Raw genomic sequence first — 57,671 nt, 5'->3', positions numbered from 1 at the left:
ACGTCCGGTTCGTCTTTTTCGGCTGCACGCCTCCCGCCGGGACCTTTCCCGGCGCAACCACCCTTCCCTTTACCCCGGACTACGCCGCCTATGCCGCCAGGCTCCCCCGCCTCGGCTGCGGCGTGGGCCTGGCCCCCCTGGCCGACACGCCCTTCAACCGGGCCAAAAGCCCCATGAAGTGGATGGAATACGCGGCCGCCGGCATGGCCGGCGTCTTTGCCGACCTGCCGCCCTACCGGGAGGTGGTGGAGCCGGGCGTGACGGGACTGCTTGCCGGTCCGGACCCGGCCGCCTGGCACGAGGCCGTCTCGCGCCTCGTGTGCGACGCCGCCCTTCGCCGGCGCATGGCCGGCCGGGCCATGGAGGCCGTGGCCGCCGGGCACCTGCTTTCGGCCGGCGCCAGGGAGTATCTGGACGCCTGGACGCGGGTCGCCGCAGGAGAACCCCTGTGAACCGTTCCCCCTGGCCCGAGGCCATGGACATGCCCCTCCCGCTGTGCGACCTGCTTTTGGCCGGCACCGTCGGCCGGGAGCACCTCCTTCGGGCCGCCGGCATGGCCGGGAAAGCCCTGGCCGCAGCCTGTCCGGCCGACCGGGCCCTGTGGCAGCGGCGGCGGCTGTCGCTTCTGGCCGCCGCCCTGGAGGAGGATTCCCTCTTCGGCCCGACGGCCGTGGCCCTGCTCGAGGCGGCGGGGGCCCTTCCCGGCTCCCCGCCGGCCCTGGATCCGGCCTTTGCCGCCCTGGCCGCGGAAACGGTCCGCCTCTTCCGCGTCCCGGACAACACGGCCTACTACCAGCGGCTCGTGACTTCGGGCGACACGGACCGGCAGCGCCGGTACCTCGAAAACGAGTGCCACACCGGCCGCCATGGCCTGTTCTGGCTCCACGTGGCCCTGCGCCAGGCCGTCCTCGACCGGAACTTCGACCGGGGCGAGGCGCTTCTCAAAGCCGCCCTGCCCCCGTCCCTGGCCGGTCTCGGCCACAAGCTGGCCGGTGACCTGGCCCTGGTCTCGGGCCGGCCGGCCCTGGCCCTGGCCCGGTACGAGCAGGCCCACGCCCTGGCCCCCTGGCCGTCCGGGCTTTTCCGCCTCGGCCTGGCCGCCTGGCAATCGGGCGACCGGGACCTGGCCAGGCGCCGCCTGGCCGCCATCCTTGCCGCCATGCCCGAGCACGTCTCGGCCGGCCTCGCCCTCTACGACATGGCGACCGGACGCGACAGGGCGACCGCCCGCCTGCCCGGTTCCCTGGCCATAGCACTCTACACCTACAACAAGGGCCGGGACCTGGACCTGACCCTGGGCTCGCTATTCGCCTCGGACATCGGCCCCGCCCGGGTGGTGGCGCTCGATAACGCCGCCACCGACGATACGCCGGATATCCTGGCCGGCTGGCGGGATCGCGTCGGGCCCGGACGGCTGTCGGTCATCCGCCTGCCAGTCAACATCGGGGCCCCGGCGGCCCGCAACTGGCTGGCGGCCGATCCGCGCGTCAGGGAGGCCGACTTCGTGGCCTATCTCGATGACGATGTGGATCTGCCGGCGGACTGGCTCTCCCGGCTGGCCGCGGCCCGAGAGGCCTATCCCGAGGCCGGCGTCTGGGGCTGCCGTGTGGCGGACGCGCAAAACCCGGCCATCGCCCAGGGCGTGGACACCATGCCCGTGCCCGCTCGACAGGGGGACGGCGAACCAATGGCCTGGGATTTCAGCGACGCCCACGCCGAGGCTTTTGACGCGGGCGCCTTCGCCCACATGCGGCCCTGTCTCTCGGTCATGGGCTGCTGCCACCTGTTCCGGCGGGAACGGCTCGCCCAGGCCGGCGGTTTCGACATCCGCTATTCGCCGTCCCAGTACGACGACGTGGACCACGACCTGCGCCTGGTCCTGTCCGGGCACCCGCCGGTCTACCAGGGCCATCTGGCCGTGGGGCACCGCCGTCCGGCCCCGGTTTTCGTCCCGCCGCGCCCGGACCAGCTGGCCGGCGGCCAGGCCAACCGCCGGAAACTTTTGGCCAAACACCGGGACCGCTCCGAAGAACTGGCGACCGGGCTGCGCGAGGCAACGCTTGGGGATCTGACGGAAAAATGGCGATTCCTGGCCGAGGTCGGCCTCTTGGCGCAGACGTCCTAGCGGACGGGAAGAGGGCGACGGGAGGTGGCGGAGGCGGACCATGAGCCGCTGCCTGCCGTCACGAGCGCGCGAGAAACCCTGGCGGCGGCCACTGGCGAGGCGAGGCGGCCGCGTTGGCGAACCGCCGGGCTTGCGACGCGCGGGGGCGCTTTTAGTCGGTCGGATCGCCGAGGGGAAAGGCCAGGCGGAAAATGGTGCCTTCGGCCGTGGAGCCGAAGGTCAGGGCCCCGCGCAGCTGGCGGGTCAGCTGGACGATGAGCTGCATGCCAAGCGACCGGACCACGTCGGGATGAAAGCCGTCCGGCAGGCCCACGCCGTCGTCCTCGACCACGGCCTGCACCATCTCTCCCTCCCTGGCCATGGTCACCCGGATGTTCCCGGCCTCGCGGCCCGTGAACCCATGCTTGACGGCGTTGGTCACCAGTTCGTTGACGATGAGCCCGAAGGGAATGGCCTTGTCCACGGTCACGCGGCATTCGGTCAGGTTGAGGGCGAAGCCGAGGCTTTTCCTGCCCCGCAGGGACTGGACCACCTTGGGGGTCAGCCGTTCCAGATATTCCTTGAGGTCCACCCGGGCCAAATCCCCGGACCGGTACAGTTCTTCGTGGATGAGCGCCATGGAGGCGATGCGGTTGCGGCTCTCCTCGAACATGTCCTGGATGGCCGGGTCCTCGATGGCGTCTTTCTGCAGGAAAAGCAGGCTGGAGATGACTTGCAGGTTGTTTTTGACCCGGTGGTGCACTTCCTTCAGCAGCACCTCCTTTTCGGCCAGCGAATCCCGCAACCGCTTCTCCTGGGTCTTGTCCTCGGTCACGTCCCGGATGACGCCGACGATGAAGCGGGCCCCCGAGGCATCCACGAAAAGTCCCTTGCGCGTGACCAGAATATGGACCTGACCGAGCCCGTCGGTCATCTTTTCCTCAAAGAGGTCCTCGCGTCCGGTTTCCAGGACCAGGTTGTCGCGCTCGACAAAGACTTCGGCCTCCTCGCGCGGCACGATATCCTCGTCCCTCCCGCCGAGAATCCTGTTCTGGGGCTGGCCCACCATGGCGCCAAGGGCCTGGTTGACCAGGACGAAACGGTGCGACGCGTCCTTGACGAAGACCGGATCCGGGATGGCGTCGAGGATCATGCCCAGAAATTCCTTGGATCGCCGCAGCTCGTCCTCCATGCGGCGACGCTCGGTGATGTCGCGCGAGACGCCGACGGCTCCGGAAATACGGCCCGAGGCATCGATCAGCGGCCGGACCACGGATTCCACCCAGACGGTGGAGCCGTCCTTGCGGCGCATCTCAAGCTCCAACCGCTTGACGGTATTGCGGTCCACGCCCTGCCCGGCCCCGAGCAATCTGGCGGCCTCGGCCGCCCGGACGGCCGATTCGGGCGTCATCATCTGCTCGAAGGTTTCTCCCACGGCCTCGTCCACGGTGAGGCCGCGCAGGCGTCGGACCGACGGACTGACATAGGTAAGGCGCAGCTTGGCATCAAGGGTGAAGATGACGTCGTGGCAATTGTCGGCCAGCAGGCGGTACTTGGCTTCGCTTTCGCGCAGGTTGCGCTCCACGGCCTTTCGCTGGCTGACATCGCGCATGAAGACAAGGGCCCCGGACGTGAGGTCGAGGGAAAACGGCACGGCCGCCACCTCCACCTCGATGGGCGAGCCGTCCAGGCGGACGTAGCGCTGCTCCCGCAGGGTGGCCGGAGCGTTCTGGACCAGATTCTGGCGGATGCGGTCGCGCACCGACGCCTTGGAGTCGTCATGGACAAAATCCAGGACCTCCCGGCCGACGAGACGATTGGGCGAGTCCGCGCCGAAGAGTTTCGCCGCTTCGGGATTGGCAAACACGAACCGCGTTCCGTCATGGATCAGGATGGCGTCCGGCGCGTTGTGCACCACCAGCCTGTAACGCTCCTGGCTTTCCCGCAGTTCCAGTTCCTTTCGGCGGAAGGCCGCCACATGCCGGTGGAGCAGCAGGAAAAGCAGGAGCGAGGTGGCCAGGACAAACCCGAACCCCTTGAACGAGGAAACGTGCATGAGCAGCGCGGGATTGTCCCGGAAGAGACTGTCCGCCAGCCGATCGGAAAAAAAGATCCAGCCCAGCCCCACCCCGAGGTAGCACAAGGCGATTCGCACCGGCTTCAGACTGACCAGGCCACCGTGGTTTGTCTTGGTCGCGCGCACTATCGTCCGCCTGCCTTCCCGGCGCGGCAAAAAGAGCCCGTCAGGCCGCGCTGGCCCAGTTTTTCTCACTAGAAAGCGCAACACCCGGGATGTCAAGCCCGCCTACTGTTTTTGCGTGGCCCGCGTCAGGCGCGTCACGTTGCTTTTGGTGAAAAATCCGTCAAACCCGTCGTAGCGTTCGATGTATTCGTGGACCAGGAGCGTCTGGGGCCACATGGCGGAGAAAATCTGCCTGAGCCCTTCCTCGCGCGATCCGACCAGCTCCGAAAGAAACCGCACCCCGTCTTCCGCCAGGCCCGACACCACCGCCTCGATGCCGGAAACGCCAAAAGCCAGGTGGTGCGGCCGCACGCCGTAGTTGGCGATGAAGCGTTCCGTGGGACCCGCCGCCTCGGCCGAGACCTCGGACAGGGGCGCGATGCCGGAAGTGAAGACCTGGGCGTATTCGTCTGCCCCGAGCCGGGCCACATTGGTGATGGAATTGAGGGACTCCACGTAGACTGCGAAATCGAACCGGTAGTTGGTCAGGGCCAGGAATTCCGCGATGGCCGCGTCGCGGTGCCGGGCCGGCACCCGGGTGGCCACGTGGTCCAGGCCCCGGATGCGGGCCAGCCATGGCCGGTCGGGCTTGGCCCCGGGCGCGAGGGGCGAGGGCCGGCTTTGGCCGTGGGCATAGTGGCCGGCCCTCCCCTTCCATTCGATGAACCCCAGGGCATTGCCGGTATGGACCGAGGGGAGGGTCTGGATGAAGGCAAAGGCATCGGTCACGATCGGGGCCGGCGTTTCAAAGGCCACGCCCCGGCCCTGTTGGATGGCGGCGTAGCGGGCCACGTCCCCACAGGCGAAGACGAAGGTTTCGAGCCGGGCCGACGGATCCGGGCCGTTTTTTTCGCCCCGGTTGTAGGGCGCAAAGGGATTTTCGCCGTGCAGGCGGCTTTTGAGGAGGAAATCGGGGCCGAGGCCATCGCGAAGGAGCAGGCAGGGCGCGCCGTCGCCGGCAAGCGGATTCTCGAGCGCGGCTTCGAAGGCCAGGGCCGTGGTGCCGAGCATCTCCTCGGCCGCCGGCAGCAGGTCGTCCGGGGCGGTGTTGATCACCACGGCGGCCAGACCGCCGACAAGTCCCTCCAGCCCGGCCGCGCGCCGTTCGGCCAGGACCCGGTCCACTTCGCGCAAAAGGACGGTGTCGTCGTTTTGAAAATTCGCGTTCACACATGCCTCCTCGGACGAAATGGTTAGAGCATGTCGACCGGATCGAGGTCGAGGACAAGCCGGACCTGGGCCACGCCGGCGAGCGCCTGCCGGGCGGCCGCGAAAACCTGGCGTACGGCGGGCCAATCCGGGGCTTTGAGCAGGCAGTGGAACCGCCTGCGCCCGGCGACCAGGGCCAGAGGCGCCGGCGCGGGCCCAAGAACCCGGACCCCGAGCGGGGCAGCGGCCCGGCGCATGGCCTCGCCGGCGGCGGCCACCAAGCCGAACCCTTCCTCGAACTCCCGGGGAAAACTCAGCCGCGCCAGGCCCAGTCGGGTGAAGGGGGGATAGCACAGCCTCCGGCGTCGGGAAAGCTCGAGTTCGAAAAAGCCTTCAAAGTCTCCGGACAGGACATGCGTGAAAAAGGGGTCGTTTGGCGTTCGGGTCTGGATGAGCACGCGGCCGGGCCGGCTCCCCCGCCCGGCCCGGCCGGCCACCTGGGTCAGCAGCTGGAAGGTCCGCTCCGAGGCCCGGTAGTCCGGCAGACTGCGGCCGAGGTCGGCGTCGGCGGCCACGACCAGGGTCACGTCCGGAAAATGGTGGCCCTTGGAGAGCATTTGGGTGCCGACCAAAACCTGGGCCCGGCCCGAGGCAAAATCCTCCAAAATGGCCTCGGCCCGCTCCGGCCGCCGGGCCACGTCGCGGTCCAGCCGGGCCACGGCCGTGCCGGCCGGCAGCACGCCGGCGAGCTGCTCCTCCAGGAGTTCCGAACCCACGCCCATGGGCAGAAACGAGGCTCCGCCGCAGCCCGGACACGGCGACGGATGCGGCCGACTGGCGCCGCAGTAGTGGCACACCAGCCGCTCCCGGTCCTTGTGGTAGGTGAAAGACAGTTCGCAGGCGGGACACCGGACCGGGGTTTCGCAGTCCAGGCAGAAAAGGAGCGGCGCATAGCCCCGGCGGTTGATGAGGATCATGGCCTGGTCGCCGGCGGCCACGGTCCGGGCCAGCTCCTCGGCCGCCCGGTCGGTGAGGATGCCGGTCCGGTCGCCGGTCTCGCGACTGCCGGCAACCGAAGTCAGCTTGGCCGCGCCCCGCATGTCAACCAGCTCGATGGCCGGCATGCCTCCGCCGCCAACCCGCTGCCTGAGCCGAACCATGGGCACATGCCCTTCCCGGGCCGCGTGAAACGTCTTGACATCCGGCGTGGCCGATCCAAGGACCAGCAGGGCCCCGGCCTGCCTGGCCCGGAAAAAGGCCACCTCCTTGGCCTGGTACGGGAGCCGGTCCTCCTGCTTGAAGGCGCCGTCGTGCTCCTCGTCAAGGACGATGAGTCCGATGTCGCGAAGGGGCAGGAGCAGGGCCGACCGGGTGCCGGCGACCAGACGGGGGGCATCGTTCCCGGCCGCGCGCCGGAAGGCGGCCTCGCGCACGGCCGGGGGCTGGTAGCCGTGGTAGAGCAGGGAATCCTGTCCCGGAAAGGCCCGCGTGGCGGCCCGGTGGAGCTTGACGGCCAGGGCCACTTCCGGAGCCAGGAGCAGGACCCGCCGGCCAAGGGCCAGGGTCCGGGCGGCAAGCTCCATGTACAGGCGGGTCTTGCCGCTGCCGGTCACGCCGAAAACGAGCCGGGCCGCGCCGTCCGGGTTGCTGAGGACCGGAGCCAGGGCGTCGAGGGCGGCCGCCTGCTCGGCGGTCAGGGGGGGCGCACTTGCCAAGTCCTGGCTTGGCGCCGCCTCCCGGACCACGCACGCGGCTTTTGGCCCGGCCGATTCCCCGGCGTCCAGGCGCACGAGGCCAAGGGCGGTCAGCCGGCGAAGGAGCGGCAGGACACCCTGCCCCAGACGTTTTTTAACGTCCGAAAGCGGCATGGGGCCGAGGTCGCATAAGAGATCCAGGAGGGCGATCTGCCGGGCCGCGCCCGGACGTACCGGCCAGGGCGGGTCGGCGGCCAGGGCGCACAGCGGATCGTTCGCGTCCTCGGCCAGCCGGCAGCGCATGGCCCCCCGCCGCCAGGGATCGACCAGGGCCAGCCGGGCCTCGGGGCCAAGACGCGACAGGGCAAGGGCGGTCAGACGACGGGGCAGGCCGGCCTCGTCGACCTCGAAGACCATGCGCGAGGTGCGAAGACCCTTGGGCAAGAGCAGGCCGAGGATGCGGCCGGGCGTGGCCAAATGGCGGCTGGCCAGATTTTCGACCAGCTCCAGGTAGGCGGCGTCGCCAAGGGGCGCGCGCTCAAGGGGCCACAGGGCCGGCCGCAGGGTCACGCCGGCCGGCGGCGGAGCCCCCGTCTCCCAGACCACCCCGACCCGGAGCGTGCCGGCCACGGGCACAAGCAGGCGCAGGCCCCGGGGAAACGCCTCGGGCCCAAACCCCGACGGCAGGGTGTAGGTCAGCAGGGAATACGGCGGCGCGGTCAGGGCGATGGTGCAGGTGGCGCTCATGGGGCCAACGGAAATCGCCCGGGAGGCATGGCTCCCGGGCGTTCGCGACGGTGTCGGACGGAGCCGGCGGCGGCCCCGGCCCACCTATTCTCCAAAGGGCAGGAGCTCGCGCAGGCGGGGCACCAGCGATTCGCGCAGGGCCTCGTCGTGCAGGGCGAAATAGATGTTGGCCGTCAGGTAATCCACCCAGTCGCCGGCGTCGAAACGCTGGCCCTGGATCTTGACGGCCAGGAGCCGGTTGTTGCCGGCCAGGCCCTTCAAGCCATCGGTGAGCTGGATTTCCCCGCCATGGCCGGGGGTGACTTTCTCCAGGTGGTAGAAGATGTCCGGAAAAAGCACATACCGACCAACGATGGCCAGACGGGAAGGCGCTTCGTTGACCTTGGGCTTTTCCACGAGGTTGCGCACCCGGTACATGCCCGGCGCGAACTCTTCGCCATCGATGATGCCGTAGCGGGAAACCATGTGCGGCGGCACTTCCATGACGCCGATGACCGGCATGTGCTCGGTCATGGCCACGGTCAGGAGCTGCTTGATACCGGGTTCCATGCTGAACATCAGGTCGTCGCCGACCATGACGGCAAAGGGATCGTTCTTGCAGACCTCGCGGGCGCACAAAACGGCGTGGCCGAGGCCCAGCTGCTTTTTCTGGCGCACGGAAATGATGTTGACCATCTCCGCCACTTCGCGGACCATCTTCAGCATATCTGTCTTGCCCGTGCGGGAAAGGAGGTCCTCAAGCGTCAGGTTGTAGTCGAAATGGTCCTCGATGATGGTCTTGTTGCGGTTGGTGACGAACACCACATCCTGAAGTCCGGAGGCCTGGGCTTCCTCGACCACGTACTGCACCACGGGCTTGTTATAGACGGGCAGCATTTCCTTGGGGATGTTCTTCGTGGCCGGCAAGGACCGCGTACCCCATCCGGCGACGGGAATGACCACCTTTTTGATTTCCATGCTCTTCTCCTTGGATGCGCGCACTGCCCGGTATGGCTTCGGATGCGGCGAAGCGCGCCTTGGCGTCGGCCGTCCGATTCTGACCTGCCTCACGATGCCGGTCCGCCCTCTGGCGGTACCCCGCATCAACAATCGACGTTAATTCCTTTGCACGAACAAGTCCAGCCCGAAAAGGCATTTCGGCTATGCCGGCGGTCAGCGCAAGCCGTCGGCGACGGCTTGGGCGAGCCTCTCGCACAGGCTTTCCACCAGGGCCGGATCCTCGGCCTCGACCATCACCCGGGCCAGGGATTCGGTGCCGGAATACCGCAAGAGCACCCGCCCCCGGCCGGCCAGAAGCCGTTCGGCCTCGACCGTGGCCCGCGCGATCTCCGGCGCTTCGCTGAAGGGAATCTTGCGGGCCACTGGAACGTTTACCAGCTTTTGCGGAAAAGGCGAGAGCAATGTGGCGAGTTCGGAAAGCGGCTTGCCCTTCCTGGCCATGATCTTCATGAGTTGCAGGGCGGCCAGGGTGCCGTCGCCGGTGGTGCTGTGGTTTAGAAAGATGAGGTGACCCGACTGTTCGCCACCAAGGACCGCGCCTTCGGCCCGCATGGCCTCGACCACGTAGCGGTCGCCGACCGGCGTGCGCAAAAGCCTGCCGCCGTGGGCGGCCATGAAGACCTCCAGGGCCATGTTGCTCATGACCGTGGCCACCAGCAGGTTGCCGGGCAGGGAGCCCCGCTCCATGCAGTCCAGGGCGCAGATGGCCATGATCTGGTCGCCGTCGAGGATGCGGCCCTTTTCGTCGGACACGATGACCCGGTCGGCGTCGCCGTCCAGGGCGATGCCGATGTCGGCCCCGGTGGCGACCACGTTGGCGGCCACCTGCTCGGGATAGAGCGACCCCACGCCCCGGTTGATGTTCACGCCGTCGGGCTCTACGCCCATTTTAAAGACCTTGGCCCCGAGTTCCTCGAAGACCATGGGTGCCACGCGAAAGGCCGCCCCGTTGGCGCAGTCGAGCACGATCTTCATGTCCTCGAAACTGACGTCCAGCGGCACCGTGTTCTTTAAAAAGACGTTGTAGCGGCCCGTGCTGTCCTGGATCTTGGAGGCCCGGCCCACGGCCTCCGGAGCCGGCAGGTTCCACTCCTGGCCGCAGCCGTCGACCAGGGCCGCGATCTCGGCTTCCACGGCATCCGGCAGCTTGAACCCCATGTGGTCGAAGAACTTGATCCCGTTGTCATGATAGGGATTGTGCGAGGCGGAGATGACCACGCCCACGTCCACGCGCATGTCCCGGGTGAGAAACGAGATGGCCGGGGTCGGCAGCGGGCCGACCAGGATCACGTCCATGCCGGCGGCGCAAAAGCCGGAGGTCAGGGCGTATTCGTAGATATAGCCGGAAAGGCGGGTGTCCTTGCCGATCAGCACCTTGTGGCGGCGGCCGCCGTCCCGCAGGACCTGGCCCGCGGCCAGCCCCAGGCGCATGACGACCTCCGGGGTCATGGGATAGGTGTTGACCTTGCCGCGCAGCCCGTCGGTTCCGAACAGTTTTTTTTCCATGCATGCTCCCAGGCCGGGACCGGACCCGACCTCATTTCACGGTCAAGGACACCTTGTCGGGTTGGGCTTCGATCAGTTCGCAGCCTTGCGGCATCTTCACCCGATACGACGCTACATACTTACCCGGTTCGATATCGGGCTTCAACTCCAACGAGGCTTCGATGAGCCCCGGAAAATCCTTGTCCGCCAGAATGGCGGCCGGCCCCTTGACCCGGAGCGTCACGGCCGGGGGCGAAACGTCCACGTCCCGGCCCTTGGGCTTTTTGACGGCAATGGGGGCCCGCAGCGTCACCTCCGATTCCTTGCCCGCGAAATTCATGGACACCTGGACGGTGGGCGGCGACACGTCCGTCTCCTCGGGCACGTCCAGGGGAACCTGATCGTCGAAGTGGGCCGGCGGCGGGTTCGGCAGGGTGATGGGCTGGGTCTTGATCTCGCTTATGGCGTCGAGCTTGCCGGCCGGACCGGTCAGGCGCACGCTGTCGGGCACGGCCCTGGCCCCGGACATGGCAAAGCCGGCGGGCGCGGCCGCACGCAGCACCACCTTGACCGGCACGGTCTTGACGGCCCGGCGCTCGACTTCGAGTTCCAGGCGCGAGGGGCGGATCTCGACCACCTCGTAGACCTTGGGCAGGGGAATGTTTTTCGCCTCGAAAACGATCAGGTTCTTGCCGGGCACGATCTTGCCGAGACCCAGGCTGTAGACGAGCTGGCTGTCCTCGATCCGGCGGGCCACGCCGCGCGGGCCGCGCACCAGCACGTCCACCGACCCCAGCATGCCGCTTTTGATGTAGAGCCCTTCGGGCGCGCCGGTCATCTCCACCCGCATGGTCATCCAGGTGTCCACCCGTTCCCGGCCGGTGACCAGATACCAGCAGAAAAGCGACATGGCGAAAGCAAGGAGCAGATATTGCCAGTTCGGTTTCATAGGCGCTTGGCGAAAAGGTTCCACAGCATGTTTTTGAGCGCGCGCTCGTCCACCGGGGAGATGAGCCGGCCGCCCTCGGCCACGGACACCACGCCCCGCTCTTCGGACACGACCACGGCCAGGGCGTCGGTCTCCTCGGTGATGCCAAGGGCGGCCCGGTGCCGGGTGCCGAGGCTCGCGTCGAGGGTCACGCCGGCAATGAGCGGCAGGATGCAGCCGGCCGCGGCTATGGTCTCGCCCTGGACGATGACCGCGCCGTCATGGAGCGGCGTGTCCGGAAAAAAGATGGTGCCAAGGAGCTCCCGGCTCATCCGGGCGGACAGCTCCACCCCCCGCTCGATGTAGTCGCCAAGGGGCACCCGGCGCTCGAAAACGAGAAGCGCGCCGGTCCTCGATCGGGCCATCTGGAAAACGGCCAGGATGCAGGCGTCAAGCGCGGCCTCGGTCATGGCCTCCCGGCGCTTGGCCCGGAAAAAGCCCCCGGCCCCGACGCTCGACAGGCCCTTTCGGATATCGGCCTGGAAAAGGATGATCAGCACCAGAAAGACCGAGCCCAGAAAGTTGGTCAAAAGCCAGTGCAGGGTGTTGAGGCCGAACTCTCCGGACAGGTAATAGAGGATGCAGATGAGGAGAAACCCGTGGAGCACGGACACGGCCCGGGTGCCGTGGATGAGGATGAGTCCCCGGTAAAAGATGAAGGTGACGAGGCTGATGTCCAGGATCTCGATCCAGGAGACGCGCAGATTGTCGAAAAAAGCGAGCGACATGGCGGGCGGCTTTCCGAAACGGCGGTGACGCAGCGGGAAAAGAGGATCAGGCGGCCAAGGCCGCGGCCAGGCCCAGGGCCACCCGGCCCTGGGCCACGTCGTGGAGCCTGTGGATGCGGGCGCCCCGGCCGGAGCACAGGGCCGAGGCCACGGCCGTGGCCAGCCCCCGCTCCCCGACCGGCAGGTTCAGGCAGGCGCCGAACACGGACTTGTTGGACAGCCCGAGAAAGACCGGCCGGCCAAGGACCAGGAACCGGTCCAGCCGGCGCAGGATCTCCAGGTTGTGTTCGGGCCGTTTGCCAAAGCCGATGCCCGGGTCCACGACCACCCGGTCCTCGGGCAGCCCGGCCCGGGAGAGCATGGCCAGCTTTTCCTCGAAAAAGGCCAGAATGTCCTCGACCACGTCGCCGTAGCGGGGATCGCGCTGCATGGTCTCGGGCCGGCCGAGGCTGTGCATGAGGACGTAGCCGGGCTTGTGGTGGCACACGACATCCAGGAGGCCGGGATCGAAGGCGCAGGCCGAGACGTCGTTTATGATGGCCGCCCCGGCCTCGATGGCGGCGGCGGCGCAGCCGGCCTTGTAGGTATCGACCGAAAGGACCACCCCGGGCAGGGCCTCGGCCAGGGCGGCGACCACGGGCACGACCCGCGCCAGTTCGGCCTCAAGCGGCACGGGCGCGGCCCCGGGCCGGGTGGATTCGCCGCCCACGTCCAGGATGTCCGCGCCGTCGGCGGCGAGCCGCCGGCCGTGGGCCACGGCGGCCGCCGTGTCGGCATGGCGGCCGCCGTCGGAGAAGGAGTCCGGCGTGACGTTGACGATGCCGGCCACGCGGTCCGTGGCGCAGTCCAGGGCAAGTCCCCGGCCAAGCCGCCAGAGATCGGCGCTTTTACCGGTCATGGCCGCCGTCGGCGGGTTTCTGCGGGTGTCCGGCATCGTCCGGCTCCAGGGTGAACTCGTCGGACGAGCCCTGGGACGCGGCGTTTGCCGGCGCGTCCGGCGCGGCCGCCCTGGTCATGGACGGGGACGAGACGTCCGAAGCGGGCGCAGCGGTTGCGGCGGCCGGATCGCCGGTAACGGGCGGTGTGGCGGCTGCGGGCGCGCTCGCCGGCGTGCCGGAGGCGTTGCCCCCGGCCGTCCCGTTGGTTCCCCCGGCCGGGGTCTCGGGAGGGGGGAGGGTTTCGCCCCGCAGCAGGCGGTCGATATCCTCGCCGGAGATGGTTTCGCGCTCGAGGAGCGCCTTGGCCACCAGTTCCAGGGCTTCGCGCTCGCCTTCGAGGATGGACCGGGCCCGGCGGTAGGCCGATTCCACGATCTTTCGCACCTCGGCGTCGATCTGGCGCGAGGTCTCCTCGCTGAAGTTCTTGTGGTGCACGAGATCCTTGCCGAGGAATATCTCGTTGTCCCGCTCGCCGTAGGAAAGGGGTCCGAGCACCTCGCTCATGCCCCAGGAGCAGACCATCTTCCGGGCCATGGCCGTGGCCCGTTCGATGTCGTTGCCGGCGCCCGTGGTCATCTGGTTGAGGACCAGTTCCTCGGCCACCCGGCCGCCCATGAGCACGGCCAGATTGTTTTGCAGGTACTCCCGCGAATAGTTGTGCCGGTCGTCGGCCGGCAGCTGCATGGTGATGCCAAGGGCCATGCCGCGCGGAATGATGGAGACCTTGTGGATGGGATCGGTGCCGGCCAGATTCTTGGCCACCAGCGCGTGTCCGGCCTCGTGGTAGGCGGTGGTCCGTTTCTCCTCGTCGGACAGGATGAGGCTGCGGCGCTCCTTGCCCATCAGCACCTTGTCCTTGGCGTGCTCGAAGTCGGCCATGTCCACCCGGTCCTTGTTGACCTTGGCGGCTTGCAGGGCGGCCTCGTTGACCAGGTTCTCGAGGTCCGCCCCGGAAAAGCCGGGCGTTCCCCGGGCCAGGATGTCGAGGTTGACGTCCGGGGAAAGCGGCGAGCGCCGGGAGTGGACCTCGAGGATGCGGCGGCGGCCGCGCACGTCGGGCGTCGGCACCACCACCTGCCGGTCGAACCGGCCCGGGCGCAAAAGGGCCGGGTCGAGGACGTCGGGGCGGTTGGTGGCGGCGATCAGGATGACGCCTTCGTTGGACTCGAAGCCGTCCATTTCGACCAGGAGCTGGTTTAGGGTCTGCTCCCGCTCGTCATGGCCGCCGCCGAGCCCGGCCCCGCGCTGGCGGCCCACGGCGTCGATCTCGTCGATGAAAATAAGGCACGGGGCGTTCTTTTTGCCCTGAAGGAAGAGGTCGCGGACCCGGGCCGCGCCGACGCCGACGAACATCTCCACGAAATCCGAGCCCGAGATGGAGAAAAAGGGCACCCCGGCCTCGCCGGCCACGGCCCGGGCGAGCAGCGTCTTGCCCGTGCCCGGCGAGCCGACCAGGAGCACGCCCTTGGGGATGCGGCCGCCCAACCGGGTGAATTTCTTGGGGTCGGACAGGAACTGCACCACTTCCGTCAGCTCTTCCTTGGCTTCGTCCACGCCGGCCACGTCCTCGAAGGTCACCCGGGTCGACTCCTGGGTGATCATCCGGGCCCGGGACCGGCCGAAATTCATGGCCCGGCCGCCGCCGTTTTGCATCTGGCGCATGAAGAAAATCCACACGCCGACCAGAAGGAGCATGGGGAACCAGGAGACAAGCAGCGTCATGTACCAGGGCGATTCCTCGTCCGGCTCGGCCATGACCTCCACTTTCTTCTGCATGAGGGTGGAGACCAGGGTCGGATCCTCGGGGGCGTAAGTGAGAAACTTGCCGCCGCCGGAGGTCACGCCGGAGATTTTGGACCCCTGGATCTTGACCGACACCACTTCACCGGCGTTCACCTTCTGCATGAAGTCAGAATAGGAGAATTTGGCGCTTTGGGTCTGGGGCTGGTTGAACAAGTTAAAAAGGACGACCATGACCAGGGAAATGGCCGCCCAAAGCATGAGATTTTTCGCGAAACTGTTCAAACTGGAGTCCTCCAGGGGACGGGCGCGGAGAGGGTAGGCCCGCTTGTTGTAAAGGCGTCAGTCATAGCATAGCCCCCCGGAGTCTGTCCACGCGGCGCGGACAGACTCCGGGGGACAGGCCGGGCCCGGTTGAAATAGCCGTCCAAGGCTTGCCAAGGCTTCCGATGCTTCATATTGTTTCAAACAATAAGCGTCCAGGGCGCAACCGGCAAGGAGCAGGAATGGCCGAAAAGCGGATTTTGACGGTGGACGACTCGGGAAGCGTGCGCTCGCTCGTCTCCCGGACGCTTCTCGACGCCGGTTTCGACATCGTCGAGGCCGTGGACGGCGCCGATGCCCTGGAGAAGGTGGGGGACGGCGTGGACCTCGTCATCACCGACATCAATATGCCGAACATGGGCGGAATCGAACTCCTGGCCCGGCTGCGCGCCCGGCCCGAAACCAAATTCATCCCCATCCTGGTCCTGACCACCGAATCCCAGCGCGGCCTGCGCGACCGGGCCGTGGCGGCCGGAGCCACGGGTTGGATCGTCAAGCCCTTTGCGCCCGCAAGCCTGGTGGCCCTCGTGCGCCGTTTCCTTACCTGATCGCGTCCGGCCCATGAATTCCGATATCCATATTCTCCCCACCGCCCTTGGCGACACGGGCGCCGAGGCCACGGACCCGGCGGCCCTGCTCTTTCACGACGCGCCGCTGGCCGTGTACCTGCGCGGGGAAAACGGTGTCCTGCTCGAAGTCAACAACGCCATGGCCGCGCTTTTCGGCTACGAGGCCCCCGCCGGTTTCCTCGAAGCCATGGCCGCCATACCGGACCAGTATTACCTGGACCCCGAAGCCCGCCAGGGCATCCTGGCCGACCTGGCCCGGGACGGCTTCGTCGCCGGCCGCCAATACCAGGCCATCTGCCGGGACGGCTTCGTGCTGTGGGTGGAGGAATCGGCCCGCCGGGTCGTGTCCCAGGCCGGCGAGGTCTTCTATTTCGGCTATCTGCGCGATGTGACGGCCGAAAAGAGCACGAGTTGGGCCTTGACCGAGGCCGAGGAAAAATACCGGGCCATTTTCGAACACGCCCTGGAAGGGCTTTTCCAGATGACTCCGACCGGCCGCTTCGTCACGGTCAACGCCGCCCTGGCCCGCATGCTCGGCTACGCCTCCCCGGCCGACCTGACCCGGCAGCCGGACATGGCCGAAACCCTCTTTGTCGCCCCCGCGGACCGGCAGTTCCTGCGGGCCACCCTGGAGGCGGTCGGCGTGGTGCGTGCCCTTGAGACCGAACTGGCCCGTGGCGACGGCGCGCGGATCTGGGTGTCCATCCACGCCCGGGCCGTTCGCGACGGCCAGGGCGCGGTGGTCCTTTACGAAGGCTCCATGGAGGACGTGACCGAACGGCGGCGCTCCCAGGAGCAGTTGCGCAAAAGCCTCAAAGCCACCCGCACCCTTTTCCACCAGACCGTCAAATCCCTGTCCAAGACCGTGCGCTTCCGCGACCCCTACACCGCCGGGCACCAGGACAACGTGGCCAAGCTCGCCTCGGCCATGGCCCGGGCCATGGGCCTCACCGAGGATGCGGTGGCCGGCATCCGCGTGGCCGGACAGCTCCACGACATCGGCAAGATCAGCGTGCCCGTGCGTTACCTCTGCAAACCCGGAAAGCTGATCGGCCTCGAATGGGAATTCATGAAGCAGCACGCGGCCACGGGCTATGAAATCCTAAAAGACATCGACTTCCCCTGGCCGGTGGCCGAAATCGTCCTGTCCCACCACGAGCGACTGGACGGCTCGGGCTACCCGCGCGGCCTGACCGCCGGGGATATCGGGATCGAGGCCCGCATCCTGGCCGTGGCCGACGTGCTGGACGCCATGGCCTCCAACCGCCCCTACCGCCCGGCCCTCGGCGTGGACGTGGCCCTGGCCGAGGTGGCGCGCCTGCGCGGCACGGCCTTTGACCCCGAGGCCGTGGACGCGGTCCAGGCCGTCATTCGCGACGGCCTCGTGCGGTACTGAGGGTTTCCCGGCCGGCGTGGCCGTGAACCCCTGTCCTTCCGGACCGAATCCGGTCCCCGTGCCGCTGTCGCCGAGGCCGGATGGGGCCGAGCCCTTGCCGGGCTCCCCCCGGTCCGCGCCGGCCCCCCCACCGACACGCCTCCCCTTTTGACATTTCCGTAATCCGACGCCGCTTCTGGCGGCAACCATCCGTCTCGTCCCAGTCGTCGGCCCGGACCGGGCCTTTCCTCCCATGCCTTCACGGAGCGCCTGGCCGGACCTCTTCCAGCCACTTCGGGCCCATCTGCCATTCCCTCGCCTGCCCTGGCCGCGCCTACGACTCAAACAATTTTGTCGTAGCATCACAGACAATTTTGTCGCAAAGCGAGGCGCAATTCCGGAGCTACAACGAAGATCGTAAAAATTATTATTTTATATCAATATAATAACACACCACTATCACGCCTTCCCCCTCCTGGCATGACTCCTGCTAAAGAGGGTTCCATCACACTCTGCACGAGGAGGCATTACAAAATGCGCAAGATCGCTATTTACGGAAAGGGCGGCATCGGCAAGTCCACCACCACCCAGAATACGGTCGCCGGTCTGGCGGAAATGGGCAAGAAGGTCATGGTGGTCGGGTGCGACCCCAAGGCCGACTCCACCCGTCTCCTCCTGCACGGGCTGGCCCAGAAGACCGTTCTCGACACCCTGCGCGAGGAAGGCGAGGACGTCGATCTCGACGACATCTTGAAGGAAGGCTACGGCGGCACCATGTGCACCGAGTCCGGCGGCCCCGAGCCCGGCGTCGGTTGCGCCGGACGCGGCATCATCACCTCCATCAACCTGCTCGAACAGCTCGGCGCCTACGAGGAAGACAAGCACCTCGACTACGTCTTCTACGACGTCCTCGGCGACGTCGTGTGCGGCGGGTTCGCCATGCCGATCCGCGACGGCAAGGCCGAAGAGATCTACATCGTCTGCTCCGGCGAAATGATGGCCATGTACGCGGCCAACAACATCTGCAAGGGCATCGTCAAGTACGCCGACACCGGCGGCGTCCGTCTCGGCGGCATCATCTGCAACAGCCGCAAGGTCGACCACGAGGCCGACATGATCGAGGAACTGTGCCGCCAGCTCGGCACCCAGATGATCCACTTCATGCCGCGCGAAAACCAGGTGCAGCGGGCCGAGATCAACCGCAAGACCGTCATCGACTATTCGCCCGAACATCCGCAGGCCGACGAATACCGGGCCCTGGCCAAAAAGATCGACGAAAACAAGATGTTCGTCATCCCCAAGCCCCTGACCATCAACGTGCTCGAAAAGCTTCTGATCGACTTCGGCATCGACAGCTAGCCAACCGCGCCGCCCAGACACACACCGCACGCACGCAAGGAGAACACGTTATGCAGACCATGGTGAGAGCCATCGTTCGTCCCGAGAAAACCGATGAAGTCCTGGCCGCCCTGATGGATGCCGGTTTCCCGGCCGTGACCAAGTTCAACGTGGCCGGTCGCGGCAAGCAGCGCGGCATAAAAATCGGCGAGATCCAGTACGACGAGATTCCCAAAGTCATGCTCATCTGCGTCGTGGACGACAAGGACAAGGAATTCGTGCTGAAGACCATCATGGAAAGCGCGCGCACCGGTTCCAAGGGCGCCTTCGGCGACGGCAAGATCTTCGTGAGCCCGGTTGAGGAAATGTACACCATCTCCTCCGGCGTGAAGGAATCCTAAGGGAGGGCATCATGAAGGAAATCATGGCGGTTATCCGCATGAACAAGATGAACCAGACCAAAAAGGCCCTGGCCGACGCCGGCATCCCGGCCTTCGTGGCCCGCGAGGGTTACGGCCGGGGGAAGGGACTGGTCAACCAGGCCGTGCTCGAGGGCGCGGCCGCCGGAAACGAGGAAGCCATCGCCCTGCTTGGCACCAAGGGCCGCCTGTATCCCAAGCGCATCGTGTCCATCGTGGTGCCAGACGCCCAGGTCAAGGATGTGGTGACCGTCCTTATGTCCGTCAACAAAACCGGCCAGGCCGGCGATGGCAAGATCTTCGTCATGCCCGTCTCCGACTCCGTCCGGGTCAGGACCGGCGAGGACGGCGACGCGGCCATCGTGTAGCGCGAGCGCGGCGGACGTCCCCGGACCATAAAGACCAATGAGGTAGCATCGAGATGAGCACCAAGCCCCTGAATACCGAAGAGATCAAGAAGGAATTGATCGCCAAGATGCCCACCAAGGTCGCGCGCAAGCGGGCCAAGGCCATGATCCCGGGCTCCGAGACAGGCGAGGCGATTCCCGAAATCCAGGCCAACGTCCGCACCATCCCGGGCATCATCACCCAGCGCGGCTGCACCTACGCCGGCTGCAAGGGCGTCGTTCTCGGCCCCTCCCGCGACATCGTCAACCTGACCCACGGCCCCATCGGCTGCGGCTTCTACTCCTGGCTGACCCGGCGCAACCAGACCGACGCCGGTCCCGACGGGGAGAACTACATCCCCTACTCCTTCTCCACGGACATGACCGAGCACGACATCGTGTTCGGCGGGGAAAAGAAGCTGCGCGCCGCCATCAAGGAAGCCTACGACAACTTCCATCCCCGGGCCATTTCCATCTTCTCCACCTGTCCGGTGGGCCTCATTGGCGACGACATCCACGCGGTCGCCCGGACGATGCAGGAAGAGCTCGGCATCACCATCTTCGCCAACTCCTGCGAAGGGTACAAGGGCGTGTCCCAGTCCGCCGGCCACCACATCGCCAACAACCAGATCATGAAGCACATCATCGGCACCGACGACACGCCGGTGGAAGGCAAATTCAAGGTCAACATCCTTGGCGAGTACAACATCGGCGGCGACGCCTTCGAGATCGAGCGGATCCTCGAGAAGTGCGGTTTCACCCTGATCTCCACCTTCTCCGGCAACTCCACCGTGGACTCCTTCCGCCTGGCCCACGCCGCGGACCTCAACACCGTCATGTGCCACCGCTCCCTCAACTACGTGGCCGAAATGATGGAAAGCAAGTTCGGCATCCCCTGGATCAAGGTCAACTTCATCGGGGCCGAAGCCAGCGCCAAGTCGCTTCGCCGCATGGCCGCCTACTTCGAGGACCAGGAGCTCATCGACCGGGTCGAGGCCGTCATCGCCGAGGAGATGCTCGACATCGAGAAATCCATTTCCGCCATCCGGCCCCGCACCCAGGGCAAGTCGGCCATGCTCTTCGTCGGCGGCTCCCGGGCCCACCACTACCAGGAGCTGTTCAAGGAACTGGGCATGAAGATCCTCGGCGCAGGGTACGAATTCGCCCACCGCGACGACTACGAAGGCCGCCACGTGCTGCCGGACATCAAGATCGACGCCGACTCGCGCAACATCGAGGTCCTGGAGATCGGCCCGGACGATACCCGCTACAATCCCCGCAAGACCCCGGAACAGATGGAAGCCTTGAAAGCCAAGGGCGTGGAATTCAACAGCTACGAGGGGTTGATCGAGGGCATGGGCAAGGATTCGATGATCATCGACGACATCAACCACTACGAGACCGAAAAGCTGATCGAACTCCTGCGCCCCGACATCTTCTGCGCCGGCATCAAGGAAAAGTACATCATCCAGAAGATGGGCATCCCGCTCAAGCAGCTCCACAACTACGACATGGGCGGCCCCTACGCCGGATTCAAGGGCGCCATCAACTGGTACAACGACATCGACCGCATGGTGAACACCAAGGTCTGGGATCTGATCAAGGCTCCCTGGCAGTCCACCGGTCCCGAGCTCGAAGCCAGCTACGTGGCGGAATAACGAACGGATTTCGCGAGAAAGGAACGCACTATGGCTCTTCTCAGACATACCACCGGCGAGATCAAGGAACGGTCCGCGCTCACCGTCAACCCGGCCAAGACCTGCCAGCCTGTCGGCGCCATGTACGCGGCCCTTGGCGTCCACGGCTGCTTCCCCCACAGCCACGGCTCCCAGGGCTGCTGCGCCTACCACCGTTCGGCGCTCACCCGCCACTACAAGGAACCCGTCGTGGCCGGCACCTCGTCTTTCACCGAAGGCTCCTCGGTCTTCGGCGGACAGTCGAACCTGATCTCGGCCATCGACAATATCTTCACCCTCTACGATCCCGAGACCATCGCCATCCACACCACCTGCCTTTCGGAGACCATCGGCGACGACCTGCGCCAGATCTCCCAGAAGGCCATCGACGACGGCAAGGTGCCCGCCGGCAAGCACATCGTCTACGCCAACACCCCGAGCTACATCGGCACCCATGTCACGGGCTACGCCAACATGGTCAAGGGGATCGTCAAGGGCTTCACCAAGAAGTCCGGCACGCCAAACGGCAAGGTGAACATCATCCCGGGCTTTTGCGAGCCCTCGGACATGGCCGAATTCCGCCGCATCGCCGGACAGATGGGCGTCGAGATCCTCATGGCCCCGGACACCAACGGTGTTCTCAACGGTCCCCTGGACGGCCACTACCAGATGTACCCCAAGGGCGGGGCCACGGTGGAAGAGATCACGTCCATGGGCGACAGCGTCGGCACGCTCGGCCTTGGCCGCTGGGCCACCACCGACGCGGTCAACTACCTGGATTCGGAATTCAAGGTGCCGGGCAAGGTCCTCGGCCTGCCCATCGGGCTCAAGGCCACGGACCGCTTCGTCAACGAACTGCGGCTCATGTCCGGCACGGACGTGCCCGAGTCCATCAACTTCGAGCGCGGCCAGGTCGTGGACATCATCTCCGACTACAGCCAGTACTTCTACGGCAAGAAAGTGACCATGGCCGGCGATCCCGACCAGCTCCTGGCCCTGGTGGAATTCGTCATCACCCTGGGCATGATCCCGGCCTACACGGTCACCGGCACCTCGGGCAAATACTTCGACGAGCGCATGAAAGAGCTTCTGAAGGACGTGCCCTACGACTGCAAGTTCAAGAGCGGTGGCGAGGCCGACATGTACCTGCTCCACCAGTGGATCAAGAATGATCCCGTGGACCTGCTCATCGGCAACACCTACCTGAAGTACATCGCCCGCGACGAAGACACGCCGCTCGTTCGCCACGGCTTCCCGATCCTCGACCGGGTGGGACACCAGTACTTCCCCACGGTCGGCTACGCCGGCGCCATGCGGCTCATGGAGAAGTTCCTCGGCGCCATCATGGACCGCGAGGACCGGGACGCGCCCGAGACCAAGTTCGAACTGCAGATGTAGCGGAACCGAAACTGCAAGGAGACGAGACGCATGCCCATTGAAAAGCCGCGATACCTGATCAACGTCTGCGCGAGTTTCCGCGTCAAGGGCGAAGCCAAGGGTATCTGCCATAAAAAAGGATCGCACAACCTGCTTGGCTACTTCGAGGAAGGCATCCTCGACCGGGACATCGACGCACGAGTGGTCAGCACCGGCTGCATGAAGCAATGCGAAGAGGGGCCGATTGTGGTCGTGATGCCCGAGAACTGGTGGTACAGAGGGATCGATAGCGAAGACAAAGTGGATGAGCTCCTCGACGCCCTGGAAAATGGGGAAGCCTGCGAGGACCACCTGCTGCCCTAAAGAGATGCCGGTTTGCCAACCGCTTGGATGGATTCCCATAAACGAGCCGCCCCGCTGTCACGGACCCAGCGGGGCGGCTTTGTTTTCGCGATGTGCCTCTCTCAGGCAATCATGGAACCTTCTCCACATCCACCCGGGCCTCGTAATACGGCGTTCCCTGGCCGACGGCGCTGACCAGGTCCGGGATGAGCTGGTTGACCCCCTGTCCGGCCTTGATCCAGCCGCCGCGTTCGCAGGCCACCACGTCCGGCCGGGCGTTGGCGTCGTGGCGCACGGTGACGGCGAGCGTCCCCAGTTCGCTGACCAGCCGGGCCGGGCCGCCGTCGGCGATGCCGAGGCGCATGGCCTCGTCGGTCGCCATGGTCACGACCACCGGGCCGCCGTGGTCGCCGGGCACCCGCTCCGAGCACAGGTGCTCCGCCCCGCCGGGGGTCAGGAAATGGTAGGGATAGCGGGTCCCGAGCCGGCAGTCCGAACAGTCGGTGATGTCGGCAACGAGCTGAAACCGGCCGGTCGGCGTGGCAAAGACCTTCCCGGCCCAGGGCACCATGGGCGCGTCCGGGATGCGCACCGGCCCGGCCAGCAGGTCGTCCCAGGCCACGCCCTTCTCCAAGAGCGGCCTTGCGAGAAGCCGCAGCCACTCCTCGTCCGTCTTGACGAAGTCCTTGGCAAAGGGAAACCGCGTGGCCAGGTCCATGAAGATGTCGAACTGGGACCGGCACTCCCCCGGCGGCGGCGCGGCCGGCACGAGCGGCCCGACGTGGTTGTGGCCAAAACTCGCCACCAGGTCCCGCTGCTCGAAAAAGGCGGCGCAGGGCAGGAAAAGGTCGGCATGGTCGGCCGTGTCGTCCAGAAAGAGGTTCATGTGGACGACGAACGGCACGCTGTCGAAGGCCCTGGCGACCAAACCGGAATCCGGGGCCATGCAGACCGGATTGGCGGCGGTGATGACCGCCATTTTGACCGGCGGGTCCTTGGCTTCGAGAATCTCCCGCCCGATCTGCGGCATGAGGAACCTGCGGCGCGGCGGGTGCAGCCCCTCGCCCCACAGGTCCTGGTCGTAGGGGCCCCACTCCTCGAATCCCTGGGATACGCCACCGCCAGGGAGGCCGATATTGCCGGACACCGCGCCGAGGGCATCCACGGCCCGGACCAGCTCGTGGCCATGGGTGAACCGGTGCAGGCCCCAGCCAAGGAGGGTCGCCGTCGGCCGGCCGGCCACATAGGCCCGGGCCAGGTCGTCGATGGTGGCGGGCTCCACGTCGCAGGCCGTTGCCAGCTCGTCCAGGGAGTGGCGGCCGAGCAGGGCCAGGTAGGCGTCCAGGCCGTCGCAGTGGCGGGAGAGAAACTCCCGGTCCTCCCAGCCCTTTTCCACGATCCGCTTGGCGGCGGCCAGGGCCAGGAAGGCGTCTCGGCCGGGTTTGGGGCGCAGGTGGACGTCGGCCAGGGCGGCGGATTCGCTGGCGCGCGGATCGATCAGGATGATTTTCGCGCCCCGCTTTTTGGCGGCATGCACGTGCGGCAGCAGGCCGTGCTGGGTGGCCACGGGGTTTCGGCCCCAAAAGACGATGGTCCGGGCGTTTTCGAGGTCCAGGGGATCGTGGGACACCCGGGGCCCGAAATCGAGGCTCTGGGCGGCGTAGCCCGTGCCGCCGCAAAGCGTGCCGGCGAGCGTCGTCACCCCGCCGAGCAGGGCGAAAAAACGGGCATTGAGAATTTTAAGGGCCGTCCGCTCGCCAAAGCCCATGTAGTGGAGGATGGATTCCGGACCGTCTTCAGCCAGGCAGGCCTGCAGCCGGTCGGCCATCTCGTCCAGGGCCGCCTTCCAGGAAACCGGGGCCCAGGCGCCGTCGCGTTTTCGCAGCGGGGTCAGCACCCGTTCCGGGCTGTACATGCGGCGCAAAAAGGCCGGCACCTTGCGGCAGGCCGTGCCCTTGTTCACGGGATGGGCGGGATTGCCGACGAGCCTGACCACCCGGTCGCCTTCCACATGGGCCAGCAACCCGCAGGCGCTCGGGCAATCCCGGGTGCAGGTGGCGACAACGGTCCTTTGTTCCTGGGCCATCGATCCTCCGGACGCCGCGCGTGATCCAGGATGCCGCGACGCCAACGTCCGAGGATACCGAGGGATGGCCCCCGGCGCAACAGGCGTGCGGTCACGCCGTGAGCTGTTCCGGCCCGGCCAGGGGCAGGGTCAGGACGAAGGTCGTCCCCTCCCCCGGGGCCGAGAGGAAATCAAGGCCCGCGTGGTGGCGGGCCATCAGCGCATGGACGATGGCCAGTCCCTGGCCCGTGCCCTTGCCCACCGCCTTGGTGGTGAAAAAGGGATCGAAAATGCGGGAGCGCAGGGCCTCGGGAATGCCCGGCCCGGTATCGCGGACGGACACCTCCACGGCGTTGCCCCGCCGTGCGGCCGCGATATGGATCCGGCCCTTTCCGCCCGTGCCGGCGTTTTTCTCTCCGATGGCCTGGGCCGCGTTGACCAGGATGTTCAGAAGCACCTGGTTCAAATCCCCTGGCACAAAGGACACGGCCGGCAGATCGGGCTCGATGTCGGTTACGACGTCGGCCACGTATTTCCAGGCGCTGCGCGACACGGCCAGCGTGTCGCAGATGGCCTCGCCCACGTCCACGGGCCGGGGCGCCTCCTGGTCCGGGTGGGCGAACCGCTTCATGGACAAGACGATGGAAGCCACCCGGTCGAGGCCCTCCCGGGACTCGCGCAGGGCGTCCGGCGTCTCTTCCAGAAGGAAACGCAACTCCTCGTCCCCGATCAGGCCGGCCAGTTCGGCGGCCAGACATTCCTTTGATTCGGGCCGCAGGGCGGCCGCGCCGAGGCTGTTGAGGAGCGCCACCAGCCGGCCGAAGGTGGTGGCCAGAAATTCCAGATTGCCGCCCACATACTGGATCGGGGTGTTGATCTCGTGGGCGATGCCCGAGGCCAGCTGGCCAAGCGACTCCATCTTCAGGGCATGGGCCAGTTGGCGTTCCATGTCTTTTTGCCGGGTGATGTCGGTCACACTCGCCACCACCTCCTCGATGGTCCCGTCCGGGCCGACAAGGGCCGCGGCGCTGACCGACAAGAACCGGCGGCCGCCGCCCGGCCGGGCAATGGAAAGGACCGTATCGTACACGGGCCGGCCCGTGGCCAGGACCAGGGACACGGGATGCTCGTCCGGGGCCAGACGCCGGCCGTCCAGAGCCGTGGCATCGAATTGCGGGCCGGCAAAGGCCGCCGCCTCCCCGGCCCGCACCTCGCGTTCCAGGATGTCCGCCGCCCTGGGATTGCAAAAGACGATGTTTCCGCTTCTGTCGAGGCGCACCACGCCGCCCGGCAGCGTCTCCATGAGCCGGGTGGAGAATTCGCGCTCACGGCCAAGCGCGGCGTCGTCGCGCAGCCGGGCCATGGTCCGCTCCAGGCGCTCGGCCACAAGACGCGTCAGCTCCCGCTCCCCGTCGGAAAAGGCCTCGGCCTCGGTACCGCCGCCCTCCCCGTCATGATGGACTTCGAGGACCGCGTCCGGCTGGCCCGATCCGGCCAGGGAAAAGACCAGCCGCCAGGGCCCAGGCCGAAACCCCGGCGAGGCGAACTCCCCGCCATCGGCCACCACGCGGGCCTGGATCCGCTGCGGCCGGGCGAAAGCCGGCGGCAGGAGGGCCGCCACGGCCCGGAAGAGGTCTTCGCGGGGCTGATTGAACCGCTGGATGGCGCCGTGGACCTCGGAGAGGCAGGTGAGAGCCTTGATCCGGGAGGACAAGTCGGCGGTGGCCGTCCGCAGGGCGGCGTCGGTACGCAGCCGGCAGGCATCGGGGTCCCGGGCGTTTTCGGACGATCGGCCAAGGGCCACAAGCAGGTCCAGCCGCCGGGCCAGCGCGGCGGGGACGAGGGGCAGCCGGGCCGTTTCGTCGGCCACGGCCAGGGCCTGGTCCACGGCCGCCTCGTCGGCGTCGGCAGGGAGGAGAGCCACCACCGGATAAAGCCTTTGCCCGAATGCGGCCTTGCGCGCGGCCACCGCCGCCGCATGGCGCAACAGCACGGCCGCGTCCACGAGCAGGCCGTCCCGGGCCGCAGGCAGGTCCGCCTCGCTCCCGATCCGCTCCAGGGCGTATCCCGCCGCCAGGGCCGGCGCGAACCGCGCCGCCGCATCCTCAAGCCACAGCCCGAAAACCTTCATGTCACCCCCCGCCAGACAGAAGACGCGCCTCCGGGTCCGGCGGGACAAACCGGAGGATTCCCGGGAAAACCGAAGGCACTCCCCGCATGACGCCTGGAAAAGCCGTTTCCCCCTTTAAGGCACGATCCGGGCTCGTTCGCAAGTCCCTTCCCCCCTGTGGCCGTTTTCCGGCCACAGGTCCGGACCCGAACGCAAAAAGGGGGACCGCGAGCGTCCCCCGGAAACCCGCCGCGCACCGATACGTCCAAGCGTACCCTGCCCCGGGCGCGGCTGTCGCAGTCCCTTGCAGTCCTGGCGCAGCCACCCGGCCGCGCCTCTCCCCGACTCCTGCACTTCGTTCTCCGACTTGTTCCCTGTACGGAACTGCGACGCTTCCTTCATTGCAGGGGGCGTGCCTGCAGGATTCTCAAAAAAAATGCGCTATTGCAGGATGTTAAAAAAGAGGCTGCCGCCCCTCGGCCCGGACGTCGCACGCAAAGCGGCCACAGTGACGACATGCCGTCAAGATGCCGAAACCGCCGAGGCCTTGGCTTTACGCTTCGAATTGCCCTTGGATTTGGCCCGGGGCCGTGGTAGGACAGGAAAAACGTCCTGGCATGTCGTCTTATGAAGGCCCGGGCCTAACGGGGAATTCCGACACCCCCGTCATCCCGTGCTGCAGCCCTGCGCCACGCAGGTTCTCTCTCCGCAAGGAGGCTGGAATGGCGTGTACAGGATTGCCGCCGGTCGGCCGGACGCTTTATCGGCCGTTGCAGCCGGGCCGTCCCGCGCCGTGAAACGCCACACTTTTTGCACACGCATTCTGCCGACCGTCCGCCCGGCCTCTTGCGACCGATGCGCGCCCGGTCCGGCACTGCGAGAGACCATGGATCGCCAAGAAATCACCGTCGCCATCCTGACCAACAACCTGCACCATGCGGCTCGGGACAAACAGTGTTGCATCAAGCTACGCGTCAAAAGCGCGCAGGTCTACGACACGCTGGAAGACGCCCTGGAACCGGTCCGGCGACAGGAGGTGCACCTGCTCCTTATCGACGCGGCGGTAAAGGACATGGAGGGGAGCGCCTGCCTCAAGGCGCTGCGCAAGGCCAGGCGCACGCCGCTTGTGCCGGCGATCATGGTGACGCCGGAGAGCAACCTGCAGACCGTGCTCGGAGCCATCGCCGCCGGCTGCAACGGCTACGTCATCCGCCCCTATTCCATGGAGACCTTCGAGCGGCACCTCGACATGGCCTTTGAAACCACGGCCGGGGACGAGATCGAGACGGCCCAGTTGGAGGTGGCCCGGGAGTTGATCGAGCAAGGCCGCTTCGACGAGGCCATCGAGGAATTTTCCGAGCTCGTGGAAGAGCAAAACGAGGCCGTGGAGTATTTCAACAAGGGCATGGACGCGCTGCACCGGCGGAAGTTCGGCAAGGCCATCGTGGCCTTCAACAAGGCCGTGGCGCTAAACGCCCTCTACGCCGAAGCCTATAAAGGCATGGCCCACGCCTACCAGGGCAAGGGCGACGACGAGGCTTTCCGGGCCTGCCTCGACAAGTCCGCCGCCATCCTGGCCCTCCAGGACCGCCTCGACGAACTGAAGGAACTCTTCGTCGAGATCCTGCAAGCCAATCCCGAAGCCATCAACCCTTACAACGCCCTGGGCATCGACTTGCGCAAAAAGGGCGACTACCCGGGGGCACTCCACGCCTACACCCAGGCCCTGCACCTGACGCCCAACGACGAAAACCTCCACTACAACATCGCCAAGGCCTGCATCTTCGCCAACGACTACGAGGCGGCCATGGCCCACCTGGAAACGGCCGCGTCCCTGCGCGAGGATTTCCAGGAAGCCCGCAGGCTCCTGGCCAAGCTGCGGGCCAAGCAATACGACGGGCTTTCCGGACCCGGCGCGGCCGGCCCCGCCGCGCCGGGTCCGGCCGGCTTGGCCCTTGACGCCTGATCCGGGCCATCGGAGCACCATGGGGCAAGAAACCCGCATTTCCGGCATCTTTTCCTGCAAAACCACCATCAAGGTCGGTTTTGGCACGACCAAGCAGGCCGCGCTGTCGGAAACCTACTGGTTCGTCAAGGAACTGGAGACGGGCCGCATGCAGGTGCAGAGCCTGGACATGGACTTCAAGCGACAGGGCCAGCCTTTCGAGATCAGTCGGGAGAAGCTTTTCGAGGACTACCACCTGGAGCCGGACCTGAGCTACCGGCTTCTCAGCCAGCCGCTGCTTGTCGGCGACCATTACCGGGCCACCAACAAGCCGGCCAACGCGGAGCAGGAATACCACAAAATAAGGCGCATCGACGAGGACAACATCCGGGCCAACTTCGGCCTGGGGCTGGTCTACCTGGCGCTCGACAAGACCGACAAGGCCACCTACATCTTCGACCGGCTGGTCCGCCTGGAAGAAGCCTTCGAGCCCCGGCACAAGCACCTCTTCAATGAGTTCGGCATCAGCCTGCGCAAAAAGAGGCTCTTTGACGAGGCCCACAAGTACTATTCACGGGCCCGCGAACTCTCGCCCGACGACGACCACCTGCTGCTCAACATCGCCCGGGTCTACTTCGAGCAAAACCGCCTGCCCGAGGCCGAAGCCGCCGCCCGCGAAGCCCTGGCCCTGAACCCGGACCTGGCCGAGGCCCGGCGCCTGCTTACCCGCATCTGGGACGGCCCCCGCCGCGAGGAACCGCTGCCGGACATTTAAATATTGTCCCCTCCACGGTGTTTACTTGTCTTTCTTCCCCTTGTCCCTATCGTTTCCCTCCACCACTATCGACTCGTCCTCGCGGCTCGGCCCGGGCACGTCCAGCCCGAGCGCCTCCTCCGACAATAACCGGCGGCCGGCCCGCAGGCAGATCCGCTCGATGGCCGCCCGGCCCGGCAGGCGGCTTTTGCGGATGGCGGCCACATGGGCGGCCACGGCGTCGGCCTCGGCGTAGTAGGTCTGCACCACCGCCAGCAGGTCCCGCAAGCCGGACAGGCGCGACAGCCAGCCAAGGCCCTCGGCATAGACGATGGTCGAAGCGGCCTGGGCCGCCACCACGGCCTGGAGGTAGCTGGCCGGGACCGTGGCCAGGAGCCGGTCGAAATACTTTGTCACCAGCACCGGCGGGCAGTGGTCGGCCACGAGCCGGGCCAGAAGCGGATCGTCGGCCACGGGCGGGGCGTCGGCCAGGGCGGCGATGATGGCGTCCTTGACGGCCGTTATCTCCTGCGACGCCTCGCGGCTTAGGGCCACAAGCCCGACCCGGCCGCCGCTTCGCCGCCGCTCGCGCAGGAGCAGCGCCGCCTCGGCCCGGGCCTTGCGGCCAAGGATGGCCAGCACTTCCCTGATATAGCGGCGGCGCACGGCCGCGAATTCGGCCTCGGTCATGACCAGGCCGGCCAGGATTTCATACGAGGAGCAGATGACCCCGGCCTTGTTGGCCGAGGGTCCGGGGGCGATGAGGGCCCCGGCCGCTTCCAGATGGAGCCTGGCCTCGGACGTCAGGAAGAGATTCGCGCCTTCGATGATCACCCGGGCCGAGGGCCGGCCGTCGGCATCGCAGAAGTCCCGCCAGTTGCCGGCGTTTAGGGTGTCGGGCCGGCCGCCGGCCGGGATGAAGAGGTCGGCCGGGACGGTATTGTGGAGCGAGGCCCGGACCTTGGCCCCGTCCGGGGTGTCGGCCCGGACCGCGAAACTCCCCGGCCCGACGAGACGCTCCGGAGAAAAGGCCGCCATGTTGCGTTCCTCGCGCACCAGCCGCGTCAGTTCCCGGTGGTCCAGGCCCCGGGGGTCGAAGGCCGCGCCGTGGCCATCGCTGACGGCCACGATCCTGGCCCGCCCGCCATAGCGGGCGATGAGCTGGAGGATGGCGTTGCCGGCCACGTCCCCGGCCGGGCCGCCCGTGATCTTGACCGTGAAGGGCTCGGCGTCCGGGTCGATGCCGGCCTCGCGCAAAAACGCGTCCGCGAATTCGAGGACCCCGAGGCTCGTGACGCCGTAGCGTTTGTGGTTGATGCCGGACTCGGGCTTGGAGCTCATGAAGGCGGCCGGCCACTTGGCCCCGCGCCGAGCCGCCCGGGCCACGATCCAGCGGATGTGGTCCGGGGTGATACCCTCGTCCGGGCCGAGGTAGAGGAGTTCCTCCCGGCCGAGGTAGTCGACGACCTCGGCCGGCATGGCCCCGTCCGGCCCGCTAAGCGTGCAGTCGAGGAGGCCGTCCACCGCGCTTTTAAGGGCCAGGGTCGGATCGGCCCCGGGACCGAGGAGCAGCACAGCCTTGGCCCCGCCTTCGGGGATGTCCTTGTTCTTGTACTGCTGGGACAGGGCCAGGTTTTTGGCCTCGGTGAAAAGACGGTTGGATTCGAGCTCGAACTGCTCCTGGCTGCGCGTGCGCACCAGCCGCACGCCACCCCGGGCCATCTCCCGGTAGCGGACGTGAAATCCTTGGCCCCCCGGACCGTGGAGGAAAAAGAGGCCAAAGGGCCGCTCCCCGGCTGGCGCCGGAACCCCGGCCGGCACGGCGGTCAGCACGGCCGGGTCCAGGCGGAAGGCCAGCCCGAACCGGTCCGGCAGGTAGTAGTTGGTCCGAAGGGTCTGGCCGAAAAAGGCCAGCACCCCGCCGAACACGCCCCGGGCCACTTCGTCCTCGAGGCCGCTGGCCAGGGACCCGGCCTCGGCCAGGGCCCGGGCCGCGGCCTCCTTGCGCCCGGCAAAAAGGGCCGGATCGAAGCGGGCCTCGAAAAAGGCCAGGCAGGCCCTGACTTGGCGAACATGGGCCAGGACCGCGCGCACGATGTTTTCCGAGGTGAAGGCATGGAGGTTTTGGCGGACCAGGAGCTGGTGGACGCACTCGCAGGCGGCCGAAAGCAGTTCCACGGCTTCCGGGGCGAAGCCCTCCCGCGCCACCAGCACGTCCAGACCGTGGGCGGCCGTCCACTTCACCCGCTTGAGCCGGCGTTTGAGGCGCGCCCACAGCGGATCGTCCGGCGTCAGCACCCCGCCTTCCCGTGTGACGTAGAGGCTGATGACCGACAAGTCGCCGCCCGGCAGGCTGAAGCGGTCGGAATAGCCGCGCGGGATGGCGAGCAGGCCCTCGGCCAGCACGGTCTGGGCCACCCGCAAGAGCAGCCCCGTCTCCGGGGCCTCGCGCATGGCCACCACCACCCGGCTTTCGGCCTGTCCCGGCAGGAGGTGGAGTTCCACCCGCACCGCGTCCCGGCCGGCCAGGTCCCGGGCCAGGGCGAAGTGCCGGGCGGCCCGCAAGGGATCGAACTTTTCCACGTAATCGGCCGGAGCCCCCCGCAAAAAGGCGATGAACTCCTTTTCCCGGCCCGGCGGCAGATGCCCGCCCGCCAACATCAGGGCCACGGCCTCGCGCAGGGCCCGGCTGCCGGCCCCGACCGGCGGCTGCGGCTCCAGGAGAAAGGTGTCCAGGCGCAGGCGGCCGTCAAGGGTGGCGTAGAGCCGGGAGGTGCGGATGTTGGCCGTGGTCAGCTCGCGGAGGTGCTCGAGCAGGGAGGGGGCGCCGTTGGGAGCGATGCGGGTGACGCGGGTGCGGGCCGGGTTCCACAGGGTGGCCGACTGGCCGCCGGAAAGGACCCGGCCGGAGATGACGGTCCGGATATGGCGGGCCTGCTCGTCCGGGCCGTGGGTCCGGAAATAGTAGTCCGGCATGTTGTGCAGAAACCAGGGAACGAGGCTTTCGGCATCGCGACGCAGATCCCGGCTGACGGCGGCCAGAAAGGCCCCGGATTCGGGACGCTCGGGCAGGGGCATGGGCGGCTCCTTGGTTTGCGGCGGGCCGGGGCCGCGCCAGGAAACCAGTCTTGGACAAAGGCGGGAAAAATGGCAAGCCGCCCTACCCTTGCCGACAGGAATCCGGTATGGTCGGCCAGACCCCCAACCAAGGAGGCACCATGACGAAAGTCGCGTCTTACACCAAGATCGAGAACGGCCTGCTCCCCCGCTTCCGGGAAAGCATGAATCTGGCCGAATCCACGGCCGATGTGCAGAAATTCTTCGTCTATACGATGCTCGACCTGCTCAACAACGTCCTGTCCGATGGCACGACAGATTTCGAGCTGGCCTACGAAGACATTTCCCTGGCCCCGGGCGAGACGCCGGCCTACGTCTTTTCGCCGCGCCTGGCCGGACATGCCCCGCTTGCGGCCATCATGAAGGAATCGGACCTGCCGGCCATCCTGTCCCGGTTCGCCGAGGTGGCCACCCGGCAGTACCACTACCTGGCCAAGAAGCCGGAAAAGACCGAAGCCAAAATGTACCACGGCACGGGCCGGGCGGCCCGCTGACCTTCCCCACCACTCTCGCTCCGGCGCGCACGCCCCCGCCTGTTTTCCATCGAGGGGATCCGGGGGGAATCATTCCCCCCGGCCGCCGGAGGCTCTTTTCTCTCGCTTCCCCGCTCCCCCATCACCCCCTCCCGCGAAAAAGCGTCAGCCCGCGCCGCTCCCGCACCACTTCGAAGACCTGGCGCAGCACCGGCACGTAGGGGCTCTCCCCGGCGGGACCGCCATTGATCGTCAACACGGCCACCCGGGCCTCGGGCCGGACCCGCCGGGTCAGCAGATGGACCAGCGGGGCGAGGGCCTCCGGGAGCGCGGCGGCGTCCGGCGGCAGGACCGTGGACAGGCGGCCGCCCCCGGCTTCGAGGGCCAACACCGGACTGCTGCCGGCAAAGGCGACGTAGCTGCCGGCGGCCCGGCGCGGCAACGGCAAGCCCTCTCCGGCCGGACCGAGGCCCCACAGGGCGGCCGGGTCCCGGCCGGCGCACCACCAGGCGTCGGTTCCGGGAAGTCCCTCGGCCAGAAGCCGCACGGCCCGGCCGGTCGCGAACTGTGGCCCGGACAAGCCGGCGAAAAATTCCCCGGACACGACTTCGCCGGAAAGCTCCATGCGTCGCAAGGCCCGGAAGATGCCCGCCCAGGCGAAGGGCGCGGCCTCGCGACCGATGACGTCGCGGCAGACCACGCCGTAGCGGGCCAGCAGCAGCCGGGCCCGGTCCATGGCCAGCTCCTCGCGGGCAACCGGATCGTCCGGCGGCTCGGGAACCCGGGGCTGCCGCCAGGAGCCGGCCAGGGGCAAGGCGGCGGCGTACCGGGCCGGGTTGGTGCGGCGAAGGCTTCGCCTGCCCTGGCGCGAGGCTTCGTACGAGGCGGCCTCGGGCGTGAAATCCGTGGCCACGCCCCGGCGCAGCACGGCCAGGGAATTGCACGTGGCCTGGCCCTTCCAGGCCGCCTGCCACAGCCGTTCGGCCAGGGCCGTGGGCGAAAGGCCCGTAATGTCCAGGAGCGTGGAAAAGTCGTAGCCGGCCCGGGGATCGGGAAAAAGCCCCGGGTCCGGGGCGGGCGGGGAAAAGCCGGCCAGATCCAGGTCGTCCGGCCGGGCGAAGAGCACTTTTTTCGGGCCGGCCCCGAACCAAGCCAGTCCCGTCGTCTCCAGGGCCGCGTCGAGCCAGGCGGGGTCGTAGGCCCGGCAGCGGGCCGGCAGCACGTCGGCCTCCCACAGGCCGGCGGCCAGGGGCAGGCAGGCCAGGCGCTCCAGGTGTTCGGCCAACCCCTCGGCGTCCCCGGCCGGCCGGGCCAGCCCCTGCCACCGGGCCAGGAAATACGGCAGCCGGCTGGCCGGCAGGGCGGCGAGTCCGGGCCGTCGGGCGGCCCGGGCCAGGCGGAGCAGGGTCTCGAAGCTGCCGGCATCGCACCACAGGGTCCCCTCCCGGCCGGAAACCAGTTCTCCCGACACCCACCGGCCGGCAACGGCCAGATCGTCGGCCACGGCGGCCAGAAGCGTTTCCGGCATTCCCAGGAACCCGGCCATTTCGTCCATGGAGAGCGGGCCGTAAAAGGCCAGCCACTCCACGAGCAAGGCCTCGCGGGCGGCGGCTGTTTCCTCGGCCGTGGCTGCGGCAAGACGCGGCACTTTGGCCTTGGGATCGACCGGCGCGGCCAGGGCCGGATCGCCGTACAAGGCCCGGGCGATGTCCGGGGCCCGCTCCAGGGCCGCAACGAGCGGTTCGGCCAGCCCGGGCACGCGGAGGCGGGCCAGCTTCGGGGCCAGGGCGGACTCGAGAACGGCCGGCTCCTCCCCGTGGTCCCGGGCCACGGCGGCCAGGATGGCCTGCCACTGGTCCCCGGCCACCACCACCCGTTCCTTCAGCCATTCGAGCAGCTCGGCCGGACCACTTGGGGCGTAGCCCGGAAAAAGGCGCTGCCGCTTGGCCACGTAGGCCTCGACCACGGCTTGCGGCACGGCCGGCCGCGACGGCCCCCGGGCCACCTCGGCCACGAGGTCGGGCCGCACACCGCTTGGGCCGGCGACAGTACCGGCGTCGGTCAGGTACATGTATTCGTTGACGTGGCGCCAGACGAGATCCGCGGCAAAGGGACTCTGGACGCGGGTGTGGGCCACGGTCACGGCCACGGCCCCGCTCCTGGCCCCGGCCAGGAACTCCTCAAGCCCGGCCGGGTCGAAGATGTCGACCAGGCAGGCCCGCCAGGCTTCGAGCACCATGGGAAAATCGCCGTGGGAAGCCACGGCGGCCAGGAGCTTTCTGGCCCGAAGCCGGGTGATCCACAGCGGCTGGCGCTTGCCGAACCCATCCCGGGGCAGGAGCAGGGCCCGGCCGGCGGCCTCGCGAAAGGCCGCGCCAAAGGAGCCCGAGCCTTCGAGCCGCTCCCGCAGGAGGCCCGCCACAGCACGCCCCGGCACGGCCTCCAGCATGTCCAGGGGATCGATCTCCCCGGGCAGGGTCGCGGCCACGCAGTCGTTGCCCGCGAAAACCGGAATGGCGTGGCCGTATTTTCGCGACAGGGCCGCCTCCAGGACCAGGGCCAACGGGGCCGTGCGCGAAAGGCCAAGCGGCGCGTGGAGGATGACCTGGTTGCCGGGAGCCCCGCCCGGGCCCGTGGCGGTCACCTCGACCAGCAGGTGCCGGGCGTGGGGCAGGCCGGAGCCGGTCGCCTCCTTTTGCCGGCGCAGGTAGCCGAGGAGCGCTTCGGCCGCCCCGGGTTCCAGGCAATGGTCGCGGATGAGCTCTTCGCCAAAGGCCGGATCGTCCAGCCGAACGTCAGCCTCTTCCAGAAAATGGGCCAGAAGGTCCGAGAAATGACGGTCCCGGGACCGGGCGTCGCCGAGCCAGAACGGGGCCGGGACACTGCCGGCCGGGGCCGGCGACACGAACACGTCCGCGTCGGTAATCCGCTCAATGCGCCAGTTCTGGGCCCCGAAGGCGAAGACCTGGCCAAGGCGCGCCTCCCAGACGAAGACCTCGTCGAGCTCACCCAGGCGCCCGTCCGAATCCTGGCGGCGAAGGGCATAATAGCCCCGGTCGGCGATGACTCCCCCCGAGGCATAGAGGCGCAAGAGCGCCCCCTTTCTGGCCGCGACCGTGCCGTCCAGGGCGTCCACGGCCAGAAGCGGGGCCAGTTCGCGAATGCGGGTGGCGGCGTAGCGGCCGGTCAGCATGGCGAGCGTCAGGTCGAAGGCCCGCCGGGAAAGGTCGCGGTACGGCCAGGCCTGGCGCACGGCCTGGTAGAAGGCGTCCACGTCCCAGGCCTCGACCCCGCACATGGCGACCAACGTCTGAGCCAGGACGTCCAGGGGTGCGGACACCGGACGGATGGGTTCGATGTCGCGCTCATGGGCGGCCCGGGCCATGACGGCCGCTTCGAGCAGGTCCTTTTCCGTGGTCGGCAAAAAGACCGCCCGGCTGACCTCGCCCACCCGGTGGCCGGACCGGCCGATGCGCTGGACCGCCGCGCTGACCGTGGGCGGACACTCGACCAGGAGGACCTCGTCCACCGCGCCGATGTCGATGCCAAGCTCCAGGGAATTGGTGGCCACGACCGCCTTCAGCTCCCCGGCCTTGAGTCGGGACTCCACGGTCTGGCGCAGTTCCCGGGACAGGGACCCATGGTGGGCATAGGCCAGGATTTCGGGCTGGTCGTCGTTTATGAGCCGGGCCAGCTTTTCGCAGAACTTGCGGCTGTTGACGAAAACCAGGGTCGACCGGTTGGCCAGGATGCGACGGCGAACGTCGTCGGCCAGGATCTGGATGAAAGACGCCCTCGGGGGCCGGTCGTCTGGCCACGGCGCGAAATGCACGCGCACATCCATCCGTTTCTCGGCCCGGCTTTGGACAATGGCCACCGGGCGCGGCGTCAGGACCGGATCGGACAGGTCGCCCGAGGGGACAAAGCCGCCGACCATGGCCGCCACGGTTTCCAGGGGAGAGACTGTGGCCGACAGGGCCACCCGCTGGAACTCCCCGGCCAGACCGGCCAGCCGCTCCACGGCCGAAAGCAGGAACACCCCCCGCTTGGAACCGGCCACGGCGTGGATTTCGTCCAGGATGACCAGCCGAACGGCAGTGAGCATGCCCCGCCCGCCCTGGGAACTCAAAAGGAGGTTCAGGGATTCCGGCGTGGTGATGAGAATTTCCGGAGGCTGGCGCAACATGCGGCGGCGGTCCTCGGACGGGGTGTCGCCGCTTCGGATCTCGGCCCGCAAGGCGGGAAAGTCCTCCCCGGCTGCGGCAAAGGCCCGGCGCAGGCCGGCCAGGGGGGTGAGCAGGTTGGCCCGCACGTCGGTGCCGAGGGCTTTGAGCGGCGAGACGTAGACCACGGACACCCGGCCGGTCGGCCAGGCGCCGGTGGCCAGACTGTTTAGGGCGCTTAAAAAGGCGGTCAGCGTCTTGCCGGACCCGGTCGGGGCCACGGCCAGGACATGCTCGCCGGCCGCGATCCTCGGCCAGGCCAATTCCTGGATATCGGTCGGTTTTCCAACATGTTCCGAAAACCAGCGGGCAACGAGGGGATGAAACAGGGACAGCATGGAAGAAGGATACGATTGCCGGGCCGGGGATGGCAAAACTTTTCCCGCTCGCTTCTTTTGAAAATAATTACAATTATATCATCTAATTAACATAATTAAGAACATAAAGGGAACAGTTTTAGAACACTTTTGACCCGTGAAAGGAACACGGAATATTCACCGCCGAGGCAGGTAAGGAACAGACGAGGCCCTGCCTGGAGGGCGGTCAGGAACAGGTTCCGCACACAAAAGGAACAGTTTTGGCGGCGGAAGGCACAGGTTGCGAACAAGGAACGGCCTCGACCGGTACTGGGGCATTCTCCTGGCGGTGCGGCGCCGTTTCCCGTCTGGCTGCGGGCTCCGCTGCCGGTCCTGGGAGCCTGTTTCCCGGCCGTGGGGCTCCCGGCCGGGCGGCCTGGCCTTCGGGACACGGGCGCGGCTTGGCATCGGGGAGGATGCTACTTAAAAAATGTTATTATTTCAGTATCTAAACATAATTGAGAACAGGGAAGCGACAGCCGAAAAGGCCGTTACGCACAGACCAGGAACAGGCTGGTGACGACCTGCGAACAGCCTGGGAACAGGCGAGGAACAAAAAAAGCCACAGACGAGGAAGTTTTGAACAGGCCCGTACGAGTTAGGAACAGGAAAGGAACAGGGAAGGATCAAATCCCGGCAATCGGAACCGGGGAAAGAGGTGCGTCACGAGGTGGGCCGGTCCCCTACTCCCGCTGCATGCGGCAGACCCGGACCTCGACCCCGCGTCCGGTCAGGTAGGCGGCGTACGACTCGGCCGCCGCCCGGGTCGGGCAGACCCGAAGCACGAGCTGGGCCCGGTTCTCCTCGTCCCAGACCCAGACGTACTCGTCCGGAACGATGGCCTGCAGCAGGAGCTCCTGGCGCAAGCGGACCCGCACCGCCTCCCGCTGGTCGAAATCATCGGGGTCGTAGGGACCGCCAAGGGCCAGCACCCACCAGCGCGGACGCTCCGGCATGGCTACTATCCCTACCGCACGCCCAGGCGCACGGTGTAGCTCCAGTGAAACGGCACCGGGTCCGGTCCCATGGTCGCCGCCTCGCGCCGCACCGCATCGAGGCCAAAGGCGGCCTCGTCCACGCCGTGGGCCAGCAGGGCGGCCACGCCGCCAAAGGACAGGGCCAGCCCGACAAGCCGCTCGCCGCTCCCGGGCTCCACCCGGTGGGCGAGAATCTGGCGCGTGAAGCGAAACCGGCCCGAAGCCGTCATCCGTTCCAGATGCCCGGCCTTGTCCCACCGCCTGACCCCCGTCAGGCGCAGCTTCTCCTCCAGGGCCCGGGCCTTGCGGCGCATGGCGAAAAGCGCCTCCTCGGCCGGGCCGCCGAACGACGGCGTCATGTCCGCGTCAAGGGCCGCGAACACCCCGCCCGGGCGCAGGATGCGGGCCACCTCGGCAAAGGTCGGCTCCGGGTCCATCCAGTGGAGGCTCTGGCTGGCCGTCACGATATCCGCGCACCCGTCGGCAAGGCCCGTGGCCTCGCCCGTGCCCTTGCGAAAGGCCATGGCCTCCCCGCCGGGCAGCCCGGCCGCGCAGGCCATGGCCCGACGCCGCATGTCGTCCCCCGGCTCCACGCCGACCACGGCCGCGGCCCGGCCGAGCCACAGCCGGGTGGCCAGGCCCGTGCCGCAGCCGATGTCCACCACGAGCTTCGGCCAGCGCACCCCGGCATACCGGCACAGCACGTCCGCGATGGCGGACGGCGGGGCCGGCCGGCTGGCATCGTACACATCGGCCAGCCCGTCGAACCGGGCGGCATTGGCGCCCTTTGCCACGTCAGGCGTTTCCATAGGTGTGTTCTCCCGGCTCCCTGATCCGCGTTCACGGTGCCGCGCGCCAGAGTCCCCCGGCGTTGAAACAGCTTCGCAAGGACACTCGAAAAGGAAGACTCTCCCCGCGAACTTCGGCGCCAGCGGCTAGGCCCCCCCTTTCAGGGGGTCCGGGGGGGATGATCCCCCCCGGCGGAGAGGTCCAGGAGAGGCAGAGCCTCTCCTGGCCGCCGGAGGCATCTTCATCTCTTTCAATACGCCGCGATGGGGAAGTCTTCGACCGTGCCGGGCACGCCGGTGGTCGGGGTCTGTTCGCCCCGGGTGAGTTCCTTGACGCGTTCGGAGATGTAGAGATCGAGCATCTTGAAGGTGACGCGGCCGGTGCGGCGGCCATCCGCCTTGCCGAGCACGCCTTCGACGAGGGCCTTGGTGAAGGCGCCGTTTTCCCATTCCGGCTTTTCCAGCGAGTACTGGCGGCCGGTGGAGGCGGCGAAGACGACCGCGCCGTTGCCGGCGCTGGCCAGTTCGTTGATGACGCCGTTCAAGTCGCTCATGCCACGGCGCTTCACGTCGCCCATGACGGAGCCGCTGTGGCAGGTGTCAACGAAAAAAAGCGTCTTGCCGGCGATGTTGCGGATGGATTTCTGCACTTCCATGAAGGGCAGGCCCGTGGCCCGGAGCTTTTCCAGGTCCACGGCGCTCGGCAGGAAGTAGTAGTCCCCGTTTTTGTCGTTCACGCCGTGGCCGGCCAAAAAGATCATGGCCACATCGTGTTGGGTGGTCTGGCGTTCGATCCAGTCGAGCCCGTCGAGGATGGCGTCCTTGGTGGCGGCGGCGTCGGTCAGCACCCGGATGGTGACGTCGCCGTAGAGCTTGCCTTTCTGCATGCCCATGGCCTCGGCGAAGTCGCGGGCGTCCTTGGCCGGGTACTGGAGGGCCAGGGACTTGTCGGCGTACTGGCCGACGCCGATGGCCAGAACATAGAGCCTGGAGGCCGGCGGGGCGGCCGGGGCGGCCTTGCCGGCCCATTTGAGGCGCACGGTGGCCGGAGCGGAGGGACCGTTTTTATTATCCGCCGCCACGGACAGGACCACATCGCGCTCGGGCAGGGTGATCTTCGACTGGAGCACACTCGGCTCGAAACCGCGTCCGGACAGGGTCGGATGGTCCTCGGCCACACGCGCGCCGTCGACGAGCAGGCGCACGGCGGTCACGTCCTCGCCGCCGGGGCTCCTGACCGCGAATTTGACGGTCATGTCCGGCGAGGCAAAGGCTTGGCCGGCGGCCGGGGACAGGATCTCGACCACCGGCGGCCGGGCGGTCAGGACCGAGGGCGAGCGGACGTCGCCGCCCCGGGCGGCATTGGCCGCGGCGAGGGCCCGGTCCTCGTCCAGGGTGCGAAGGGACAAGTCCACCACGTCGGGCCGGTGGAAAGCGTCGCGGAAGCGCGAAGCCGGGAAGAAGTCGGCGGCCTGCTCCGGGCCGTTGTTGACGTTCCAGCCGATCATGTCCTCGCCGCCGGACGAGGCGTCATAGTAGCCGTTCGGGGTCCACAGCACCCAGCGCTTGCCGTCGGCATTGGGGAAATAGGACAGGATCTCCCGGCCGTCCTCCATGCGGTACCAGCGGATGGAGCCGTCGCCGATGGCCGCGGCCGCCACCTTGCCGTCGCCGCTGACATTGACGGCCCAGACGGCGTCCGGGGCCGGGGTCTGCCACAGGGACTCGCCGCTGGCGGAAAAGGCCCGGACGTTCCAGGAAGTGCCGAGGATGAAGCGACGGGCATCCGGGGAGATGGCCAGGGAGAAGGCGGTTTCGAATTCCTTGAGCTTGAGCGGCTGGCCGTTCACGGCCGGGGCCCGGCCGCCTTCCCAGCCGGTCACGGCCAGGCCCGGGGCCTGGATGCGCGGGGCGACGAGGTCCGAACTCGGGGCGTCGATCTGGCGCAGGTCCCGGCCGGGCAGGGCGAAGCGAAAAAACCCCTTCTTCGGGGTCGCGCCGTAAGCGACGGATTCGCCGGTCCGGTCGAGGTAGAAGGTGCGGGCCGAGGAGCGGTAGTCGCGGATGGCCGGCGACCGGGTCATGCCAAAGGAACCGTCCGGGCGCAGCACGCCCCAGCGCGGGGCCACCGTGCCGTAGGCCAGGCCGCCGTCGGGCAGGGGGCACAGGGTGACCACGGCCGACTTGCCGGTGTCGAGGTCCTGGTAGGCCACGAAATCCGACGGCTTGAACCGGCGGACCGGACAGCCCCGGTCCGTGACCCACCGGCCGGCGGCCAAAAGCGACCCGTCGGCGGCAAAGGCCACCGAGGCCAGATTGCCGTTGTCCACGCCGGTCAGGTTCGGGGCACCGAGCAGGGAAAGGGTTTCGGCGTCAAGGACGGTCACAGCCGTGGTGTCGGTGAATCCCACGGCAAGCTGGGTGTTGTCCGGGGAAAAAGCCAGGGAAAAAGGACGCGTACCGCCCTGGGTCCTGGTCTTGGCAATAAGCGAGATGCCGGTGTCCGTGACCCGGTAGAGGCGGATCATGCCGTCGTAGCAGGAGGTGGCCAGATGGCCCTTGTTGTCGAAGGCCGCGCCGTAGGATTCGCCGGCATAGTCCTTGTCCCCACCGACCAGGGCCAGGTCGGACAGCCGCCAGACCCGCACCCCGCCCTCGCCCAGGGCCGCGGCCAGGTAGTTGCCGTCGTGGGACACGGCCAAGTGGTTGACCACGCTCGGCAGCCCGTTCAGGCGGCGCACCAGCCGGCCGGACTCGCGCTCGAAGATGTAGACGCTGTGGGTCTTGTCCCAGCCGTAGCCGGTCCAGCCGCCGCAAAAAACGTAGCGCCCGTCCGGGCTCATGGCCACGCTGTACAGCCGGCCCTCGTAGTCGTGGCCGATGGGGGGCCGAAGGACCCGGAGTTGCTCGCCGGTCTTGATGTCCCAGACCCGGCAGGTCTTGTCGTCCGAGGCCGTGGCCAGGTAGCGGCCAAGGCCGTCCACGGCGATGCGCTTGATAAGTGCGGTGTGCATGCCGGTTTCGATGCGAAGGATCGGTTCGGCGGGCGGCGTACCGGCCGGGGCGGCCGTGGCGCGGCACAGGGCGGAAAGGGTCAACAGGATGGTCAGGACAACAACGCGAAAGCGCATACGCTCACTCCTCGCCCGGTCACGGGCGGCGCGCATTCTTGTCCCGGCGAACCTTTGCGTCAAGGGGCCCTCCGGCCCCGGCGGTGCGCCAAGCCACGGCCGGCGGGCGCTTGCGCGATTCTAAACAAAAGATGAAATCTGCAGCCTCGCCTCCCGGGGGAGCCGGGAGGGGGAAATTCCCCCTCCCGGCCGCCGGAGGCGTTCTCCCGGCTACGCCGCCGGCCGGCTGGCCCGGTCCACGAGGTAGACGATGGACTGGTAGGGCACGCCGCCGTGGAAGGACAGGCCGATCTCGCAGGTCCGGCTGTTCGAGTAGCCGGAGGTGGTGATGGCCGGGAGTTGGGGCTTCAAATCCGCCAGGGCGGCGGCGTTGACCTCGGGGTAGAAAAAGCCCCGGTCCCCGGCAAAGCCGCAGCAGTGGATGCCGCGCGGCACCACCACCTCGACGGCGCACAGCCTGGCCAGGGCCGCGAACTTGGCCGACAGGCCCATCTTGACCGACGAGCAGGACACGTGCACGGCCACGGTCTCGGGCACGGGCGTGATGTCGAGATGGGGCAGGCAGTATTCGGTGATAAATTCCACGGGTTCGTGGAGTTTGAGGCCCGGCTCCATTTTCGAACGCATGGTGTAGAGGCAGGGGCTGGCGTCGCACAGGATGGGAATGGCCCCGTCGTTGCTCGCCTTTCTGAGAACGGTCTCCAGCTCCCTGGACTTGCGGTCGGCGTCCTCGCGCTTGCCTTTGGATTCGAGGGTCAGGCCGCAGCACAGTTCGCGCAGGCCCTCCGGGAAGATGACATCGTAGCCGGCCTTGGCCAGGACGGACAGGGTGGCCTCGTAGAGCCCCCGCTGGTCCGGGTCCAGGGCGGAGGGCCCCATGGACCGGGTGGTGCAGCTCGGGAAGTAGACCACCGACCGTCCCTTGCCATGGCAAGTGGACCGAAATTCCATCTTCGGCGCGGCCTTGGGCGCGTAGGGTGTCCAGAAGGGAACCAACCCGCCGGAGAGTTTGCGCAGCGTCCGGGTCATGACGGCCATGGCCTTGGTGCCGAGCACCTGGTGGACGGCGTGGGACAGGCCGAGGCCCTGGCGGGAGATGGCCGTGACCAGGCCGTAGTGGTCGGCCACCCATCGGCCGATTTTCCGGCCGCGCTCGGTGGACTCCCGGCGGCGGTAGTCCTTGGTGAAGACGCCGGTGTCGACGGAGACCGGACAGACCGTGGCGCACAGGCCGTCGGCGGCGCAGGTCTGGTTGCCGAAATATTCGTAGCCGTCGTGAAACGCCTGATATTCGGACGCCCTGCCCTGGTTGCGCAAGAGGGCCATGTAGCGCTGGAGGGTGATGCGCTGACGCGGCGTGGAGGTGACGTTTCGCGAGGGACAGACGGATTCGCAGTAGCCGCATTCGATGCAGGGGTCGATGACCGGGTTGACCTGGGTCAGGGATTTGAGGTCCTTCATATGGACCTCGGGGTCATCGTTTAAAATGACGCCGGGATTCAGCAGGTTTTGCGGGTCAAAAGCGCTTTTCAAGCGTTTCATGAACAGATAGGCGGTCCTGCCCCACTCCATTTCGACAAACGGGGCCATATTGCGGCCCGTGCCGTGCTCGCCCTTGAGGGAGCCGTCGTAACGGCCGACGACCATGGCGGCCACGTCGTCCATGAGCTTCTGGTAGCGGGCCACGGCCTCGGGGTCGGCGAAGTCCGGGCAGAAGACGAAGTGGAGGTTGCCTTCCAGGGCGTGGCCGAAAATGATGCCTTCGGGAAAGCCGTGGACGGCCATGAGGCGCTGAAGCTCCAGGGCCCCCTCGGCCAGGTTTTCGATGGGGAAGACCACGTCCTCGATGATGACCGCGCTGCCGGGCTTGCGCGCTCCGCCAACGGAGGTGAAAAGGCCGCGCCGGATGTTCCAGAGTTTTTCGTAGTCGTCCTTGGCATCCATGAACAGGACCGGAAAGACCGGCTCGATGCCCTCCACCCGGGCCAGGGCGGCCTCGATCAGGGAGAGCAGGCCCGGCTTGTCCGCCGCCCGGACCTCGACCAGGATGGCGGCCGCGTCCTCGCCGAGTTCTTTGAGATAAGCCGGCATGCCGGGCTTGTCCTCGACCGAACGCAGGGAGGCCCGGTCCATGAGCTCCACGGCCGCGACCGTGCCGGCCTTGAGCGCCACCGCGGCCCGGCAGGCGGCGTCGATGGTCGGGTAGATCATGAGCGAGGAGGCCTTGAAGGGATGCTCGACCACGGTGCGGTAGGTGACTTCGCTGATAAAGGCCAGGGTCCCTTCGGAACCGACGATCAGGTGGAGCAGGATATCGATGGGGTCTTCGAAGTCGAGAAAGGAATTGAGGCCGTAGCCGGTGGTGTTCTTGATCTTGAACTTGCGCCGGATCCGGTCGGCCAGTTCGGGATCGGCCAGGATCTCGGCCCGGATGGCGGCCAGTTCGGCCACAAGCTCCGGGTGGCCTTCCACGAACCGTCGGCGCGACACCGGATCGGCCGTATCCAGGGCGTCGCCGTCCACAAAGACAAGCTTCATGGATTCCACAGTCTTGTAACTGTTTTCCGCCGTGCCGCAACACATGCCGGACGAATTGTTGGCCGCGATGCCGCCGACCATGCAGGCGCCGATGGAGGCCGGGTCCGGGCCGATCTTGCGGCCGTGGGGGGCGAGGTGGAAATTGGCCTCGGCCCCGATGACGCCGGGCTCCAGGCTGACATGGGAGGCGCCGGCGTGGACGCGCAGCCCCTTGAAGTGCCCGGCCAAGTAGACGAGGACCGAATCGGACAGGGCCTGTCCGGACAGGCTCGTGCCGGCCGTGCGGAAGGTGACGGCCACCTGCTCGGCCGAGGCGGCCCGCAAGAGATGCCCAACCTCGTCGGCGGTCTTGGCCTTGACCACGATCTTGGGCACCAGGCGGTAGAAACTGGCGTCATCGCCGAGGGCCAGATTGTGGAACGGACCGAGAAAGATGCGCTCGGCCGGAATGAAGGCGCTTATGCGCTCGAAAAAGGCCTGATGGGCCGGCGGCAGGTTGCCGGCGTGGCTGACTTGGGACATGTCGGTGCCCTCCTGGATGCGGCGCGTAGGAAAATGGACGAACCTCTTATGCCATGATTTGGGAGAATCGGGCAATGCGGAACAGGGGAACCGGGAACGGCGAGAACGGACCACAGGAAAAAACGATTACCGGCTTGAAACGGAAAGGGGGTTGCAATAGACTACGTATGCGCTAGTTTTTATGCTGAGAGCAGGTTTTGGCCCGTGGCCAGCGACGGCTTCACGCGCAACCGTCCCCTCCGGCCATCAATGGCAGGCGCCGCAATGGCCGGCCGGCGGCAGCGCGCAGGCACCAGACCGGTGCGTGGGGCGGGCAACCGCCGCCAGGGACTGTTCCGGCAAAAAAAGCTGCTGCAACCCGCTTTGCGGGCCACGTTCACCGCAGCGTTCCCGGCCGTGTCCTCTTCCGCGACTGCCATACTCTTACGTTCGAAAGCTGTTGGGAAAAAATATGTCGCTTCCGAGTGCTTACTCCTTGAAGACCAGTGCGCTTCCCCGCTACTTCCAGGCCATGGCCCAGGCTTCCATCCCGGAAAAATTCGACGCCGCCTTCCTGGCCCAACTCGGTTTCCGCTTTGCCATCGACCGGCCGTTCGTGGACATCCTCCGGGAACTGGGATTCCTTACCAGCGACGGCACGCCGACCGGACGGTATCACGCCTTCCATGCGGGGGAGAAAAAGCAGACCCTGGCCCAGTGCATCGCCGACGCCTACCAGGACCTTTTCAGCCTCTGCGCCGACGCGTACGCCTCAAGCGCGGACGAGATTTTCGAAAAGCTCAAGGCCCTGTATGCCGACAACAAAAACGACATCATGATCGCTGGCATCGCCAAGACATTTCTGGCCCTGTGCCAATACGCCGGCCTTGGCCGGGAGGCCGGGACCGAAGACGAGCCGGCCGCCGCCCTGCCGCCGGAACCAGCCTCCCCGGCCGGCCACGCCTTGCCGCCCGTGGCGGACGCACCGCAGTCCGGGCCGGCGGCGGTTTTCACCATCGAGGTTCAAGGCACGCGCCAGCCCCCGGACCAGACGGCTTTTTCCGAACCAGCACCGCCCCCTGCCGGACCGCCGGCCGCTCTCGCTCGGCCCCTCGGCCCGCCGGAAGCCCCGGAAGCTGCGGGCGGCCCCGGCCTGGCCGCGGCCGAGCCGGAGGAATCCTTTGTCCTGGATCTCGACGACGCCTTGGAGGAGCAGGCCCTGCGCGAGGAGTTGGCCTTTTTGGACGATGCGGCCCAGGCCTCGTCTCCGGGACAGGGTCTGACGCGCGTCCTGTCCGCTCCCGTGCCGGCGGCCGTCGCCACGCCGCGCCTGGACGTCGTGGCGACGGCCATGGCCGCGGCCGCATCCCCGGCGGACGCTTGGCCACAGCGGAAAAAAACGGAGAAAGCCCTTCTCCTTGCGGCTGTCGCCCCGGCCTCGGCTGCCCCGGAGGGCCTGGTCCCGGACCTGGCCGAAGCCGGTCCGGCCCCGGCCACGGAACTTCCGGCCGGACCGGCCGCCCGACTTCTGCCCCCGCTTCCGGCCGACGACACGCCGGAAAACACGCTTGCCGGCGAAACGCTGCTCGCGCTCCTCCGCGACGTACGGGCCAGGGCCACCCCGGAGCCTGATGCCGGCACGCCGGGGGACGCAGCCGCCGCAACCGGCCCCGATGCCGGAGACCCCGGGCAGGCGCGCCGGAATGCCGGCCCAGAGGCCGGCCAAGACGTCCCGGAAGATTTGTTGTTGCGGCGCATCATGCTGGTGTTGCCGGAAAGCCGGGATCCGGACGTCTACGACGCCATCTTCACGAGCCTCAAAAACAACTTCCTCTAGCCCGCCGGCCCGGCCGGGCCGCGCCCTTCCCGCGGCAAACGCGACCGGACCGGCCGGGCCGACAAAAAAAGGCGTCCCCGCAAGGACGCCTTTCGCTTTTTCACCGGCCGCCGGGACCGGCTCACATCCGTCGGATGACCTCGACCAGGACGCTCGTCACCTTCTCGGCGTTTTCCTTGAAAATCGTCACGATCTCCTCCCAGTTGACCGGCGGCTCGTCGGTCTTCCAGCAGTCGTAGTCCGTGCTCATGGCCACGGTGGCGTACGGCACCCCGGCCTCCACGGCCAGGATGCATTCCGTGGCTACGCTCATGTTGATGACGTCCGCGCCCCAGGCCCGGAACATGTTCGACTCGGCCCGGGTCGAAAAACGCGGTCCCTCGATGGTCACCACCGTCCCCTTGTCGTGGTGGCGGTAGCCGAAGGTGCGGCAGGCGGCGACCAGAAGTTCGCGCAAGGGCTCGGAAAACGGGTCGGCCATGGGCGTGTGGGCCGGGTTGTGCGGTTCGAAACGGTCGTGGAACGTCGCGGCCCGATGGCGGGTGAAGTCGATGAACTGGTCGAGGATGACCAGGTCCCCCCGGCCGATCTCCTGGCGCAGGGACCCGACCGCCGTGGTCGACAGGATGGCGGCGCAGCCGACCTTGCGCAAGGCGTGGATGTTGGCCCGGTAGTTGACGTGGCTGGGGGTGGCCGTGTGGGCCCGGCCGTGCCGGGCCAGGAGCACCACGTCCTTGCCCGCGATCCGGCCCTGGCGCAGGGTCGAGTTGGGCGGGCCGTAGGGCGTGTCCACCTCGATATCGGTCGGATTGTCGATGATTTCGGGATCGTCCAGGCCGCTGCCGCCGATGATGCCGATCTTCATGATGGTCGCGTCTCCCTCGTGGGTTCCGGGTCGGTTAGGCGATCTGCAGGATGCTTTCGCAGCCGTAGGAATGGAGCTGCTCCTTGCCGTTTAGAAAGGACAGCTCGATGACCACGCCGATGCCGGCGATTTCCGCGCCAAAGGCCTCGACCAGGTCGATGACGCCGGAGAGCGTGCCGCCCGTGGCGAGCAGGTCGTCGATGACCAGCACCTTCTCGCCCCGAAGCAGGGCGTCCTCGTGCATGCACAGGGTGTCGGAGCCGTATTCCAGGTCATACGACACGGATTTGGTCTTGTAGGGCAGCTTGCCGGGCTTTCGCACCGGCACGAACCCGAGGCCCATCTTGTAGGCCAGGGCCGCGCCGAATATGAACCCCCGGGCCTCGGCCGCCACGATCTTGGTGGCCTTGGCCTCGGCAAACCGCTCGGCGAGCAGGTCGATGGCCTTGCGGAATCCTTCGGCATCGCCCAGAAGGGGCGTGATGTCGAAAAAGAGGATGCCTTCCTTGGGGTAGTCCGGGATGTCGCGAATGAGCTTGCGCAGATCCATGGCCGTCTCCTTGAAAATGCGGTCTGGTAACCGAAGTCGGATAGGGAGTTTAGGCCAAGGGGTCAAGCCGGGCTTGGCCGGCGGGGAGACGTGCGGTAAGAGACCGGCCATGCAAACCAAGCCCCTTCCCTGCGACCTGCTCGTCACGGCCGGCATCCTCGCCACCCAAAACGAGGCCCGGGACATCCTGCGCCAGGCCGCCCTGGCCGTCACCGGCGGCCACATCGCGGCCGTGGGGTCGGCTGCCGATCTCGTCCGGGCCTTTGCCCCGGCCGAGACCCTCGACCTCTCCGGCTGCCTGGTCCTGCCCGGCCTCGTCAACACCCACACCCACGCGGCCATGACCCTTTTTCGCGGCCTTTGCGACGACGCGCCGCTTGCCGTCTGGCTTACCGAGCACATCTGGCCGGCCGAGGCGAAGCTCACGTCCGAGGCCGTACGCGCTGGCACCGAACTCGCCTGCGCCGAGATGCTGGCCTCAGGCACCACCTGCTTTCTCGACGCCTACCTGTACGTGGACGCCATTGCCGATGCCGTGGACACGGCAGGCCTGCGGGCCGTCCTGTGCCAGGGCGTGTTCGACATCGCCAACGCCAATTTCAAGACCACGGACGCGGCCCTGGCCTCGGCCAGCCGGCTCGCCGACCGGCTGGCCGGGCACGACCGGCTGCGGCCGGCCATCTTTCCCCACGCCGTCTACACCTGCTCGGCCGAGACGCTGGCCCGCTGCGCCGATTTCGCCCGGGACCGCGGCCTGCTCCTGTCCACCCACGCCGCCGAGACGGCCCGGGAAAACGACGACTGCCAAAAGACCAATGGCCGGCGCGTCATTCCCTATCTCAAGGATCTCGGGCTCCTCGGCCCCCAAACCCTCCTGGCCCACGGCGTGGCCCTGGACGCGGCCGACATCGAGACGGTCGCCGTATCCGGCGCCTGCGTGGCCCACTGTCCGAAAAGCAACATGAAGCTGGCAAGCGGCATCGCCCCGGTCCAGGCCCTGCGCGCCGCCGGAGTCACGGTCGGGCTCGGCACGGACGGCGCGGCCAGCAACAATGCGCTGAACCTCTTTTCCGAAATGAACGTGGCCGCCCTGCTCCAAAAGGTCGCCACCGGCGATCCGACCGCCCTTGGCGCGGGCGCGGCCCTGGACATGGCCACCCGGGACGGCGCGGCCGCCCTGGGCTGGCCGGAACTCGGCCGATTGACGGTCGGCGGGCCGGCCGACCTCTGCGCCCTGGACCTCTCCCGCCCGCAACTTTGCCCGGCCTTCGATCCGGTCTCGGACGCCGTGTACGCGGCCTCGGGCGGCGAGGTGGTCTGCACCATGGTGGCGGGCAAGGTGCTCTACCGCGACGGGGAATTCACGGGCTTCGACTATCCGGAGCTGCGCCGGCGCATGTGCGCCATGACCCGGTCCCTGAAGAGGCGCTCATGACCCGATGCAACGCCCGGACAGGCGGCCGGCCTTGCCAAATATACTAAAATGAGTATATTTTTGTGACGCGCTTCCAGCCCGGCCACTTCGCGGAAAAGCCCGTGCACTGGGTCGGTTCGGCCAAGAAGGACTACCTCGCCTTTCCCGAGACAGCGCAACGCCACATGGGCTATGCCCTGGGTCTGGCCCAGATCGGCGGCAAGCATCCCCGGGCGAAACCCTGGAAGGGGCTTGGCACGGGCGTGTTCGAGGTCGTGGAGGATGACGACGGCGACACATACCGGATGGTGTACACCATCCGGTTTGCCGCAGCGGTTTACGTCCTGCACGCTTTTCAGAAAAAATCCAAGACAGGGATCAAGACCCCGAAAGACGATGTGGACTTGATCGCCAGACGTCTGCGAAGCGCAACGGAACACTATGCCAAACGCCACACCGAACCCGCCCGCCGGGACTGATGCGGACATCACCGAAGGGACGGCCAACGTTTTCGCGGACCTGGGTTTTGCCGACGCCGACGCGTTGCGGACCAAGACGCGCCTAGCCGCCGTGCTAAACGAGTGCATCAAACGCCGAAAGCTCAAGCAGATCGAGGTCGCGGCCCGGCTGGGCATCCCCCAGCCCAGGGTTTCCGCGCTCGTAAACTACCGGCTCGACGGCTTTTCCGTGGAACGGCTCCTGGAATTTCTCACCGCCTTCGACCAGGATGTGGAGATCATGATCCGCCCGCGGCCCGATCAGGCCGGAGTCGGAAAGATCACGGTGCGGGAGATCGTATAGGCCGCAGGTCCGTCCGCCCGCCTGGGGCGCCCGAGGCCTTGACAATCCCGCCCTTGTCCATAATAAAGGCTGGCTTTGCGCTGAAATCAATCCCGCGCCCCATCCCGCGCGGCCCGGAGGTTATCCCAATGTCCCAGGTCATCACCGTCAACGGCGTCGAATGCCATCCCATCGTGGAAAAATGCGTGGGCTGCGAGCGCACCATGGAGCAGGATGGGGTCAAATACTGCAAGAGCTATCCCCTGCCCGAACGCAAGTGGGCGCAAAAGGTCTGCAACTTCGCCACCCACGTGAAGCTCGAAGTCGACAAGGGCGGCAAGGTCAACATCAACCCCCTCAAAGCCTCCAAGCGCGCCGCCCGCGGCCGTTAGGACAGGCCCGACTTTTCTGCCGCAACCGTGCCGGGAGGCCTCTGCCTCCCGGCTTTTTGCGTTGCCCGTCCGGCCGCCGGCCCCGGTTTGCCAAGCCTTTCCCGAACCGCTATGATCTAAGATCGAAGGCTGATTCGCCCCATTCATACAACCGTCCGGAGCCCGTATGCTTGACGCCCTGCTTCCGTATCTCGAAAACGAACGCGACGCCGTCATCGACCTCCAGCGCGAACTGACCGCCATCCCGGCCCTTGGCCCGGACAACGGCGGTCCCGGCGAACGGGAAAAAGCCGACCGCCTGACCGCCCTGCTCGCCGGCCTCGGCTTTCCCGCGCCCCGCGAAATAAACGCCCCCGATCCGCGCGTCCCCTGCGGCCACCGGCCGAACCTGGCCGTCGTCCTTCCCGGCGCCGACACCTCGCGTACCTTCTGGGTCATCTCGCATCTCGACATCGTGCCGCCGGGCGACCGGTCCCTGTGGCGCACCGACCCCTACCAGCTCGCCGTCGACGGCGACCTTGTCTACGGCCGGGGCGTGGAAGACAACCAGCAGGCCGTGGTCAGCTCCATCCTCCTCGGCAAGGCGCTTGTCGCCACTGCAACCACGCCGCCGATCAACTACGGCATGCTCTTCGTGGCCGACGAGGAAACCGGCAGCAAGTTCGGTCTGGATTATGTGGCCGCCAACCACGGTGGGCTTTTCGGCCCCGACGACCTCTTTCTCGTGCCCGACTTCGGCCTGCCGACCAGCGAGATGGTCGAGGTGGCCGAAAAAAGCATGCTGTGGCTCAAAATCATCGTCACCGGCCGCCAGTGCCACGCCTCCACCCCGGAAGACGGCATCAATTCGCTCTCGGCCGCTGCCCTTTTCATCCTCAAGATCCACAAGCTCCACGACCGTTTCCCGGCCAGAAACCCCCTGTTCCACCCGGCCAATTCCACCTTCGAGCCGACCAAGAAGGAAGCCAACGTCGACAACATCAACACCATCCCCGGCCGCGACGTCTTTTACGTCGATTGCCGGGTGCTGCCCGAATATTCCCTCGACGAGGTGGTGGCCGCCATCCGGGAGTTCGGCAAGGAAGTGGAATCCATCTGCGGCGTGACCATCGACTACGAGGTCGTCCAGAAAGAGCAGGCCGCACCGGCCACCCCGGAGGACGCTCCCATCGTCGGCCGCGTCATGGCCGGCATCAAGGCGGTCTACGGCGGCAACCCGCGTCCCATGGGCATCGGCGGCGGCACCGTCGCCGCCTATCTCCGTCGGCGTGGCTATCCGGCGGTGGTCTGGGCCACCCTCGAGCACAACGCCCACCAGCCCAACGAGCGTTCGAGCATCGCCAAGACCATCGGCGACGCCAAAGTCATGGCCCGGGTGCTCTTCGAGTAGGAAGAAGAAATTGGGGCTCTGCCCCAAACCCCGCCGGGGGAAATGATTTCCCCCGGACCCCCTCGGCGGGGAAAGGTTTTCAAAAAGCCATGGATATCGGACGCACGGTCAAAGAGTTGCTCATCCGGCAGTGCCGGAAGCCGGCCGGACTGTTGGGCGAATATGTGGCCCGGCGGATGAATCGGAGCCACCTGGGGCTGACGACCTGGGGCCTGTCCCATGTGGACGTGGGGGCAAACGATTTTCTGCTCGATATCGGCTGCGGCGGCGGGCGCACCGTGGCCCGGCTGGCGGCCATGGCCCCGGAGGGTCTGGTCTGCGGCATCGACGTGTCGGCAAAAAGCGTGGCCATCTCGCGTCGCGCGAGCCTGCGGGCCATTTGGGAAGGCCGCGTGGCCATCCGGCAGGCCTCGGTGTCCCGGCTGCCCTTTCCCGACGACACGTTCAGGCTTGCGACCGCCGTGGAGACCCACTATTTCTGGCCGGACATGGCCTCGGACCTGCGCGAGGTCTTGCGGGTGCTGCGGCCCGGCGGCCGGCTCCTGCTGATCGCGGAAGTCTACCACTGTGAAAAATTCGATGCCCGCAACCGGGAATGGCTGGCGCTGACCCCCATGACTTACCTTGGCATGGATGAATTCCGAAGCCTTTTTGCCGCCGCCGGCTTCACGGACATCGTCATGGATGAGGAGCCCGACCAGGGTTGGCTCTGCTGCGTCGGCCGCAAGCCCTTGCCTCCCGGCCCACCTGCCGCGGCCGACTGAAACCACTTCCACCCGCTCCATCATCGTAAACCTTTCAGGGGGTCCCGGGGGGCTGGAAAATCCCCCCCGGCCGCCGGAGGCATCTTCTCTCACCATGATATTCGACCTTATCATCGTCGGCGCGGGGCACGCGGGGTGCGAGGCGGCCATGGCCGCGGCGCGGCTCGGGCTTGGGACACTGCTTCTGACCCAAAACGTGGACCGCATCGGGCATTTGTCCTGCAATCCGGCCATCGGCGGCCTGGCCAAGGGGCACATGGTCCGGGAGATCGACGCCCTTGGCGGCATGATGGGCCTGTGGGCCGACGCGGCCGGCATCCAGTTCCGTACGCTGAACACCCGCAAGGGCCCGGCCGTGCGGGCCACCCGGGCCCAGATCGACCGCGACGCCTACCTGCGCGTGGTCCGGCGCGATATCTTCGCCCAGGAAGGGCTCCTCGTGCGCCAGGACACGGTGGAGGCGATTGTGGCCGAGGATGGCCGGGCCTCGGGGGTCAGGACCGGCTCGGGCGAGACGTTCGCGGCCCGGGCCGTACTGCTGACCACCGGCACCTTTCTCGGCGGGCTCATCCACATTGGCCTCACGCAACTGCGCGGCGGCCGGCTCGGCGATCCGCCGTCCGATGGCCTTTCCGCCAGCCTCCGCGAGCACGGGCTCATCCTTGGCCGGCTCAAGACCGGCACCACGCCGCGCTTGCTCGCCAAAAGCATCGACTTCGCCGCCACCACGCCCCAGCCCGGCGACCACCCGCCCCCGGCCTTCAGCTTCCATGGCCCGGGACCGGTCCTGCGGCAGGTCCCCTGCCACCTGACCTACACCAACGAGCGGACCCACGAGGCGATACGGGCCGGGTTCGACCGGTCGCCGCTTTTCACCGGCGTCATCGAGGGGACCGGGGCCCGGTACTGCCCGTCAGTGGAGGACAAGGTGGCCCGCTTTCCGGAGCGGGACCGCCACCACGTCTTTCTGGAACCCGAGGGCCTGGACAGCCCGGAGATCTACCCCAACGGCATCTCCACCAGCCTGCCTATCGAGGTGCAAAAGGCCCTCATTGCCACCATCCCGGGCCTGGAGCAGGCCCATATCGTGCGGCCGGGCTATGCCATCGAATACGACTACGCCGACCCGGTCCAGCTCCTGCCGACACTCGAAACCAAGGCCCTGCCCGGTCTTTTCCTGGCCGGCCAGATCAACGGCACCTCGGGCTACGAAGAAGCCGCGGCCCAGGGGCTGTGGGCGGCCCTCAACATTTTTTGCGCCAGGAAGGGCCGTCCGCCCTTTCTGCCCCGCCGCGACCAAGCCTACATGGCCGTCCTGGTCGACGACCTGGTGACCAAGGGCACGACCGAGCCCTACCGCATGTTCACCTCCCGGGCCGAACACCGGCTGCTCCTGCGCGAGGGCAACGCCGACGCCCGGCTGACGCCGCTTGGCCGGGAACTCGGCCTGGTCGGAGACCGGCAGTGGGAGCTTTATAGGCGCAAGGAGGAAAGCCTTGCCGCCGTGATCGAAGGCCTCTGCGGCCGCCGGGTCAGGCCCGACGACTGCGACGACGCGGCCTGGACGGCGCTTGGCGGCCGGCCGGAAGACCGGAGCCTGCGCCTGGACGAGCTCTTGCGCCGGCCCGAGGTGACGCTTCCCGACCTCGGCCGGTTCTGGCCGGAGCTGGCCGCACTTCCCCCGGAAGTGGCCGTCGAGGCCGAAACGCGGGTCAAATACGAGGGGTATCTCCGGCGCCAGGGCGAGCTGGCCGGGCGCATGGGGCGGCTCGAGGCCATGGTCCTGCCGCCGGACCTGGACTACGGGCTCGTGTCCGGGCTGTCGCGCGAGGTCGTGGAGAAACTCGGCCGGGTGGCCCCGCTGACCCTCGGCCAGGCCGGCCGCATCTCCGGGGTGACCCCGGCCGCCCTGGCATGCCTGGAAATCCACCTCAAAAAACGCGAGGGCTAGGAGCCGGGGCTTGTGCCCGCAATGATGTTCGCTTAAGAAACATTCATGGTTTTTTTCAGGGGCTTCGGCGAACTGCCGGCTTTTGTGAGCCTGTTCGATCCGGGCTGGTGGAACCGCATGCTCGATTCCACCACCTCGGGCCATGCTTCGCCCGAAGCCCTCATCCTGACCGCCGCCATCTTCGCCACCGCCGGGATCTGCATCGCGGGCGGCCTGTTCATCAAAATCCGCATCGGCCGCCAGGACGTTCCGCCGACGACCTGGATCGTCCGGCCGGGCGAAATCCGGGCCCTCCTCGACACGGCCCTGACCCAGCGAAGCAAAGTCCGGGTCAGCTTCGTGCGTGACGATCCCGGGACCCGGTCCACCGACGCCACCATCCTCTCGGCCGATCCGCGCCGGGGCATCGAACTCGAGATGACGGCCCTGGTCCGGGCCCATCCGTCCTGGGCCGGCAAGCTCGTGGCCTGCGACTTCCGCCTGCGCCTGGACCCGAAAAAGGACTACCACACCTACTATAATTTCGTGGCCCCGATCCTCACGGTGCAAAAGGCCGGCGACGAGTTCATCCGCATGGCCGTGGCCTGGCCGACGCGCCTCGAACTGGAGCAAAAACGCGGTTTCCTGCGGGTGGATCCGCCCCGGACCTTTGTCCTCGAACTCGAGCTGTGGCATGAAAGCACGATCAAAAACAGCCGCGGCCGCTTCGGGGAACCCGCCACCTGGGGACAGCCGCTCGTGCGTCTGGACCCCAGGCGGGAGGTCCCGGACGTGGAGGTGCGCAACATTTCCGGCGGCGGCCTGCGCCTGGAGATCCATGCCGATTCCATCCGGCGCGACCACGGACTCTTCGAGCCGGCCAGCCGGTTTCTCATGCGTCTGGTCCTGGCCGAACCCGAAGCCGACCAGCCCATGGAATTCCATCTGGCCCTTCGCCTGCAAAACGCCTACGGCGATCCGGGAAGCCTCGGGCAAAAGGCCTACGGCTTCCGGTTCCTGAGCTTCGGCGTACCCTCCGACGCCCCGGGCGACAGCCTGTCGTGGAAGACCGCCGCCTCCGGCGTGCCGGCCCTCGACGACTGGGCCTTCCGGCGGCATCTGGCCATCTACCGGTCCCGGGGGGAATGACGGCCGCAGCCCGGCGGTCCTTCTCCCGCCGGCCGGCCTCGGACCGGCGGCATGGCCGGTCGGCCCGGCGCGTCTCCGGGCCGCCGGGAAGAATCCGGCCCACCGTGGACGGACGGCAACGATTTTGATATCCGGGCCCCGTTTTTCGCGTTTCGTCAACGACATGAAACGCATTGTGGCCTATGGTGCGGACGACGGCGCGGCCCGGGACGGGCCCGTCAAGGAGGACGAGGTTGGACGACGATTCTGACAGTCGATTCTGGAATGTGCTGGGCAAATTTTTTGGCCAGAAAAGCGTTTCCATCGAGGACCTGATCCTGGAGGCCCGGGCGGACGGCAGCCTGATCCAGGAGGATGCCTCCATGCTGCTCAATATCCTGCGGCTGGAGAAAAAACAGGTCTTCGACATCATGATCCCCCGGCCCGATATCGTGTGCGCCGAGGCCGACGACGGCATTCCGGCCATCTGCGACCTGATAAAGGCCCACGGCCACTCCCGCATCCCCATCTACGAGGGCAACCGGGACAACATCCTCGGCGTGGTCTACGCCAAGGACCTGCTCGCCCATCTGGTCGGCGCCTGCGGCGAGTACCCGGACCCCCGGTCCATCATGCGGGCCCCGCTTTTCATTCCGGAAACCCTGAACCTCAAAAAGATGCTCCTGGAATTTCGCAGCCAGAAAAAGCACATGGCCGTGGCTCTGGACGAATACGGCGGCACCTCGGGGCTCGTCACCCTGGAGGACGTGCTCGAGGAGATCGTCGGCGAGATCGAGGACGAGCACGACCCGAGCAAGCCCGAGGAAATCCAGGAAACAAAGCCCGGCGTCTTTCTCGTCTCGGGCCGGTTTCCCCTGGAGGACCTGAACGCCTCCCTCGGCCTCGACCTGGAATCGGAACAGGTGGAAACCATCGGCGGCTTCCTGACCGAACTCGCCGGCCGGGTGCCGCGCCAGGGCGACGCCTTCACCCTGGCCGGCCGGCGCTTCACCATCCGGGAAG

At 67.3% G+C, this 57,671-nt stretch carries 42 protein-coding genes (2 of these 42 only partly in view); 23 read left to right on the top strand and 19 right to left on the bottom strand.

What is annotated here, in order from left to right; all coding sequences use genetic code 11:
• Positions 1-452, top strand: partial view of a glycosyltransferase family protein gene (locus DFW101_RS02420; RefSeq protein WP_009179943.1) — the final stretch only. It extends 580 nt beyond the left edge of the window; 452 of the gene's 1,032 nt are visible here — the last part of the coding sequence; the start codon falls outside the window, past its left edge; the stop codon is at positions 450-452.
• On the top strand, positions 449-2,125 hold the full coding sequence (locus DFW101_RS20130) for a glycosyltransferase (RefSeq protein ID WP_009179942.1): 1,677 nt from the start codon (positions 449-451) through the stop codon (positions 2,123-2,125). The genes DFW101_RS02420 and DFW101_RS20130 overlap by 4 nt, the downstream gene beginning before the upstream one ends.
• 151 nt (positions 2,126-2,276) lie before the next feature.
• Here DFW101_RS20130 and DFW101_RS02410 read toward each other — a convergent pair whose 3' ends face one another.
• The 9 genes from DFW101_RS02410 to ftsH all read right to left on the bottom strand — a co-directional run bounded on the left by DFW101_RS02410 (position 2,277) and on the right by ftsH (position 15,099).
• On the bottom strand, positions 2,277-4,307 hold the full coding sequence (locus DFW101_RS02410) for a PAS domain S-box protein (RefSeq protein WP_009179941.1): 2,031 nt from the start codon (positions 4,305-4,307) through the stop codon (positions 2,277-2,279).
• Positions 4,308-4,409: 102 nt separating this feature from the next.
• Positions 4,410-5,516 carry a hypothetical protein gene (locus tag DFW101_RS02405; RefSeq protein WP_009179940.1) on the bottom strand — a complete coding sequence of 369 codons (1,107 nt, stop codon included), beginning with the start codon at positions 5,514-5,516 and terminating at the stop codon, positions 4,410-4,412.
• A 23-nt stretch (positions 5,517-5,539) separates the two neighbouring features.
• Positions 5,540-7,936, bottom strand: a complete 2,397-nt coding sequence (gene priA / locus DFW101_RS02400) for a replication restart helicase PriA (RefSeq protein ID WP_009179939.1) — start codon at positions 7,934-7,936, stop codon at positions 5,540-5,542.
• An 84-nt stretch (positions 7,937-8,020) separates the two neighbouring features.
• Positions 8,021-8,893, bottom strand: coding sequence for a UTP--glucose-1-phosphate uridylyltransferase GalU (gene galU / locus DFW101_RS02395; protein ID WP_009179938.1), 873 nt, complete (start codon positions 8,891-8,893; stop codon positions 8,021-8,023).
• A gap of 195 nt (positions 8,894-9,088) precedes the next feature.
• A complete protein-coding gene (gene glmM, locus DFW101_RS02390; protein WP_009179937.1) occupies positions 9,089-10,441 on the bottom strand; it encodes a phosphoglucosamine mutase in 1,353 nt (450 codons plus the stop codon).
• 31 nt (positions 10,442-10,472) lie between these two features.
• Positions 10,473-11,369, bottom strand: a complete 897-nt coding sequence (locus DFW101_RS02385) for a CdaR family protein (RefSeq protein WP_009179936.1) — start codon at positions 11,367-11,369, stop codon at positions 10,473-10,475.
• Positions 11,366-12,136 (bottom strand): diadenylate cyclase CdaA, encoded by a 771-nt coding sequence (gene cdaA, locus DFW101_RS02380; protein WP_009108727.1) that lies wholly within the window; start codon positions 12,134-12,136, stop codon positions 11,366-11,368. Before cdaA ends, DFW101_RS02385 begins: the two co-directional genes overlap by 4 nt.
• A 46-nt stretch (positions 12,137-12,182) precedes the next feature.
• Positions 12,183-13,070 (bottom strand): dihydropteroate synthase, encoded by an 888-nt coding sequence (folP, locus tag DFW101_RS02375; protein ID WP_009179935.1) that lies wholly within the window; start codon positions 13,068-13,070, stop codon positions 12,183-12,185.
• Entirely contained in the window at positions 13,024-15,099 is a 2,076-nt protein-coding gene (gene ftsH / locus DFW101_RS02370) for an ATP-dependent zinc metalloprotease FtsH (protein WP_009179934.1), read from the bottom strand. The genes folP and ftsH overlap by 47 nt, the downstream gene beginning before the upstream one ends.
• A 221-nt stretch (positions 15,100-15,320) precedes the next feature.
• Here ftsH and DFW101_RS02365 point away from each other — a divergent pair, with 221 nt between their 5' ends.
• From DFW101_RS02365 to DFW101_RS02330, 8 genes are all read left to right on the top strand, one after another.
• Positions 15,321-15,686 carry a response regulator gene (locus DFW101_RS02365; protein WP_009179933.1) on the top strand — a complete coding sequence of 122 codons (366 nt, stop codon included), beginning with the start codon at positions 15,321-15,323 and terminating at the stop codon, positions 15,684-15,686.
• A 13-nt stretch (positions 15,687-15,699) separates the two neighbouring features.
• On the top strand, positions 15,700-17,103 hold the full coding sequence (locus DFW101_RS02360; RefSeq protein ID WP_009179932.1) for an HD domain-containing phosphohydrolase: 1,404 nt from the start codon (positions 15,700-15,702) through the stop codon (positions 17,101-17,103).
• A 513-nt stretch (positions 17,104-17,616) separates the two neighbouring features.
• Positions 17,617-18,441, top strand: coding sequence for a nitrogenase iron protein (gene nifH / locus DFW101_RS02355; RefSeq protein ID WP_009179931.1), 825 nt, complete (start codon positions 17,617-17,619; stop codon positions 18,439-18,441).
• Between the two features lie 50 nt (positions 18,442-18,491).
• Positions 18,492-18,821 carry a P-II family nitrogen regulator gene (locus DFW101_RS02350; protein ID WP_009179930.1) on the top strand — a complete coding sequence of 110 codons (330 nt, stop codon included), beginning with the start codon at positions 18,492-18,494 and terminating at the stop codon, positions 18,819-18,821.
• A gap of 11 nt (positions 18,822-18,832) precedes the next feature.
• The gene (locus tag DFW101_RS02345) at positions 18,833-19,207 is read left to right on the top strand and encodes a P-II family nitrogen regulator (protein ID WP_009179929.1); all 375 of its coding nucleotides are present in this window, start codon (positions 18,833-18,835) and stop codon (positions 19,205-19,207) included.
• Positions 19,208-19,260: 53 nt separating this feature from the next.
• Positions 19,261-20,883, top strand: a complete 1,623-nt coding sequence (gene nifD, locus DFW101_RS02340; protein ID WP_009179928.1) for a nitrogenase molybdenum-iron protein alpha chain — start codon at positions 19,261-19,263, stop codon at positions 20,881-20,883.
• Between the two features lie 30 nt (positions 20,884-20,913).
• A complete protein-coding gene (gene nifK / locus DFW101_RS02335) occupies positions 20,914-22,299 on the top strand; it encodes a nitrogenase molybdenum-iron protein subunit beta (RefSeq protein ID WP_009179927.1) in 1,386 nt (461 codons plus the stop codon).
• Positions 22,300-22,329: 30 nt separating this feature from the next.
• Positions 22,330-22,641, top strand: a complete 312-nt coding sequence (locus tag DFW101_RS02330) for a (2Fe-2S) ferredoxin domain-containing protein (protein ID WP_009179926.1) — start codon at positions 22,330-22,332, stop codon at positions 22,639-22,641.
• Between the two features lie 109 nt (positions 22,642-22,750).
• On the opposite strand, the gene DFW101_RS02325 is transcribed toward DFW101_RS02330, so the two are convergent.
• Both DFW101_RS02325 and DFW101_RS02320 read right to left on the bottom strand, forming a co-directional pair.
• The gene (locus DFW101_RS02325) at positions 22,751-24,706 is read right to left on the bottom strand and encodes a molybdopterin-dependent oxidoreductase (protein WP_009179925.1); all 1,956 of its coding nucleotides are present in this window, start codon (positions 24,704-24,706) and stop codon (positions 22,751-22,753) included.
• Between the two features lie 91 nt (positions 24,707-24,797).
• Positions 24,798-26,816, bottom strand: coding sequence for an ATP-binding protein (locus DFW101_RS02320; protein ID WP_009179924.1), 2,019 nt, complete (start codon positions 26,814-26,816; stop codon positions 24,798-24,800).
• An 865-nt stretch (positions 26,817-27,681) separates the two neighbouring features.
• On the opposite strand from DFW101_RS02320, the gene DFW101_RS02315 reads away from it, so the two are divergent.
• Together DFW101_RS02315 and DFW101_RS02310 are read left to right on the top strand one after the other, a co-directional pair.
• Positions 27,682-28,761, top strand: a complete 1,080-nt coding sequence (locus tag DFW101_RS02315) for a tetratricopeptide repeat protein (RefSeq protein WP_009179923.1) — start codon at positions 27,682-27,684, stop codon at positions 28,759-28,761.
• A 19-nt stretch (positions 28,762-28,780) separates the two neighbouring features.
• The gene (locus DFW101_RS02310) at positions 28,781-29,515 is read left to right on the top strand and encodes a tetratricopeptide repeat protein (protein WP_009179922.1); all 735 of its coding nucleotides are present in this window, start codon (positions 28,781-28,783) and stop codon (positions 29,513-29,515) included.
• A gap of 21 nt (positions 29,516-29,536) precedes the next feature.
• Here DFW101_RS02310 and DFW101_RS02305 read toward each other — a convergent pair whose 3' ends face one another.
• Positions 29,537-32,572: an NAD-glutamate dehydrogenase domain-containing protein gene (locus DFW101_RS02305; RefSeq protein WP_009179921.1), complete on the bottom strand. Its 3,036-nt coding sequence runs from the start codon at positions 32,570-32,572 to the stop codon at positions 29,537-29,539.
• Between the two features lie 140 nt (positions 32,573-32,712).
• On the opposite strand from DFW101_RS02305, the gene DFW101_RS02300 reads away from it, so the two are divergent.
• Positions 32,713-33,105: a hypothetical protein gene (locus tag DFW101_RS02300; RefSeq protein ID WP_009179920.1), complete on the top strand. Its 393-nt coding sequence runs from the start codon at positions 32,713-32,715 to the stop codon at positions 33,103-33,105.
• 121 nt (positions 33,106-33,226) lie between these two features.
• On the opposite strand, the gene DFW101_RS02295 is transcribed toward DFW101_RS02300, so the two are convergent.
• The 5 genes from DFW101_RS02295 to DFW101_RS02275 all read right to left on the bottom strand — a co-directional run bounded on the left by DFW101_RS02295 (position 33,227) and on the right by DFW101_RS02275 (position 45,619).
• Positions 33,227-37,645 carry a DEAD/DEAH box helicase gene (locus DFW101_RS02295; RefSeq protein WP_009179919.1) on the bottom strand — a complete coding sequence of 1,473 codons (4,419 nt, stop codon included), beginning with the start codon at positions 37,643-37,645 and terminating at the stop codon, positions 33,227-33,229.
• Positions 37,646-38,346: 701 nt separating this feature from the next.
• Positions 38,347-38,619, bottom strand: a complete 273-nt coding sequence (locus tag DFW101_RS02290) for a hypothetical protein (protein WP_009179918.1) — start codon at positions 38,617-38,619, stop codon at positions 38,347-38,349.
• A gap of 11 nt (positions 38,620-38,630) precedes the next feature.
• A complete protein-coding gene (locus tag DFW101_RS02285) occupies positions 38,631-39,449 on the bottom strand; it encodes a class I SAM-dependent methyltransferase (protein WP_009179917.1) in 819 nt (272 codons plus the stop codon).
• 230 nt (positions 39,450-39,679) lie between these two features.
• Entirely contained in the window at positions 39,680-42,559 is a 2,880-nt protein-coding gene (locus DFW101_RS02280) for a caspase family protein (protein ID WP_009179916.1), read from the bottom strand.
• A 210-nt stretch (positions 42,560-42,769) separates the two neighbouring features.
• Positions 42,770-45,619 (bottom strand): FAD-binding and (Fe-S)-binding domain-containing protein, encoded by a 2,850-nt coding sequence (locus DFW101_RS02275; protein ID WP_009179915.1) that lies wholly within the window; start codon positions 45,617-45,619, stop codon positions 42,770-42,772.
• Between the two features lie 451 nt (positions 45,620-46,070).
• On the opposite strand from DFW101_RS02275, the gene DFW101_RS02270 reads away from it, so the two are divergent.
• Positions 46,071-47,435 (top strand): DUF5343 domain-containing protein, encoded by a 1,365-nt coding sequence (locus tag DFW101_RS02270; RefSeq protein ID WP_009179914.1) that lies wholly within the window; start codon positions 46,071-46,073, stop codon positions 47,433-47,435.
• 121 nt (positions 47,436-47,556) lie between these two features.
• On the opposite strand, the gene mtnP is transcribed toward DFW101_RS02270, so the two are convergent.
• Entirely contained in the window at positions 47,557-48,300 is a 744-nt protein-coding gene (gene mtnP, locus DFW101_RS02265) for an S-methyl-5'-thioadenosine phosphorylase (RefSeq protein WP_009179913.1), read from the bottom strand.
• 34 nt (positions 48,301-48,334) lie between these two features.
• Complete coding sequence (locus DFW101_RS02260; RefSeq protein WP_009108751.1) at positions 48,335-48,850, bottom strand: adenine phosphoribosyltransferase; 516 nt, start codon at positions 48,848-48,850, stop codon at positions 48,335-48,337.
• Between the two features lie 109 nt (positions 48,851-48,959).
• Between DFW101_RS02260 and DFW101_RS02255 the strand changes: the two genes are divergently transcribed.
• The 9 genes from DFW101_RS02255 to DFW101_RS02215 all read left to right on the top strand — a co-directional run.
• Complete coding sequence (locus DFW101_RS02255; protein WP_009179912.1) at positions 48,960-50,285, top strand: amidohydrolase; 1,326 nt, start codon at positions 48,960-48,962, stop codon at positions 50,283-50,285.
• Between the two features lie 101 nt (positions 50,286-50,386).
• Positions 50,387-50,743 carry a type II toxin-antitoxin system RelE/ParE family toxin gene (locus DFW101_RS02250; RefSeq protein ID WP_232286128.1) on the top strand — a complete coding sequence of 119 codons (357 nt, stop codon included), beginning with the start codon at positions 50,387-50,389 and terminating at the stop codon, positions 50,741-50,743.
• Positions 50,706-51,065, top strand: coding sequence for a helix-turn-helix domain-containing protein (locus DFW101_RS02245; protein WP_009179910.1), 360 nt, complete (start codon positions 50,706-50,708; stop codon positions 51,063-51,065). The genes DFW101_RS02250 and DFW101_RS02245 overlap by 38 nt, the downstream gene beginning before the upstream one ends.
• A 128-nt stretch (positions 51,066-51,193) precedes the next feature.
• On the top strand, positions 51,194-51,436 hold the full coding sequence (locus DFW101_RS02240; protein ID WP_009108753.1) for a PxxKW family cysteine-rich protein: 243 nt from the start codon (positions 51,194-51,196) through the stop codon (positions 51,434-51,436).
• 166 nt (positions 51,437-51,602) lie between these two features.
• Entirely contained in the window at positions 51,603-52,826 is a 1,224-nt protein-coding gene (locus tag DFW101_RS02235; RefSeq protein WP_009179909.1) for a M20 family metallo-hydrolase, read from the top strand.
• Positions 52,827-52,915: 89 nt separating this feature from the next.
• Complete coding sequence (locus DFW101_RS02230) at positions 52,916-53,590, top strand: class I SAM-dependent methyltransferase (protein WP_009179908.1); 675 nt, start codon at positions 52,916-52,918, stop codon at positions 53,588-53,590.
• A 94-nt stretch (positions 53,591-53,684) separates the two neighbouring features.
• Entirely contained in the window at positions 53,685-55,541 is a 1,857-nt protein-coding gene (mnmG, locus tag DFW101_RS02225) for a tRNA uridine-5-carboxymethylaminomethyl(34) synthesis enzyme MnmG (protein WP_009179907.1), read from the top strand.
• A gap of 45 nt (positions 55,542-55,586) precedes the next feature.
• Positions 55,587-56,669 carry a PilZ domain-containing protein gene (locus DFW101_RS02220; RefSeq protein WP_009179906.1) on the top strand — a complete coding sequence of 361 codons (1,083 nt, stop codon included), beginning with the start codon at positions 55,587-55,589 and terminating at the stop codon, positions 56,667-56,669.
• Positions 56,670-56,902: 233 nt separating this feature from the next.
• A protein-coding gene (locus DFW101_RS02215) for a hemolysin family protein (protein WP_009179905.1) crosses the window boundary here: on the top strand, positions 56,903-57,671 show its 5' portion. The gene runs 47 nt beyond the window's last position; only the first 769 of its 816 coding nucleotides appear in the window; the start codon lies at positions 56,903-56,905; the stop codon falls past the right edge of the window.

Source organism: Solidesulfovibrio carbinoliphilus subsp. oakridgensis, from assembly GCF_000177215.2.
GTDB lineage: Bacteria > Desulfobacterota > Desulfovibrionia > Desulfovibrionales > Desulfovibrionaceae > Solidesulfovibrio > Solidesulfovibrio carbinoliphilus.
The sequence above is the reverse complement of the archived record's forward strand: the minus strand, read 5'-3'. Positions and strand labels throughout refer to the sequence as shown.

Excerpts from the sequence above, each read along its gene's own strand:
- mnmG (WP_009179907.1), top strand. The coding sequence starts at position 53,685 with ATGATATTCGACCTTATCATCGTCGGCGCGGGGCACGCGGGGTGCGAG.
- DFW101_RS02345 (WP_009179929.1), top strand. The coding sequence starts at position 18,833 with ATGAAGGAAATCATGGCGGTTATCCGCATGAACAAGATGAACCAGACC.
- DFW101_RS02295 (WP_009179919.1), bottom strand. The coding sequence starts at position 37,645 with ATGCTGTCCCTGTTTCATCCCCTCGTTGCCCGCTGGTTTTCGGAACAT.
- DFW101_RS02300 (WP_009179920.1), top strand. The coding sequence starts at position 32,713 with ATGACGAAAGTCGCGTCTTACACCAAGATCGAGAACGGCCTGCTCCCC.
- DFW101_RS02275 (WP_009179915.1), bottom strand. The coding sequence starts at position 45,619 with ATGTCCCAAGTCAGCCACGCCGGCAACCTGCCGCCGGCCCATCAGGCC.
- nifD (WP_009179928.1), top strand. The coding sequence starts at position 19,261 with ATGAGCACCAAGCCCCTGAATACCGAAGAGATCAAGAAGGAATTGATC.
- DFW101_RS02280 (WP_009179916.1), bottom strand. The coding sequence starts at position 42,559 with ATGCGCTTTCGCGTTGTTGTCCTGACCATCCTGTTGACCCTTTCCGCC.
- DFW101_RS02310 (WP_009179922.1), top strand. The coding sequence starts at position 28,781 with ATGGGGCAAGAAACCCGCATTTCCGGCATCTTTTCCTGCAAAACCACC.
- DFW101_RS02330 (WP_009179926.1), top strand. The coding sequence starts at position 22,330 with ATGCCCATTGAAAAGCCGCGATACCTGATCAACGTCTGCGCGAGTTTC.
- DFW101_RS02320 (WP_009179924.1), bottom strand. The coding sequence starts at position 26,816 with ATGAAGGTTTTCGGGCTGTGGCTTGAGGATGCGGCGGCGCGGTTCGCG.
- DFW101_RS02325 (WP_009179925.1), bottom strand. The coding sequence starts at position 24,706 with ATGGCCCAGGAACAAAGGACCGTTGTCGCCACCTGCACCCGGGATTGC.
- DFW101_RS02260 (WP_009108751.1), bottom strand. The coding sequence starts at position 48,850 with ATGGATCTGCGCAAGCTCATTCGCGACATCCCGGACTACCCCAAGGAA.
- cdaA (WP_009108727.1), bottom strand. The coding sequence starts at position 12,136 with ATGTCGCTCGCTTTTTTCGACAATCTGCGCGTCTCCTGGATCGAGATC.
- DFW101_RS02365 (WP_009179933.1), top strand. The coding sequence starts at position 15,321 with ATGGCCGAAAAGCGGATTTTGACGGTGGACGACTCGGGAAGCGTGCGC.
- nifK (WP_009179927.1), top strand. The coding sequence starts at position 20,914 with ATGGCTCTTCTCAGACATACCACCGGCGAGATCAAGGAACGGTCCGCG.
- mtnP (WP_009179913.1), bottom strand. The coding sequence starts at position 48,300 with ATGAAGATCGGCATCATCGGCGGCAGCGGCCTGGACGATCCCGAAATC.
- DFW101_RS02360 (WP_009179932.1), top strand. The coding sequence starts at position 15,700 with ATGAATTCCGATATCCATATTCTCCCCACCGCCCTTGGCGACACGGGC.
- DFW101_RS02290 (WP_009179918.1), bottom strand. The coding sequence starts at position 38,619 with ATGCCGGAGCGTCCGCGCTGGTGGGTGCTGGCCCTTGGCGGTCCCTAC.
- folP (WP_009179935.1), bottom strand. The coding sequence starts at position 13,070 with ATGCCGGACACCCGCAGAAACCCGCCGACGGCGGCCATGACCGGTAAA.
- priA (WP_009179939.1), bottom strand. The coding sequence starts at position 7,936 with ATGAGCGCCACCTGCACCATCGCCCTGACCGCGCCGCCGTATTCCCTG.
- DFW101_RS02385 (WP_009179936.1), bottom strand. The coding sequence starts at position 11,369 with ATGAAACCGAACTGGCAATATCTGCTCCTTGCTTTCGCCATGTCGCTT.
- DFW101_RS02240 (WP_009108753.1), top strand. The coding sequence starts at position 51,194 with ATGTCCCAGGTCATCACCGTCAACGGCGTCGAATGCCATCCCATCGTG.
- DFW101_RS02315 (WP_009179923.1), top strand. The coding sequence starts at position 27,682 with ATGGATCGCCAAGAAATCACCGTCGCCATCCTGACCAACAACCTGCAC.
- DFW101_RS02220 (WP_009179906.1), top strand. The coding sequence starts at position 55,587 with ATGGTTTTTTTCAGGGGCTTCGGCGAACTGCCGGCTTTTGTGAGCCTG.
- DFW101_RS02235 (WP_009179909.1), top strand. The coding sequence starts at position 51,603 with ATGCTTGACGCCCTGCTTCCGTATCTCGAAAACGAACGCGACGCCGTC.
- DFW101_RS02230 (WP_009179908.1), top strand. The coding sequence starts at position 52,916 with ATGGATATCGGACGCACGGTCAAAGAGTTGCTCATCCGGCAGTGCCGG.
- galU (WP_009179938.1), bottom strand. The coding sequence starts at position 8,893 with ATGGAAATCAAAAAGGTGGTCATTCCCGTCGCCGGATGGGGTACGCGG.
- DFW101_RS02305 (WP_009179921.1), bottom strand. The coding sequence starts at position 32,572 with ATGCCCCTGCCCGAGCGTCCCGAATCCGGGGCCTTTCTGGCCGCCGTC.
- DFW101_RS02350 (WP_009179930.1), top strand. The coding sequence starts at position 18,492 with ATGCAGACCATGGTGAGAGCCATCGTTCGTCCCGAGAAAACCGATGAA.
- DFW101_RS02270 (WP_009179914.1), top strand. The coding sequence starts at position 46,071 with ATGTCGCTTCCGAGTGCTTACTCCTTGAAGACCAGTGCGCTTCCCCGC.
- DFW101_RS02245 (WP_009179910.1), top strand. The coding sequence starts at position 50,706 with ATGCCAAACGCCACACCGAACCCGCCCGCCGGGACTGATGCGGACATC.
- nifH (WP_009179931.1), top strand. The coding sequence starts at position 17,617 with ATGCGCAAGATCGCTATTTACGGAAAGGGCGGCATCGGCAAGTCCACC.
- DFW101_RS02285 (WP_009179917.1), bottom strand. The coding sequence starts at position 39,449 with ATGGAAACGCCTGACGTGGCAAAGGGCGCCAATGCCGCCCGGTTCGAC.
- DFW101_RS02255 (WP_009179912.1), top strand. The coding sequence starts at position 48,960 with ATGCAAACCAAGCCCCTTCCCTGCGACCTGCTCGTCACGGCCGGCATC.
- glmM (WP_009179937.1), bottom strand. The coding sequence starts at position 10,441 with ATGGAAAAAAAACTGTTCGGAACCGACGGGCTGCGCGGCAAGGTCAAC.